Annotated in this window: 41 protein-coding genes, 2 tRNA genes and 1 pseudogene; 30 read left to right on the top strand and 14 right to left on the bottom strand. The window is 44.7% G+C overall.

The window, feature by feature from the left end:
* Positions 1–44: 44 nt before the first annotated feature.
* Together QUB14_RS12355 and QUB14_RS12350 are read right to left on the bottom strand one after the other, a co-directional pair.
* Positions 45–251, bottom strand: coding sequence for a hypothetical protein (locus QUB14_RS12355; protein WP_333217263.1), 207 nt, complete (start codon positions 249–251; stop codon positions 45–47).
* Positions 252–422, bottom strand: a complete 171-nt coding sequence (locus QUB14_RS12350) for a hypothetical protein (protein ID WP_333217262.1) — start codon at positions 420–422, stop codon at positions 252–254. It abuts the gene before it with no gap.
* Between the two features lie 629 nt (positions 423–1,051).
* Between QUB14_RS12350 and QUB14_RS12345 the strand changes: the two genes are divergently transcribed.
* From QUB14_RS12345 to QUB14_RS12335, 3 genes are all read left to right on the top strand, one after another.
* The gene (locus tag QUB14_RS12345) at positions 1,052–1,981 is read left to right on the top strand and encodes an energy-coupling factor ABC transporter permease (protein ID WP_333217261.1); all 930 of its coding nucleotides are present in this window, start codon (positions 1,052–1,054) and stop codon (positions 1,979–1,981) included.
* A complete protein-coding gene (locus QUB14_RS12340) occupies positions 1,974–2,651 on the top strand; it encodes an energy-coupling factor transporter transmembrane protein EcfT (protein ID WP_333217260.1) in 678 nt (225 codons plus the stop codon). Before QUB14_RS12345 ends, QUB14_RS12340 begins: the two co-directional genes overlap by 8 nt.
* Before the next feature lie 167 nt (positions 2,652–2,818).
* Positions 2,819–3,553, top strand: coding sequence for an ABC transporter ATP-binding protein (locus QUB14_RS12335; protein WP_333217259.1), 735 nt, complete (start codon positions 2,819–2,821; stop codon positions 3,551–3,553).
* Positions 3,554–3,743: 190 nt separating this feature from the next.
* Here QUB14_RS12335 and QUB14_RS12330 read toward each other — a convergent pair whose 3' ends face one another.
* Positions 3,744–4,748 carry an ion transporter gene (locus tag QUB14_RS12330; RefSeq protein WP_333217258.1) on the bottom strand — a complete coding sequence of 335 codons (1,005 nt, stop codon included), beginning with the start codon at positions 4,746–4,748 and terminating at the stop codon, positions 3,744–3,746.
* A gap of 243 nt (positions 4,749–4,991) precedes the next feature.
* Here QUB14_RS12330 and QUB14_RS12325 point away from each other — a divergent pair, with 243 nt between their 5' ends.
* Together QUB14_RS12325 and QUB14_RS12320 are read left to right on the top strand one after the other, a co-directional pair.
* Complete coding sequence (locus tag QUB14_RS12325) at positions 4,992–5,999, top strand: 2-hydroxyacid dehydrogenase (RefSeq protein ID WP_333217257.1); 1,008 nt, start codon at positions 4,992–4,994, stop codon at positions 5,997–5,999.
* Between the two features lie 196 nt (positions 6,000–6,195).
* Positions 6,196–6,633: a CAAD domain-containing protein gene (locus QUB14_RS12320; RefSeq protein WP_333217256.1), complete on the top strand. Its 438-nt coding sequence runs from the start codon at positions 6,196–6,198 to the stop codon at positions 6,631–6,633.
* Between the two features lie 148 nt (positions 6,634–6,781).
* On the opposite strand, the gene aroA is transcribed toward QUB14_RS12320, so the two are convergent.
* Positions 6,782–8,137 (bottom strand): 3-phosphoshikimate 1-carboxyvinyltransferase, encoded by a 1,356-nt coding sequence (gene aroA, locus QUB14_RS12315; RefSeq protein ID WP_333217255.1) that lies wholly within the window; start codon positions 8,135–8,137, stop codon positions 6,782–6,784.
* 430 nt (positions 8,138–8,567) lie between these two features.
* Between aroA and QUB14_RS12310 the strand changes: the two genes are divergently transcribed.
* Positions 8,568–9,071 (top strand): hypothetical protein, encoded by a 504-nt coding sequence (locus QUB14_RS12310; protein ID WP_333217254.1) that lies wholly within the window; start codon positions 8,568–8,570, stop codon positions 9,069–9,071.
* A gap of 118 nt (positions 9,072–9,189) precedes the next feature.
* Here the strand turns inward: QUB14_RS12310 and QUB14_RS12305 are convergent, their stop codons facing one another.
* Positions 9,190–9,669 (bottom strand): hypothetical protein, encoded by a 480-nt coding sequence (locus QUB14_RS12305; RefSeq protein ID WP_333217253.1) that lies wholly within the window; start codon positions 9,667–9,669, stop codon positions 9,190–9,192.
* Between the two features lie 143 nt (positions 9,670–9,812).
* Between QUB14_RS12305 and QUB14_RS12300 the strand changes: the two genes are divergently transcribed.
* From QUB14_RS12300 to QUB14_RS12290, 3 genes are all read left to right on the top strand, one after another.
* Positions 9,813–10,490 carry a hypothetical protein gene (locus tag QUB14_RS12300; protein WP_333217252.1) on the top strand — a complete coding sequence of 226 codons (678 nt, stop codon included), beginning with the start codon at positions 9,813–9,815 and terminating at the stop codon, positions 10,488–10,490.
* 237 nt (positions 10,491–10,727) lie between these two features.
* Positions 10,728–11,027 (top strand): putative quinol monooxygenase, encoded by a 300-nt coding sequence (locus QUB14_RS12295; protein WP_333217251.1) that lies wholly within the window; start codon positions 10,728–10,730, stop codon positions 11,025–11,027.
* A 184-nt stretch (positions 11,028–11,211) separates the two neighbouring features.
* Complete coding sequence (locus QUB14_RS12290) at positions 11,212–12,021, top strand: MOSC domain-containing protein (RefSeq protein WP_333217250.1); 810 nt, start codon at positions 11,212–11,214, stop codon at positions 12,019–12,021.
* Between the two features lie 161 nt (positions 12,022–12,182).
* Here the strand turns inward: QUB14_RS12290 and QUB14_RS12285 are convergent, their stop codons facing one another.
* Positions 12,183–13,010 (bottom strand): Uma2 family endonuclease, encoded by an 828-nt coding sequence (locus QUB14_RS12285; RefSeq protein WP_333217249.1) that lies wholly within the window; start codon positions 13,008–13,010, stop codon positions 12,183–12,185.
* A 160-nt stretch (positions 13,011–13,170) separates the two neighbouring features.
* Here QUB14_RS12285 and QUB14_RS12280 point away from each other — a divergent pair, with 160 nt between their 5' ends.
* The 3 genes from QUB14_RS12280 to QUB14_RS12270 are packed head-to-tail and all read left to right on the top strand — an operon-like array spanning position 13,171 to position 18,516.
* Positions 13,171–15,582 carry a dynamin family protein gene (locus QUB14_RS12280; protein WP_333217248.1) on the top strand — a complete coding sequence of 804 codons (2,412 nt, stop codon included), beginning with the start codon at positions 13,171–13,173 and terminating at the stop codon, positions 15,580–15,582.
* Between the two features lie 55 nt (positions 15,583–15,637).
* Entirely contained in the window at positions 15,638–16,204 is a 567-nt protein-coding gene (locus tag QUB14_RS12275; protein WP_333217247.1) for a hypothetical protein, read from the top strand.
* An 11-nt stretch (positions 16,205–16,215) separates the two neighbouring features.
* The gene (locus QUB14_RS12270; protein WP_333217246.1) at positions 16,216–18,516 is read left to right on the top strand and encodes a dynamin family protein; all 2,301 of its coding nucleotides are present in this window, start codon (positions 16,216–16,218) and stop codon (positions 18,514–18,516) included.
* A 172-nt stretch (positions 18,517–18,688) separates the two neighbouring features.
* Here QUB14_RS12270 and QUB14_RS12265 read toward each other — a convergent pair whose 3' ends face one another.
* Both QUB14_RS12265 and QUB14_RS12260 read right to left on the bottom strand, forming a co-directional pair.
* The gene (locus QUB14_RS12265; RefSeq protein ID WP_333217245.1) at positions 18,689–19,558 is read right to left on the bottom strand and encodes a calcium-binding protein; all 870 of its coding nucleotides are present in this window, start codon (positions 19,556–19,558) and stop codon (positions 18,689–18,691) included.
* 75 nt (positions 19,559–19,633) lie between these two features.
* Positions 19,634–21,307 (bottom strand): methyltransferase domain-containing protein, encoded by a 1,674-nt coding sequence (locus tag QUB14_RS12260; protein WP_333217244.1) that lies wholly within the window; start codon positions 21,305–21,307, stop codon positions 19,634–19,636.
* A 356-nt stretch (positions 21,308–21,663) separates the two neighbouring features.
* On the opposite strand from QUB14_RS12260, the gene QUB14_RS12255 reads away from it, so the two are divergent.
* The 7 genes from QUB14_RS12255 to QUB14_RS12225 all read left to right on the top strand — a co-directional run bounded on the left by QUB14_RS12255 (position 21,664) and on the right by QUB14_RS12225 (position 35,423).
* Positions 21,664–25,464, top strand: coding sequence for a glycosyltransferase (locus QUB14_RS12255; RefSeq protein WP_333217243.1), 3,801 nt, complete (start codon positions 21,664–21,666; stop codon positions 25,462–25,464).
* A 295-nt stretch (positions 25,465–25,759) separates the two neighbouring features.
* Positions 25,760–26,509, top strand: coding sequence for a peptidylprolyl isomerase (locus QUB14_RS12250; RefSeq protein WP_190656712.1), 750 nt, complete (start codon positions 25,760–25,762; stop codon positions 26,507–26,509).
* The gene (locus QUB14_RS12245; RefSeq protein ID WP_333217242.1) at positions 26,506–29,511 is read left to right on the top strand and encodes a peptidase domain-containing ABC transporter; all 3,006 of its coding nucleotides are present in this window, start codon (positions 26,506–26,508) and stop codon (positions 29,509–29,511) included. Before QUB14_RS12250 ends, QUB14_RS12245 begins: the two co-directional genes overlap by 4 nt.
* A 58-nt stretch (positions 29,512–29,569) precedes the next feature.
* Complete coding sequence (locus QUB14_RS12240) at positions 29,570–31,570, top strand: chromosome partitioning protein ParA (protein ID WP_333217241.1); 2,001 nt, start codon at positions 29,570–29,572, stop codon at positions 31,568–31,570.
* Positions 31,571–31,795: 225 nt separating this feature from the next.
* Positions 31,796–33,601: a hypothetical protein gene (locus QUB14_RS12235; RefSeq protein ID WP_333217240.1), complete on the top strand. Its 1,806-nt coding sequence runs from the start codon at positions 31,796–31,798 to the stop codon at positions 33,599–33,601.
* Positions 33,602–33,604: 3 nt separating this feature from the next.
* Positions 33,605–34,366, top strand: coding sequence for a glycosyltransferase family 2 protein (locus QUB14_RS12230; protein WP_333217239.1), 762 nt, complete (start codon positions 33,605–33,607; stop codon positions 34,364–34,366).
* Positions 34,359–35,423, top strand: coding sequence for an NAD-dependent epimerase/dehydratase family protein (locus tag QUB14_RS12225; RefSeq protein WP_333217238.1), 1,065 nt, complete (start codon positions 34,359–34,361; stop codon positions 35,421–35,423). Before QUB14_RS12230 ends, QUB14_RS12225 begins: the two co-directional genes overlap by 8 nt.
* An 84-nt stretch (positions 35,424–35,507) precedes the next feature.
* Here the strand turns inward: QUB14_RS12225 and QUB14_RS12220 are convergent, their stop codons facing one another.
* A complete protein-coding gene (locus QUB14_RS12220) occupies positions 35,508–36,197 on the bottom strand; it encodes a methyltransferase domain-containing protein (RefSeq protein WP_333217237.1) in 690 nt (229 codons plus the stop codon).
* 49 nt (positions 36,198–36,246) lie between these two features.
* Here QUB14_RS12220 and rfbC point away from each other — a divergent pair, with 49 nt between their 5' ends.
* From rfbC to QUB14_RS12200, 4 genes are all read left to right on the top strand, one after another.
* Entirely contained in the window at positions 36,247–36,792 is a 546-nt protein-coding gene (rfbC, locus tag QUB14_RS12215; protein ID WP_333217236.1) for a dTDP-4-dehydrorhamnose 3,5-epimerase, read from the top strand.
* A gap of 2 nt (positions 36,793–36,794) precedes the next feature.
* Positions 36,795–37,667, top strand: a complete 873-nt coding sequence (gene rfbD, locus QUB14_RS12210; RefSeq protein WP_333217235.1) for a dTDP-4-dehydrorhamnose reductase — start codon at positions 36,795–36,797, stop codon at positions 37,665–37,667.
* Between the two features lie 106 nt (positions 37,668–37,773).
* Positions 37,774–39,564 (top strand): hypothetical protein, encoded by a 1,791-nt coding sequence (locus QUB14_RS12205; RefSeq protein ID WP_333217234.1) that lies wholly within the window; start codon positions 37,774–37,776, stop codon positions 39,562–39,564.
* Between the two features lie 92 nt (positions 39,565–39,656).
* The gene (locus tag QUB14_RS12200) at positions 39,657–40,631 is read left to right on the top strand and encodes a glycosyltransferase family 2 protein (protein ID WP_333217233.1); all 975 of its coding nucleotides are present in this window, start codon (positions 39,657–39,659) and stop codon (positions 40,629–40,631) included.
* Between the two features lie 95 nt (positions 40,632–40,726).
* Here QUB14_RS12200 and QUB14_RS12195 read toward each other — a convergent pair whose 3' ends face one another.
* The 5 genes from QUB14_RS12195 to smc form a co-directional block, all read right to left on the bottom strand.
* The gene (locus tag QUB14_RS12195) at positions 40,727–42,559 is read right to left on the bottom strand and encodes a DUF6798 domain-containing protein (RefSeq protein ID WP_333217232.1); all 1,833 of its coding nucleotides are present in this window, start codon (positions 42,557–42,559) and stop codon (positions 40,727–40,729) included.
* 12 nt (positions 42,560–42,571) lie between these two features.
* Positions 42,572–44,752, bottom strand: coding sequence for a hypothetical protein (locus tag QUB14_RS12190; RefSeq protein WP_333217231.1), 2,181 nt, complete (start codon positions 44,750–44,752; stop codon positions 42,572–42,574).
* 81 nt (positions 44,753–44,833) lie between these two features.
* Complete coding sequence (locus QUB14_RS12185) at positions 44,834–45,859, bottom strand: SGNH/GDSL hydrolase family protein (protein ID WP_333217230.1); 1,026 nt, start codon at positions 45,857–45,859, stop codon at positions 44,834–44,836.
* A gap of 294 nt (positions 45,860–46,153) precedes the next feature.
* Positions 46,154–47,170: a PRC-barrel domain-containing protein gene (locus QUB14_RS12180; RefSeq protein ID WP_333217229.1), complete on the bottom strand. Its 1,017-nt coding sequence runs from the start codon at positions 47,168–47,170 to the stop codon at positions 46,154–46,156.
* Positions 47,171–47,238: 68 nt separating this feature from the next.
* Positions 47,239–51,042, bottom strand: coding sequence for a chromosome segregation protein SMC (gene smc / locus QUB14_RS12175; protein WP_333217228.1), 3,804 nt, complete (start codon positions 51,040–51,042; stop codon positions 47,239–47,241).
* Between the two features lie 365 nt (positions 51,043–51,407).
* Between smc and murA the strand changes: the two genes are divergently transcribed.
* The 7 genes and pseudogenes from murA to QUB14_RS12140 all read left to right on the top strand — a co-directional run.
* Positions 51,408–52,826 carry a UDP-N-acetylglucosamine 1-carboxyvinyltransferase gene (murA, locus tag QUB14_RS12170; RefSeq protein ID WP_333217227.1) on the top strand — a complete coding sequence of 473 codons (1,419 nt, stop codon included), beginning with the start codon at positions 51,408–51,410 and terminating at the stop codon, positions 52,824–52,826.
* Between the two features lie 136 nt (positions 52,827–52,962).
* Positions 52,963–53,832, top strand: coding sequence for a M48 family metallopeptidase (locus QUB14_RS12165; protein WP_333217264.1), 870 nt, complete (start codon positions 52,963–52,965; stop codon positions 53,830–53,832).
* Positions 53,811–53,892, top strand: a tRNA-Leu gene (locus QUB14_RS12160). Before QUB14_RS12165 ends, QUB14_RS12160 begins: the two co-directional genes overlap by 22 nt.
* Positions 53,893–54,097: 205 nt before the next feature.
* Positions 54,098–54,316: a hypothetical protein gene (locus QUB14_RS12155; protein ID WP_333217226.1), complete on the top strand. Its 219-nt coding sequence runs from the start codon at positions 54,098–54,100 to the stop codon at positions 54,314–54,316.
* A 385-nt stretch (positions 54,317–54,701) separates the two neighbouring features.
* Positions 54,702–54,884: a hypothetical protein gene (locus QUB14_RS12150; protein WP_333217225.1), complete on the top strand. Its 183-nt coding sequence runs from the start codon at positions 54,702–54,704 to the stop codon at positions 54,882–54,884.
* A 17-nt stretch (positions 54,885–54,901) separates the two neighbouring features.
* Positions 54,902–54,983 (top strand) — tRNA-Leu (locus tag QUB14_RS12145).
* 205 nt (positions 54,984–55,188) lie between these two features.
* Positions 55,189–56,962 (top strand): annotated as a pseudogene (locus QUB14_RS12140) (hypothetical protein); the annotation flags it as partial.

Below are 56,962 nucleotides of genomic sequence, written 5' to 3'. Positions count from 1 at the left end.
ATCAACTGAATATGCTTTCATTGATGTATTTTTAGAATCTCTTCTTATTGTACCTCATAACAGCCGGAAGTGCTGTAAGCCCAATTGCCAGTAGCAATGGCCAAAAAACTCAAAAGAGTTGACCAAAAGGCTAATGTACGCATTTGCGGCAAGATTTTAGGGACACCCCGCAACAATGGAAATGCTAGATGTCCTGTATAAACCATTACCACTAATGCCAACATTGCACCCATGCCGTGAATGGTTCCCATCTACCGCTGCCAAGGGCTCGGATGCAATAAGTTAACTAAAGGTAAAAACAGAAATAAACCAGCAGATAAAAAGCTCAGCCGGTAGATGGAAACTTGAGCGATATCTAACTGTTTGGGAAATTCAGAGGCCACTAAATCGGTAGTTGAGTCTTGGGTTGAGCGTTGCACCACTGGCCAACCTCCTGTAGGTTGCCCGGAAAATTACTTGAGAATAAGTGGATTAGTATTTTGAGTTTCTGGATAATGCAGCTCGTGCGTGCCGAGTCGATCGCACATTGGCGCGATCGACAACCGCAAACCTACTGGTAATTATATTGACTAGCAATAATTCGGACTTTTTAGTTTCTCGAACACGCAATACTTTTGCTGTGACTAGCTATCGGCTAATTTCACTGCTGCGGTGGTCAAAAACTTAACGCTATTTATTCTCAAGAGTTGAGAATAAAACCAATGACATATTTTCAGTGTATTCTTTATATTTTTTTAATATTCTTGCTTGAGCTTGACGCTGAATACAATTTTGCAGTTTAATCTGTAAACAAATATTGATAATTCTTATCAAAAAGCTTCAATTTGGGGGTGCTAGGTAAAATATCCGAATAATTCTTCAGGATTATTTAATGTAAAATTTCTCATCCTCAAAATTCTGCCTTTGAGGCGCTAATCTATATCAAATAAGCGATCGCCCGCCACTAATCCCCCGATCGCTCGATCGCATTAATGCCCCCAGAGGGGGTTTTAAATTTTTGTAAAAAATAGTTGACTAAAGAGTTGGAACTTCTCTCGTTTGGGATAGATCGATGCACATACCTGATGGTTTCCTTTCACCGCCAGTAGCCATTGCCACCGGCATAGCAAGTGCAGCAGCAATTGCAGTTGCCCTGAATCGAACCCGCGCCAGTCTTGGACTGCGACAAGCCCCAATCATGGGCTTAACTACAGCTTTCGTGTTTGCAGCCCAGATGATCAACTTTCCCGTAGCCGGCGGCACCAGCGGCCACTTGTTGGGAGGGGCGCTCGCATCCGTCGTTTTGGGGAACCCTTGGGCGGCAACTTTGGCAATGAGCACGGTTTTTATAATTCAGAGCGTCTTGTTTGCCGACGGGGGCATCACCGCCTTGGGAGCCAATATTTTTAACATGGGGCTAGTTGGTATTTGGGTGGGCTGGTGGCTGTTGCAGCCATTGCAGCAACTCTTGGGAGGTTCCAGAAACCGTTTGCCGCTAGCTGCGGGGATTGCAGCCGCCCTCAGCGTCGTGGCTGCTTCGATTTGTGTGGCGATCCAATTGGCAATTTCTGGAACAGTAGGGCTCAATATCGCATTGCCAGCAATGGTAGGCGTACATATTTTAATTGGGATTGGCGAAGGGCTAATTACAGGTGGCGTTTTAACTTATCTCGTCAAAGTGCGGCCGGATTTACTGCCGGGACAACAGCCACAATTGCAGAAATGGGTAGTGCCAGTAATCGGGGTGTTATTAATTTCGGGGGTGCTTTCGCTGTTCGCTTCAAGTTGGCCTGACGGGTTAGAAGCGGTAGCCGAAAAATACGGCTTTAAAGATAAAGAAGCTGTGGCGATCGAAAATCCTACTCCTTTGGCAGATTACACAGTTAAAGGATTAGAAGAACAGCCTATTGGTACTAGCATTGCTGGACTTTTAGGGTCTGCCTTCAGCTTCGGCGCGGCTTTTGGGATTGCTCAGTTGGTGGTAAAACCTAAAGATGTCTAAACTCTCCATACCTTTTCGATTGCGAGTGTCTCTCACAATTGTGATTGGCATTGGTTTTATGAAGACAGGCGCTTGGCTGTGGCTGGGGATTTATGGGGCGATCGCACTTTTTTGGTCGTTTTGGCTCAGGGCTCCGGTGCGAACCCTAGCGCAACTGTTGGGAGCAGAATTGCTTTTTCTCTCCTTATTAGTGCTGCCCCAAGGTTGGGAACGTGCCAGTTTTCTGTTGCTGCGTTCCCTAATTTGCCTGTTAATTATGAACAGTTTTCTGCTAACTTTGCCACCCCACAGTTTCGGAATCGCCCTCAAAGGATTACCCCTACCAGCAGGTTTGCAAGAGATTGTACTTTTAACGGGACAATACTTAGAAATCCTGCTGGCAGAAGTCAACCGCATGAAAATATCCGCCCAACTCCGAGGCTTGTCCGGCGCCGGAGGATGGCTGCGTTACGCCAGTGCTTCCATGATCGGAGCACTTTATTTGCGAAGTCTCGATCGGGCAGAAAGAGTACACGCAGCCATGCTAATTCGGGGATATCAAGGAAGTTTGCCCGCCGACTCGAAATCGACACCAAAAGAGCGACTCTGGCTGACAATAACAATTTTAATAGTAGCCGGATTAACAACAGCTTCTTACGGTAATTGGGAATGGGTAATGGGGAAGGGGTAATTAACTGGTTCCCAAGCTCTGCCTGGGAACCGATGTCCAGAGGCTCTGCCTCGCTTCTTGCGGAGGGAAATTGGAGGCAGAGCCTCCCGATCAGCTTTTCCAGGCAAAGCCTGGGAACGAGTAGAAATTATTCAATCTAAAATCAAAAATCTAAAATCTAAAATCGGATGACTAATCTCAAATCCGCGCCAACAATCGAAGTGCAAGACTTAGTATTTGGCTATCGCGAGCAAAAGCCTGTATTGCGGGGAATTTCTTTTACTTTGCACCCCGGAGAAAGAGTGGCTCTACTCGGCCTGACAGGTGCTGGTAAAAGCACTTTGCTTGAAAACTTGATCGGATTAAAAATGCCTCAATCCGGCGAGATTAGAGTGCAGGGAAAAAAGCTGGAAGAGGCGACTTTATCGCAGGCGCGCAGGCAGATTGGATTTTGCTTTCAAGACGCTAACGACCAGCTATTTATGCCGACAATTTTGGAGGATGTAACGTTCGGGCCGCGCAATTACGGAGTGCCGCCGGGAGTTGCGCGCGATCGAGCTTTAGCCCTATTAGACGAATTTGGTTTACTAGAATTTGCTAACCGTTCGGCCCACGAACTTTCGGGAGGTCAAAGAAGGTTAGCAGCCTTGGCAGCAATTTTAGCATTAGAGCCGGCAATTTTAATCTTAGATGAGCCGACTAACGGGCTCGATCCCTCGTGGCGGCGTCACTTGGCTAAGGTTTTGTCACAATTGCCGATCGAGGTAATTTTGATCGCTTCTCACAATTTGAATTGGATCGGGAAAACGACTCAAAGGGCGTTAGTTTTGGCGGATGGTGAGATTAAAATTGACAGAAAAACTCAAGATTTGCTGGCAGATACATCAACTCTCGAATATTACAATTTGCCGCCAGATTGGTAATTATTTATTGGTTTGTATTGAGGATTTTATTCCTCAATACAAACCTGATAAGGGTTATTTTACAGGACATGATATGAAAGGCAATAGACTTATTACATAAATCTTTGATTGCTCGGGAAAACGCAGAGCCAAGGCAGATGATTTCAAGATTGTTTGCGAGTTTTGCAAGAGGTATAATATCTAGCTCGAATTACAGCTCAAATTTGCGAACTGCTTCATTGTACAGATGAATAGCTAAATCACGAAGAATTTGTTCATTTTGAAAATCACTTCCTAACTTCTGTTTCGCCGTTTGAACACACATTTTCATCAACTCGGATGAACTTTCGATGTGAAGTGCGATCGCCCTTTGCTTTTGTTCAAACCCGACCTCGATTTCCGCCAGCCTTTTGACCGATTGATAATTCGCAGATTGCTCTAAATTGGCCGCCATTTTTTCCTGCTTTCTCTTTTGCACTTCCTCGGAAAAACCCGCAGCAATTATCCCCGCAGGTAACGCAAAAATTCCAATTCCCAAAAATGCTAATATTGCTCCTAAAAATCTGCCTAAAGGAGTGATTGGATAAATATCGCCGTAACCAACAGTAGTTAATGTCACCACTCCCCACCACATTGCATCGGGGATGCTCCCAAAAGCTTTTGGATGCGCCTCGTGTTCCACAAAATACATGATGCTAGAGGCAAATATTAACAGAATAAAAACTGCAAATGCAGTGGCGATTAACTCCTCTTTTTTAGCGAACAATACTGCTCCGAGAGTTCTGACTGACTCTGAATAACGGCTCATTTTTAGCAAGCGCAACAAGCGCAGGAGTCGAATTAAATTAACGAAGTTTAAACTCGGAAATAATAGCAAGGAGTAAAAAGGTAAGATTGAAATTAAATCTATCAGACTTAGCGGGGTAAGAGCATATCTCAATCTGCCCCAAAGCGGGTGGGTGTATCTGCAATCGACTGTACATACCCACACCCTCAAAAGATATTCTATTGTAAATACTAAGGACGAAACTATTTCGATGTTGTCCAAAATCGCTTGGTGTTCTTGCGCCAAGGTGGGCGAAGTAGAAGCAATAAAAGCAGCGACGTTTATCAAAATCAAACTTGTAATAACAAAGTCATCTGCTAAACTGTATAAATTGCGGCTTTCTGAGGTTTCTAAAATTTCATGAATTATAGTTTTGAGTTGTTTACGCATCGGATATCCTCCTAAAAAATTAGCAATTAACATCGCGCTTTACTACAGTCTAAGCAATTAGATTAAAAAAATTAAGCAGGACTTGCCCTAAAACTAAAAATTTGGTGTCTTCAGAAATGCCATCGTTGCGAAACTCAATATTTCTCAGGGAAACTGGGTTGTTTGGGGCAAGGGCGTTCTAGTTAAATTTAGAGTTAATGTGGAAAGAATTCCCAACTATTACTGGATTTGCAGGCAAAAATCATGAAGGTAGCCGTATTTAATACCAAATCCTACGATCGCACTTTTCTGACAGCAGCCAATGTCGGCGGTCAACACGAGTTGGTTTTTTTTGAACCGCATCTGACCCTGGAAACCAGCGTTTTGGCTGCTGGATTTCCGGCTGTCTGCGCGTTCGTGAACGACTGCTTGGACGCGAAAACGCTCGGGGCGATCGCCGAAAAAGGCGTCCGCTTGCTGGCCCTGAGATCGGCCGGATTCAATCACGTCGATTTAGCAGCAGCGAAGGATTTAGATCTAACTCTCCTCCGAGTTCCCGCTTATTCTCCCTACTCCGTCGCCGAACACGCAGTCGCCATGATTTTGTCCCTCAACCGCAAAATCCACCGGGCCTACAACCGCGTCCGCGAAGGCAATTTCGCCCTAGATGGCTTGTTGGGTTTTGACCTCCACGGCAAAACGGTGGGAATCGTCGGAACTGGCAAGATTGGCGCAATTACTGCCCAAATTCTGCACGGATTCGGGTGTCGCCTGCTGGGATACGATGTTTTCCAAAACCCAGATTGCCTCGCCCTAGGCATGGAATACGTCGCACTCCCGGAACTGTTCGCCACCTCTGATATTGTCAGCCTCCACTGTCCGCTGATACCGGAAACTTACCATTTGATCGGTGCAGAGGCGATCGAGCAAATGAAACCGGGGATGATGCTGATCAATACCAGCCGCGGTCAGTTGATTGACACTAAAGCTGTTACCAAAGGTCTGAAGTCGGGTATAATTGGCTACCTCGGATTAGATGTGTACGAACAAGAGACGGATCTGTTTTTTGAGGATTTGTCAAATCAGGTCATTCAAGACGACGTTTTTCAGCGTTTGCTGACTTTTCCAAACGTCCTGATTACCGGACACCAAGCTTTTTTCACGGAGGAAGCTTTGAAAAATATTGCCGAAACCACGATCGCCAATATCACCGACTTTGAACAAGGACGCCCTTGCCCGAATCAAATCGACTTCGCTCAAGTGAAAAAATGAGTCAAAAGACCGATTTGGCAACGGGGGAAATTGTTTACAATCAAGTCTTATCCTTATTTTTGCTTGCAATTTGTGAAGCTCTGCCTTAGTCTCATCAATTAGTCCCGGCAGCGCGAATGCTGTGCTAATTGCCGGAGAATTATATTGGCAGCCACTCAAAGCCTGCAATTGTACTTGACACCGGAGGAAGTATCAAATGACACAAGCTAACTTTTCTGACGACGCACAAACAGTCACTGAAGTCGTCACAGTAGACCTGGTGCCTGACCAACCGGGGGTCATGACTACAGTGACAACCACAGAAACAACGACGAGCCAGTTCCAAGATATTAAAGACCAATTTCTGACAATTTTGTCGGAACTTCCAACCTATGTCTCCAATTTTTTTGCTGACTACCAAAAGCCCCTCATAACTATTGGTTTAATTCTGGCAGGCGGCATTAGTATTAAGGTAATGCTGGGAGTTTTAGGTGCTCTTAATGATGTCCCTTTGGTTGCTCCCGTTTTTGAGTTGATTGGGATGGGATATACGGGTTGGTTTGTTTACCGCTATCTGCTCAAGGCTTCTAACCGCCAAGAGTTGTTAACGGAAATTGATTCTTTAAAAGAACAAGTTGTAGGTAAAGATTCTTAAACGAAGGAAGAAGGAAGAAGGAAGAAGGAAGAGGGAAGAAGGAAGAATGAAGAAGAAAGAATGAATAAAGAAGATTTTTCCCACTCTCCCCTCTCCCAATCTCGCACTCCTGGCTCTCCCAATCTCCCGCTCTCCGGCTCTCCCCCTCTCAATTAGGATGGCAAACTTGTTGCAAAGTGGCGGTAAAGTCGGGATAGGAAATGGCAGCAGCTTCTGCCCGGTGAATGTTAGTAATACCTGTGGCGTTGAGGGCTGCGATCGCCAAACTCATCGCTATTCTGTGGTCGGTGTAGCTGTCAACATCGGCGCCGGTCAAAGGAGTTCCCCCGGTAATTTCTAAACCGTCGGGTAACTCGGAAATTTTGGCTCCCATGCGGTTGAGTTCGGCAGCAGTCACGGCCAGCCGATCGCTCTCTTTGACTCGCAACTCGGCCGCATCTCGAATTATTGTAGTACCGGACGCAAAGACCGCTGCTACCGCCAAAATCGGGATTTCGTCAATCAGTCGGGGAATTAAGTCGCCAGCAATGGTGCATCCCCGCAATTGGCCGGAACTGCGAACCAAAATATCCGCTACCGGTTCCCCGGCAGCCTCTCGCTGATTTTGCAGTTCAATATCGGCGCCCATCATTTCCAAAGCTTCCAAAATGCCTGTACGGGTTGGGTTGACGCCGACATTTTCGACTACGAGTTCGGAACCCGGAACGATCGCCCCAGCAACTAGCCAAAATGCCGCCGAACTAATATCCCCCGGTACAATCACATTCTGCCCTTGCAGTTGTGTCGGCCCAGTAACTGTCACGCTACAAGTTTCTGGATCGACGCTCAATTGGGCTCCAAACGCTCGCAGCATCCGCTCGCTGTGATCCCGCGACAGAGCGGGTTCTGTGACTGTAGTTTCTCCGCTTGCCATCAAACCGGCGAGCAAAATGCAAGATTTAACTTGAGCCGAGGCGATCGGAGAATGGTAGTGAATTGGTTTTAACTGCTGTCCGAGTATCGCTAAGGGAGCTAAAGAATTGCTTTTTCGACCCCAAATTTGGGCTCCCATTTGTTGCAGCGGTTTAATGACGCGCGACATCGGGCGCGATCGCAGAGAACTGTCACCCGTTACTGCATAAAAACGCCCAGGATGAGAAGCTAAAATTCCCAACATCAGCCGCATCGTCGTGCCGGAATTACCCGCATCCAAGACTTCCACAGGCTCCTCTAACTCGCCAATTCCGACGCCCCGGACTGTCACCCGTTCCGCGTTGAGTTCAGAAACTTTGGCTCCCAGGAGCGAGAAACATTTAGCCGTGCTGCGGGGGTCTTCCCCTAGGAGTAGTCCTTCAATAGTAGTTTCGCCTTGGGCGATCGCACCCAACATCAAAGCTCGGTGAGAAATCGACTTATCGCCCGGAACTCGAATCCTCCCCACCAGCGACAAGCCCGAGGCCGGTTTTTGAATGCTTAAAGTTTGGCTTTTGTCAAGAAGCGTAGTAGTTATAATGTCAGCTTGCATTGAGATAAACTAGGATTAGATGGCGTTAGCTATCCTACCTTTTTCCCAGTCCTAAGTTAGTCGTCTTTTGGATGCCTGCGGGTTTTTTCCCAATGTGTCCGGTTAACTTAAAGGCTGATTAAACTCGCCCGCAGACTCTTCTGTCAGTTATCGGCGACAAGGGAGGACGGACGCAACCGCACGGATTTCACTTTAATTTCACATTAATTTCACAAATATTATCCGTGTATCTGCCTAGCTTTCATTTCCGGCTATCAGTTATCGACCAGATGATTGAATTTTGACTGAACAATTTTAGATTTTCGATTGCGAGTTGTAGGTTTTTCATTTTTTTAAGCAAAAGCTCCGGAATTTGGAACCCCGCCAATCTAAAGTCTAAAATCTCCAATCTCAAACCGCCCGATCCACAACAACTCCTAAACTTTTATTTATGCTGACCCATCACCGCAAGCCTGTAAGTTTATCGCTGGTATCCACAGATTTACCTTTGTGGTCATTCGTGGAAACCGCTGCTACCCTTTATCAAAAAGACAGCGATCGCTTTCACTTGTTGTTGCACGAACCAGCAATAATCGATCGCGAATTTTCCGACGACTCCGACAAATCGGCCGAGCCAGTTACAATTTTGCCCCCAACTACAAAACCCCGGTTGCTCTGGCTAGAAGTTTCGCCCTATCGAGTCATTATGACGATGCAAGGAAACGGCAAATACAGTTACCGCCACTGCTGGGAACGAGGAATGTACGGCCTGAGCCGTTATTGGCTTCAGGGCGAATCGCTGGCCACTCCCGAACAGTTGCGACTCCGCAACTTCACTCGCAACTTGACGCTCACAGGAAAGCCGGAACCGGATCACTTGCAGTTAGAATATGAGTTGTGGTCTGAGAAAGTGCAACTCGGTCGCTATATTTTGAATCTAGAAATTCATCACTAAATTGGGTAATTGCAAAGGGGTAGATAGTAGGTGAAGGCGACGCATTCCTCAAATTCCTTCACCCCCCGTGGGTTGTTGGGGTTCGCGTGGCCATCTCCCAACTCAAAACTCTTAGCCTTTAGCGATCGCTCTTACAATAATTAATCAGTTTGCTAGTCAAAGCGTCTTGATTTGCGGCTGCTTGATTCGCCTGTTGGCCTGCTCTAATAATATCTGCTTGAGCGGTTTGGATTTGCTCTCGACCTTCTATACTTGTAGAAGCGAGATTTCCAGCCTGAAGACTTTTGCTTATGTCGCCGAGTGCTTGACTAATTTCCTGGAATGATTTAACCGATGGCTCCTGAATTTCTTTGAGGGTTGGATCTGTGATTCGCAGATCTTCAAGTTCATTCGCTATCAGGTTCAAATTTTTAGCTAAGTTGTCGGTCGTTGCAGGATCGTTGCTGTCTTTATCAACATCAATGAGAGCGTTGCCCTTGTTGACAATTTCAGTAAATTTAGTACACTGGACAGCTCGGCTATCGCTGCAACTAATCGTCAGCGTACAGCAAGCAACAACTATCAGCAGGATGGCAATCTGTTTGCGAAAAAAGTACATGAACCCTCGGTTGCAAAAAAAAGTAGATTCTGGGATGGTGTAGTAGAGTGCGTCAGCGATTAGCCGATATATCGACTGTCGTAAAACTTTCGCGGCATTCAGACACGCCCTACTAAGCTAAACTACGTACCTGTTTAGGAACTATGGTCAAAAACAGCAATAACCTAAAGAAGGGAAGCATTTGGGGATATCTTACCCTGCTTTTGCCTATTTCCTTGACGGCGGTTGCCAGTTTCGAGTCGGGAACGATGTTTTGGGCGATCGCCACCACAGCGGGCATTGCTTGGGCTTGGAGGCTCTACCAGCAGCAACAAAAACACAAACTCGCTCATTTAGACTCGGTTTTCTACAAGTTAATCAAGGAAAATCAAGGGCGAGTTACGGCTTTGGATTTGGCGATGAATGCAAAACTCCCCGGAGAAAAGGTTCAAGAGTATCTCGACGAACGAGCCTCTGAGTTTGCAGCGGATTTTGAAGTGACAGAACAAGGCGGAATTTTGTATTATTTTCAAATAGCTCCACCTGTCAATCAAAGCGAAACACCTAATGCGGCAATAGCTGTTCAAGAGCCTCCCACAAATCGGGAAAAAGCACAAGATAAAAAACCAAATTTATTCCCCATTACTCAAACCAAGACTCCTGAAAAACCCAAAATCTCTTTTACCCAGACGGAACTCTCCCGCAGATTCAAAGTTCACGCAACTACGATCGGCAAGTGGAAACTTAAGCCGGAGTTTGCTCAGTGGAGCCGCGAAAAAGACCCGGAGGCAATCGCCTGGGAATATTCTACAGAAAACAAGCGATTTTATCCCAAAGATTGAGTGGCTCCGGTATAGGACAAAATATATCAATAAACCCCGTTTATACGACGCTCTGGGGTTGCTAACGAAGAATTTGGGAAGAAACCGGGTTTCTGAGACTTGAGCGCGTCCAGCACTGACTTTACTGCCGTTGACCGATCGACCTGTGTAGGTTATTTTAAGTAAAATCCTCTATAGTTGAGTTTGCCAAATAAAAATCGGTAAATTCGATCGTCATATCTGTTTCTTTTTTCTCCTATGTCCAAAACAACCTTGCGAGTAGTCGCCCGCCTTGCTGCCTTTCCCGACAAAGTAGCAGAACTTAAATCCCTTCTGCTGAGTATTATAGAACCAACTCGCAAAGAAAAAGGCTGCATCACATACGAACTCCTGCAAAATCAAGCCGATCCCACAGATTTTACGTTTGTTGAAGAGTGGGAAAGTGTAGCTTTGCTCGAACAACATCTGGGTTCAACTCACATTCAAGACGCCGTGAAGAAATTAGACGGTTTGGCCGCTGGGCCTCCAGATATTCGCCGCTATGAATTGCTAGCCTAATCGGCTTTTTATAGCAATTTTATTAATGTGTGTGAAATAGCTTGGACCCCCCTAGCCCCCCTTATTAAGGGGGGACAAGAGTTCAGTTTTATTAAGGTGTGTGAAATAGCTTCTACCCCCCTAGCCCCCCTTAGTAAGGGGGGGACAAGAGTTCAGTTGAAATGGAAGCACAGCTAAAAAAAATATGACAGTAGCAACAATAAAACAGTTATTTATTTATCCAATTAAAGGGCTGACGCCGCAAGAAATGTCGGAGTTTGCTTTAACAGCAGGACACGGAATTAAGGGCGATCGAGCTTTTGCCTTAATGTTTGCAGATAATCTAGAAGCTGCAAAGATGCCTGCCCAAAATATGCCTTGGATGAGCAAAAAATATTTTGCCGTTCAAAATGATTGGCCTCTGTTAGCAGCTTTAGAATGTCATTATCAACCGGAAACGGCCGTTTTAACAGTCCAGCGTGAAGGAGTTGCAGTGTTATCTGCAGAAACGAACACAGCAGCGGGGCGCGATCGCATCGGCACTTTTTTCACAGAATATGTGGCGGCAATTGAACCCACAAAAGAAGCGAGACACCCGCAGTTTGCACCTTTGCACTTAGTCGGCGACAGCAGCGGCGAAACTCGTTATCCCGATCGAGAACCCGTACACATTTCTTTACTCAGTCAAGCCACATTAGACCAATTAACAGAAATCGCACTTCAAAACATTGACGTGGCCCGATTTCGCCCGAACGTTGTGCTAGAAGGTATGGCAGCTTGGTCAGAATTTGAGTTGATCGGAAAACAGTTTCAATTAGGCACGGCGCTCATAGAAGTTACAGCACGAATCGGCCGCTGCGTCAATATAGAAGTGAATCCAGAAACAGGCGATCGGGATATTTCCCTACTCAGTTTACTCCAAAAGGAATTCGGTCACGCACAAACTGGAGTTTTAGCCAAAATTATCAACAGCGGCACAGTTAAAATCGGCGATGTTTTGACTGCTGTAAAATAGTAGGACTTACGGGCGGGCTCTCCTGCCCACCCCACAAGAAAACTCATTCTTTGTGGAACAGGCATCTTGCCTGTTCATGAGAATATCTTGCCTGTTCATGAGAATGCTGCAAGATGTGAGATGCACCCTACAAGTCAATAGTCTCTTAATCAAAAGCAACATCAAGATTGTGAATGCTGGCTAACTTCCTGTACTGATAAACCGAGTGCTTCTGCCACTTGCTGTGTATTCAATCCCATTGCCAACAACCGAGGGATGGCATCCCGCCGTGCTTGGGCTTCTACACTCAAAGCCTGCTCTGCTAAGGAAGCTCGTTCTGTACCTGTCAGCAGCAAATTGCCCTCGCTGTCCCACCAACGCAGCCACAGCATTGTCTGGTTTTGATAACTGCCTTGCCACAGTCCTAATTCTACGCCCATTGGCGCGATCGGATAATGACCGCGATCGTTCGGAAGCAACTGCTGGTAAAACCCATTGTTCAGGCTGTAAACCTCCAGCCTGCCACTATTGATTTCATAGATGCCATAATACGGAATCCGCACGATCCGCTCATAGACCCAAAACTTCCCAGGTCTTGGCGCCGATTCGACTTCTGAGTACGATAGCGGCGTTGTGTCTCGCTCTTCTGAACCGTCTCCCGATGCGAACTCCAAAGCAATCATCGGAGCCATGAATTCCCGCCACAGCACGTAAGAGCGACGAATCTGATTTCCTAGTCTTGGTGGCACATTCGGCACGTAGAACCAATCAGGAGCTTCCGCGCCCCTTTCTTGCGGGTCAGTTTCTCGCCAGTAGATGCCACAGTCTTGCCCTATAGCATATTGCCCATCGGGATGAAGCCGTTGCAATACCGGCCCAATAGAATCAGTCAAAATAATGCTCTGGGGATGCTCCTGAAAATTCTTCACAAAAGTGCCGTCTTCCTCGGGCAGTTGAGTGTGGTCGGGGAAAGGAGAGGGAAGGACAATTTTTTCGGTTGCCGGGGTCATGCTACCTCTCAAGTATTGCAGCTTACATGAATATCTTAACAGCTAGGGTATGATACCCTTGAGTCATAATATAGACACTGAGGCTGTCAGCCCTTTATGAGTGGCGAGTCAAATATGTTACCTAGAATACATATTCACCATAAACACCGGTATTGAACACATGAGTAAACAATTATACAAAGTTTTTGACGAAGTAGAATTCAAAGCTCAACTGCTTGCTAAATACTGGAATAATTTTTATACAGAAATTTCCGAGCATTTACCAGATACATATCAGCCTGAAATGCAAGAACTGTCTATAAAGTTAGACGAGGCTTTAAGCACTCTGGTTGATGAACTCCGTAATCCAACTCTGACTCTGGCGACTACAGGAACCACCAGTAGCGGGAAAAGCACTTTGGTAAATTTGTTGTGTGGAGCCGAAATTGTCCCCGTAGCCGTAAGCGAAATGAGCGCAGGGGCAGTCACGATCGAATATAGCAAGGAAAAGTCTCTAATAATCCATGAAACACCAGGAGCATTGTGGGAATGTGGAGAGTGGAGAGGTATCAGAGAGGAAAAAATTTATCAGCGCTTATACCAAGTAATGATAAGTTATATCGAAAACAGAGAAAAAGAACCGAATTTAGCTTGCCCGCAATCTACAATATTTTACCCTTTCAGGCTTGTCAAAGAGTCTAAACTGGAACTACCACAAGGAACAAGGGTAAAAATTCTTGATTTACCTGGTTTGGCGTATGTGGGCGATCGAGGTAACGCAGATGTTATTAAACAGTGCCGAGAGGCATTGTGCATAGTCACATACAATAGTGCAGAAACCGATGCACATAAAGTAAAAAGCTTACTGCAAGAAGTTGTACAGCAGGTAAAAGATTTAGGTGGTTCTCCTGCACGTATGCTCTTTACTCTGAATCGGATTGACGTTTTTCGAGCCGACAAAAATTGGCCTGAAACAGAAAATCGCTTTGTTGAAAAAGCTAGACGTGATATAAAAAACGAATTGACTGAACAATTACAAGAATATACAGAAGATATTGAGAAGTTACAAGTTGTCAAACTTAGTACATGGCCTGCGCTACTCGCCCTTCAGATCCAAAATAATGATGATATCTATAGTGCTGAAGCCTGTAAAAAGGCAGACAACAATTTTAATGGATTAATTGATGAAGATCTATTAGAAGTCCTGCCACGTAACGTACAGAAATGGTCGAGACACGATCGAACCCGAGTTGCTGAAGCATTATGGAAAAAATCTTATGCAGAAGAGTTTCAGCAGCACTTAAAGGAACATATTACTCAACACTTTCCACAGTTAGTAATTCCACAAATTATAGAACGTTTTAATCGGGCTGCTGGAAATGCCGTAACGGAATGGGCTACACAAACAACAACAGCTATTCTTAATAGTTCAGAAGCAGATTATCAACAGGAATGCAAAAATATATCACGCATTAGGTCATCACTTGAAGGCTTCTTAGAAACTAGCGATGCAAACTTAAAAGAGCCGTTTGAAAAACTAGATACAAAAGTCAAACAGGTTCTCGCAAAACAGTCACAAGATGACGTTGTGAACTATATACGAACCATCATTTCGGAACTCCGACAAGTCGAACCATACGATAAATTAGGAGAAAAATTATTTCCACTTTCTTCATGGGAAAAAGAATTTCAAAAAGGAATTAATCAAGTATTAGAAGCAGTGGCAAAGTCTTTAGAAACTGGAAGGGTAGACTTAGACAGTCCGAATTTAAAAAGAGCAAATGTTTTAAATGTCAATTTACTCGCAAGAAACTTGAACCGTTTAGTTAACTTAGGCTACACGGCTTCCGTTGCTAAAGAAGGAAAAACAATGGAAGCAAGAACAGAGGCAGATAAAAACAAACTCAAACAACTCAATGAGGAACTCAATGAACTAGCTATCCATCTTAACATTGTTATACAAGATGTATTAAAACAGATATCTACTCAAGAATTAAATAGAATTCATCAGGCTGTGTCCGAATTGTTTCGTTGCCACTTGTCTTATTTGGAAAATGGAGCAAATGATCGTGCACCTGACATAGCGATAAAATTTCCAGAATCAGAACTGATTAAAGTCGAGAGTAATTTAAAATTTAATTTTCAGTTTAAAGCAGGATTTGCTATTACACAAGGGACTTGGGAAGAAGCAGTACAGGTTGAAAAACAAAAACGAACTTGGTATACATTGTGGATAGGTAAAAAAACCATTTATGAAACCGAGTATCAACCACGTTCGAGTGATAATGCTGAACTACCTAGCATAGAAAATTTACTTACAGGTTGGATAGAGCAGGCGAAAGGGGAAGAGTCAGAAAGAGTAAATCAAGTTGCACGCTGGTTACTAGAACAAATTGATTGTCTAAAAAAAAATGTAGACAAAATTCAGAGTGATATTATTGATCGTTATCAAGAAAGGCTCGATAAGGCAAACCAAGAAATTACCCTCGATTATGAAAAGCAAAGAAACATTTGGCAACCTATGAAACAAAAAGCTCAAAACCTAGCAGAAGAATTTTCGAGCTTGGACATAATCTTAAAACAGGAGTGTTAAATTCAAATGAGTATTAAGGAACGCAAATCAAATCTGCTATTGGAGCGATAAAGAAATGGATATTGAAAAAATGAGGGATGCTGCTAAAGCTCTTGAAAAAATGAGGGATGCTGCTAAAGCTCTCCAAGATGGTGTTGCTAAAGTATGGGAGGGGCTAAATTCTCAAGAACCAAAGAGGAAGCAAACGCAAGGAGACTCATCAAATAATAGACCACTTCTAGCTCCTTCTCCAAAAAAGTCTTCCGTATCTGTAGCTTTGTGTCTTCTTGTACCAGCATCGGTGGTAAGAGATATAGGAAATATCAAAAAAGATACTCCAATTAACATCTCTGATATAGAAACACTAATAGAAAATGCTTCATATTTTCTATGTACAAGTCCTGAAGATGCGAATACCATACAGCACCGTCTAAAATTAACTAACGAAGATATTACAGATGTAAGTGAACAAAGAGAATTTTACGTCAGGATTAACATTGCTGATGGAGAAGAAATGATGGGCAAGAAAGTACCATATATTTTGAAGAGAAATCTCCCTTCTAATGGACAAGGTATGGTGGAAAAATTAGATTGTCTGGAATATCTATCTGTATCTGGCTTAGAAAACTTTAACCGCGTGTAAGGAATACATCAATGGACTGGAAAACAGCTTCTTCTTACTATGAGACTCGTCTCACTGACGCTTTAAGCATCCAAAGACACGCGGTAAATTTAGCCAACTTACCCCAAGCTGAAGTTCCGGCTCGATTAAAAGAGGTACTTTTACAAGAAGCAGAACCTACTCGCCGCCAACTTGAAAGACTTAGAAAGCGTGAGTTTCGCATCGCTGTTGTCGGGCTAGAAAAAGCCGGAAAAAGCACATTTATTAATGCTTGGCTAGAATGCGATTTACTTCCAGCCAAGGGAGGAAGATGTACATTTACAACCACGCAAATTTATTCAGTTGAAAATGAGTCCGAACAAAGGCTGGAAGTACAAGCGAGAACTGATGAAGAGTTTATCAATTTACTAAAAGAACTTGAGAAAGTAGGGGCGAAAGAAGACCTAAATACTATAAAACTAAACGAAGTAACTTTACAACAGGTAAAAAGAGAAGGTAATCTTACTTTTCCCTTTACTAGACTGGAAGATATTAGGGAACCGCTAAAGAAGTATGTAGCCGATGAAAAGTATGCTCACGCTGTTTTAGAAGCTCGACTTTATACTAACAAACTTGCTCAAGCTGAAGGTATCGTTTTTTATGATGTTCCGGGTTTAGATTCTGGTTTAGCAAAGCACGTTGATGAAGCACAAGAGATGCTGTCTGACTGTGATGCTGTGATATTGGTACAACGATTTACGAGCCTCCGAGAAAAGGAACTAGAAATAATAAAATTTACAGAACTTGGTGATAAAAACGTTACCGTTGCTGATAAGCTCTTTGTTTTTTTAAGTCGCATTGATTCAATAGCCAGTGCAGAAGCCCTTAAAACACATATAGAAGAAGCTTCTCTAGACTGGTTAAGGCGTGCAAACCTTCCCAGCGATCGCATTGTATATGGTTCAGCGGGAGCCTACTTAATTTTGAAGGGTTTAGCGGGAGAACAGACTAAGCTAGAGATTGGAGAAGTCAGTAACATTCAATCTCAGTTGAAGAGATTAACTGGAATTACCGATGGAGAGACTATTACTAAAGATGGCACGGGCATCCCAGAAATTAAAGACAAAATATTTAACTATATCAACACTGAGCGTGTATCTATTTTAAAGAAAAGATGCGAAGCGTCTATCAATAAAATTATCAGCAATTCTGAAGAGATTTATATTACAGTTAGCAAAAAATATCCTGAAAATCCTGAAGAAGCAAAGCTATTTGAAGAAAATAATCGACGAGTTTTATTTACAGAATGGTGGAAACAAAAATGGGAAATAATTAGAGCTGACTTACAAAAATATTACGAACATTCTGTTGTCAACAAACCTTTAGAGAGTTCAAGTGCTAAGTCATTCACTCAAATAGAAAAATTTAGAGAACGATATTTACAAATCGTTGAGGCAGAAATGAAGAAACTTAGGGAGGAAACATTTAAAAAGAAAGATACGATTTTTCTGGCCAACTCAAATCCCGAGTTCGATCGCATGAAAGCCAATTTTGCTTGGCGTGATAGTTTGTACGGCGATATTAGTAAGCTTTTATCTTCAATTGCTCATCAACTTGCTTTAGAACTTAAGGATGAAGCATTAAAATTAGTTGACTACATGACAAGTTTATTATGGGAAAGTAACCAAGTAAAATTCAGGCTAATTGAAAGTTCAGAGGAGTATTTTTTGGCAAAACTCGAAAATAGCTTAAGCGTATTATTTTTACGCTTTGCCCGTCCTGTTGCTGAAGCGCTGATTCGCGGCCCAGTTAATAGTGATACTCGAAATAAAATCATCAAAAGTTTAGGAGTAGATATTGAAATTGTTGATAACTACTATAGTGGCGAAGAAGCTGCCTTTAAAATTCTCAAAAAATATGTAAAATATGGATCGGATTTACTATTTAATGCTGAGCTTCGGCAACAAGTCTTAGGAGTGGCAGGAGTAGCGACACAAATTGCTGGGGTAGCAACGCAAATAGTGGTAGATGTTTCTAAAGACCTGATATCTGCACCAGACTCTGTAGTTTTTGAGGTAGAGAATGATATTAATGCGTTTGAAGAATACCTACGCTATGCAATTTTCGGTGCGTCTGGTTTCGAGTCATACTGTATTCAAGAACTGAAGGGTTTAGTTGATAGTTTTAGAGACAAAGAAGGTACTTGGACTGGAGTTGCTCTCAATGAATGGTTGCAGGGAAATTTAATTCTATTTGCTGAAATACCTAATAACTTGAAGTCAAAAGAATCGAATTTAGAAGTTAGCGAACGATTAAGGCAATTATCTATTGCCTTAAAAAGAAGTCGTTCTTAGCTGCCCTAGTGATATCAATTCCGGTTGTATCGAATGATTAAAAGGCAGAGGACGCAGAGGATAGAGAGAAAGGGAAGAGAGAGATAAATAATTCCCTTCCCAACGGATTTGATATAAGTTATCTGAGATACCCAACTTATTTAAGAAGTTGGGTATGTGTGTATTATCTTTTTTATCCTGCTTCCGGCACCCTCACCTTATTACCAATCAAATTCAGAAAACTCGTTCCAAAATGTTGAATCTCCAAAAAATTAGCATAAGCAGGAGTTGACTTGTAAACTCTAAAAGTCCGCATAATGCCTAAAGTCGCGGCACTTTCCAGCGGGCCGATAAAGCTAGTATCTCTGTCCAAAAAATGAGACTGCTTAGCCCAGTGTGCCATCTGTTCCGCATTCAAAAAATAGCAGCCGGAATGAGGATTCAACGCCCGCTCAAAAGCGACTGTTTGTTCCATGATTTTTCCCATTAACTGCCGCTGCTCCTCTACATTTTGAAACGGAGAAGTAGCTGATTCTGCTAAATCACCATCAACATATGCTTTAAAAACCGCGCCTTTAGGCGCTATTTCATAGCGATTAGGTTGCAGCAAATTCCCATTTCCCCCGTGATGCGTAAACCACTTTAATTTACTAAAAAACCACGGATCGTGCAGAACTAAATCATCTTCCAAATAACAAAAATAATCGTATTTGTCTAGACACGCTCGCAAAACTGCTTGACACTCAAACCCCAAAAGCAGCGGTTCGCATTTGGTAGCGTGGTGCATAAAACATCTGGGCTGCACTGGCAGTTGAGGCAAGAGATGATAACCTTGAGTAGTGCAAACAACAATGTCAATTTCGTGCTGTTGAGATTGATTTGCTGGGATAGTTGCACATTCGCTAATGTCAATCATGGACTGAGATTTGCCGTACAAAGCTTGCAGCGCTGTCACGCAAGCGGTTAAAGCATTCAGTCGTGGTTGCGGATCATTTCGCTGGGAAGCGTGTTTCCCCTCGCCGCTGGGATTGTAAAAGTGAGCAATAGTGAATAGAATTCGCATTGGTGTGGAGTAACAATTAGAAATTAAACAATACAACAGTAAGATCGCACAATAACCCTATAAATCTTACCGCATTTAGTCACCAAATAACTCCGGCAGGCGATCGCGCAACTCAGCATTTAAACGTGGCAACTCGTCCCGCATCTGTAAGTACCAATCTCGCCGCTGTCGGTAGTGCCCGCACAGCAAGCGGTTGTCGCGCACCCATTCGTAAGCATTCGCGGCTATTTCCCGGCGCCCAGAAGTGTCTGAAATCAGCGAATTTAGTTTGGTTTCAAACTCTTTTTCATATCTATAAATCAATCCTGTTTCACCTTCGACTATCGAATGTTCGTACACAGTGGGACTTGCCAGCACCGCTACTCCCCGCGCTGCACATTCAATAAATTTTAAGTCGGATTTTGTTTCGTTAACCGGGTTGGAAACAAGCGGGAGCAAAGCTATATCGCAACTGTACATGATTTCTTGATACCGTTCGTAACTGCAAAATGGTTCAAATTCTTTTTGCTGTATTTTCAAGGATTCAAAAAATTTTCTGTCGTGGATTACTTTAACTCGAATCCGGTGCTTGTGTGCGACTAAAACTCGATTCAGTGCTGCCATAATCGGCTGCCAATCTTTTTCGCGGTTGAGTGCACCAAAAAAAATTGTGACTGTATCTTCTGCCGGATAAATTCGCGGCGGAGGTAGATAAGCTAAGTGATTGGGAAATACAGCCACATTTGGATTGTATTGGCGCAAAATTTTTGCGAGGGGTTCTGTAGAAGTTTGCACGCAGTGACAGCCGCGATAGCTGAGGTAATTATTATCTGCATATTCGCGGCGGCGGATCGGATTGTCGTCAATTTCAGCTACTATTAAATAGCCTTGTTGCAACAGTTCTTTGAGTTGGGGAATATAGCCGGGATATTGCATAATTGTCCGCTGCCAGATGAAAACTTTTTCTTCTTCCGGCAGAGGGGGAATTAATCCTGCTGTTTTCACGCCGGATACGGTGCGGACACCGGGAATTGTGGCGCTAAATTTGTCCGGTTCCAAAACTCGCACGCGATCGCACCCTGTAGGAGCCATAATGATAGTCTGAATCAGCAGTCGGCGCGCAGGTACGGTCGATTTGGTCGATCGCACGATATAATGTTCAGCACCAGTTTCCGTAGCAAAACTGCTCGATGTGAGCTCTAAAGCCTTTACCATTGGATGCAGTAATTCCTGAAAGTGGACAAAATTTTCGGTTTTGTGTCCCTTCCCTTGAAATTCATAAACCTGCAATCCGGCTTGAGCAAATAGTGATTTAATACTTTCTAGGGTAAACCAGTGCTGCATCTTGCTGTCGGGATTCTCCCACTGTCCCCGCAGCAGATTGACAATTCGCCGCCAGTATTGAACATTAGGGATTCTGGCGAGAATTTGCCCCTCTGGATTCAGCAAACCACTGTACTGCTTGAGGACTTCCCAGGGATTTTTCAGATAGGGTAGCAAGTCGCCGAAAATTAAGCAATCGACGGTTCCTGGAGCGATGTCGAGACTTTCGAGGGCAATTTCTTCAATATCGGCTACAGTCACCCAGTTTAGCCGATCGACCGCAATTTTAGCTTTTTCTCGATCGCATTCAATGCCCATATACTGACAATGGGGATTGATCAGCTTGTACTGTTCGCCCGTCGAACCCGTACCGCAGCCAATTTCGACAATGACTTTAGCATCCGGCGGTAGCAGCTTCAAGAAGTCGTGGTTGGCGCGATCGATCACTTTGTCTAAAATTCCTGATTAGTTTATCGTAAAATAAAACACAGCAACCCATGCCGACAGACAACCAGCCGAAGGTTAGCATTGCGATGCCAGTATACAATGGCGCTCGCTATCTTTGTCAAGCACTAAATTCTCAGTTGCGAACTTTTTTTCTTTTCTATTCTCTTGGTGTGCGTTAAGAGCGTTTCCTGTAAATCTTATTCACCAATCCTCCAGGATTGCTATATGTTAGCAAATATTCGGCAAAATTATAATTTATTCTCTACCTACCCTTTTTTAGCGCAATTGAGCCGATCAATTAATTCTGCTTTTCCTCAAAAAATCCACACTACACTGTGCTAAATACATTAGAAACTATGAACCCTAATCTAGGAATGAACATCGCCGGCTACATCAACGGCGAATTTGGCATAGGAGAAGGTGTCCGAGCAAATATCAGGGCTGCAGAAGCCGCCAACATTCCCTTCGTCATCAACAATTTTACCCGCAGTCCCCACCGCAAGAAAGACACCACCTATCAAAATTTTAGCCAAGATAATCCCTATCCCGTAAACTTAATTCAAGTCAACGCAGATGAAGTTGCAACCTTTATCAAACATATAGGTTCCAGTTATTTTGACAAAAAATACAACATCGGCTTTTGGGCCTGGGAACTTCCCGCCTTTCCCCCGGAATGGCAGCCCGCATTTAATCACTTTCACGAAATATGGACTTACAGCAACTATTGCGCCGAAGCAATTGCCGCAGTTGCGCCAATTCCCGTTATCAAAATCATGCCTAGTATTGCTCTCCCCGCACCTTCCCTGAACAGAGAAGCACTGAATTTACCGAAAAATAAATTTATTTTCTTGTTTGTCTTCGACTTTTCTAGCCGCATCGAGCGCAAAAATACTTTAGCGACAATTAAAGCATTTAAACAAGCTTTTGGGGAAGATGACAGCGTATTATTGGTCATCAAATCTTCTAATTCCAACAAATTTTCAGCGGCGCAAGCATCCTTAAACTCAGCCATAGCAAATAATTCAAATATCAAACATCTAGACGGCTATTTGTCCAAACCTAAAATTAACGGCTTGCTCTACAATTGCGACTGTTACGTATCGCTGCACCGCTGCGAAGGATTTGGCTTAACAATGGCTGAGGCTATGTTTTACGGCAAACCCGTAATTGCCACCGGCTATTCATCAAATACAGAATTTATGAATGTCGGAAACAGCTATTTAGTCAAGTATAAGTTAATCCCAATTGAGAAAGATTGCGGGTCTTACAAAAAAGGCAATGTTTGGGCCGAACCGGATGTCGAACACGCTGCGGATTTAATGCGTCATGTCTTCAACAATTACCGGGAAGCTCAGCAAGTTGGAAGAATAGCTTCTGATGAAATTAAGACTTTACTGAATCCGCCAACTGTCGGGAGAAAAATTCAAAACCGTCTCGAATATATTGCCGAAATTACAGATAATTTCAAAAGCTTGGAGCGCGGAATACGGAAAAAGTCCTCTCAGGGGGCGACAGTAAAAAATGCACGACCTTTAGTTAGTATTTGTATTCCCACATACAACGGAGCGGCATTTATTGGCGAAGCGATTCAAAGTGCGATCGCCCAAACTTACCCTAACATAGAGCTGATTATATCCGACGACGGTTCCACAGACGAAACAGTTGCGATCGCCCAATCCTTCCAATCCCAAACCTCGGTCGATTTCCGCATCGTACTGCACCGCAACTACGGCTTATCACAAAACTGGAACTTTTGCATATCTCAAGCAAAAGGTCAATACATTAAGTTTTTATTTCAAGACGACTTGCTTGCACCAGAATGTATTGAAAAAATGGTCGCCCTCGCCCAACAAAACCAAGAAATAGGTATGGTTTTCTCCCCGCGTGGCATCACCATAGCTGACAATGAATCTAACCCGATTTTGCGCCTAGCTTCCCAATCAATTAAAGATTTGCATAAAAGTTGGTCAAATTTAAAATCTATTCAGCCCGGAAAAGAATTACTGGCTGATACTAACTGCTTGAACAACCCGATAAACAAAATTGGCGAACCGAGTACCGTCTTAATTGCCGCGCGAGTCTTTGAAGAAATAGGATTATTTGATTCGGGATTATCTCAGTATGTAGACTTAGATATGTGGTGGCGAATCATGGGCAACTATCATATCGGATTTGTAGAAGAAAAACTGTCCTCACTGCGGATTCATCCCGAACAACAAACTTGGAAAAACTTCGCGGCTGGGGAAAATCATAAGGATGTAGTCAGATTTTACAAAAAACTACTAAATAGTCCAGATTACAGTTTCTTGAATCAACAAATCAAACAGACAATCCGCCAAAAGTTGGCATTGAGAACCCAGCCGAGTTTATCGGAATTGTCAGCAATGCTTGATCAATACAATAAATTCCCCTCAAAACAGCCTCTTCTCGCCCTGCGCCCCTACCGCCAACAGCTAGCTGAATATTGGCTGAATTTGCCATCGAAAAAATTTGAAAGTGCTTACTCGAAAGACATGGGGAAAGCTCATAAATTGCTCCTAGATAGCGCCCTCAAAAATGAAACTTTAACTGAGGAAGAACAAAGTTTTGTCCAGCAGTTATCCTCGAAACTTGCTGAAGGAGGGGAAATTGCCGAGAAGATTCAATATCTCCTCGCAGCGATGCTGTACCGCGACGCTTATCAGTTGCCACTTGAGTATAACAATGCAGCGATTCCCCAGTGGTTTTTTGACGACTTTTTGAAATTTATATTTCAGTCTCCCGGTTATTTTAAACAAAACGGGGAAATAGAAAGGTACTCTGAATATTTCCAGCAGTTAATCAAGTATGTCGCTGCTAATATCGCCAGTTTTCCAGATTCAGAAGTGTGGCGTTATTTGGCGGCTTTTATTGCGAAAAAAGTTAGCTTCCAAGCTTTGTACTTGAGCGAAGCAAATTTGCTGAATGTATTGAGTCATCGAGCGGATATTCTGGAATTTTATTTGAAGACTATCGGCTGTCAAATCGAATGGAATTTTATTCAAAAAGAATCGGAAACAACTAAAATACGAGTTGGCTTTTTGCTTGATAAAATTAGTGAGGAATTCGATACTCGTGCAGCAATTACGAGTTTTGAATATTTAGACAGAAACAAATTTGAAATTATCGTGTACCATTTCCAGGTACAAGACGATCGACTGAGGAAATATTGCGAAAATTGCGCCGACAAACTGGTGCAACTGTCAGAAGATTTGCCCAATCAAGTTCGAGAAATGCGATCGCACGATTTAGATATTCTGCTAATTTGCACCAATACTACCAACACTTCTCAACCAAGCGCCCTCCTGTGCCTGCACCGACTAGCCCGGGTGCAAATAGCTACCGGTGCATCAACCCCCGCCACCACGGGCGCCCGAAATATAGATTATTTCCTTGCGGGAGATTTGACATTGCCTGCAGATGCAGCAGCAGAGTATCGCGAAAAATTAATTACTTTAAAAGGCTCGGGAGTTTGTTTAAGCTATACTGTAGAATCAGCACCTGCCCGAGTTGAACCTACTCGCAGCAGTTGGGGAGCCAGCGACGAATCTGTAGTGTTCATGTCCGGCGCTCAAGCTTTTACAATTATCCCAGAATTGAGAGAAACTTGGGCAAAAATTATTGCGGCGGTACCAAATTCTATTTTAGTTTTGTATCCCTTTAGTTCCGGCAATGAAAACTATCCGACGGTGCCTTTTTACAAACAAATTAGATCGCTCTTTGCCGAATTTGGGGTAGACAAAAAGCGCTTAGTTGTGATTAAAGCGCTGCCATCTCGCGCCGATTACATAAAATGTCTGGAATTGGCTGATATATATTTAGACTCCTATCCATACAGCAGTGCCTGCTATGCGGCAGAAGCGCTGTTGGTGGGGTTGCCTGTAGTTGTAAGAAAAGGGCAAACAACTCGCTCGCGACAATCAGCCGCCGTGCTTGAAGAACTGCTACTTCCGGAACTGGTAGCAAACAGCGAGAACACTTATTTAGAGCTCAGCACAGCACTGGGAACCAAGCCAGAACTGCGCCAGCACTACCGCGATCGAATCCAGCAAAAAATGGCGGCAAACCCGAAATATCTCGACAGTCGCGCTTGCTCGACCCAACTCGGCACACTCTTTGAAAGACTATTCCGAGAGTGAAGGAAGAAGGAAGTTCAGCAACTAAGCAGTGTACGGGATTTAACGAATGGATGTTGAGGGAAGAAGGAAGATGCCAGAAGTAAAGATTTTCCCACTCTCCCACTCTCGCATCCCGATACCATTATGAGAGCTGCGGGGAACCCCTCGGTAGGCAGAGCGTCAAGAAATAGACAGCAATAGCGCTAGCCCACTGACGGTCTGCTATCATCGGGGAATCGAGGGGTTAGTGGTTGTCGCTCTTTTCCTGCCACAGCTAAATTAAAAGGGGAAGCGCAAGTCAGTTGGAGATAAAAAAATGACAGGACTTTTTCAAATAGGCGATAAATTACTGCAAGCTCAGGATATGCCATCGCTCCTGAAGCGGTACCAGTTAATGCCGCAATTCTTGCGGGGTGTAATAGTAGACCAAGCGATCGCATCCTTTAGTTGCAGCGACGAAGAACGCAAATCCGCCGTCGAGAACTTTCTGGCACAACACCAACTGACAGCCCCCGAAGCTAAAGAAGCTTGGCTGCGCGGCCAAAACATGACGGAAGAAGAACTTCAAGAGATGGCCGTGAGGCCCTTGCTGATCGAAAAATTTAAGCAAGCCACTTGGAGACCTAAAGTAGATAATTATTTTTTAACCCGCAAAGCCAGCCTAGACCACGTAGTCTATTCCCTGGTACGCACCAAAAATCCAGCACTGGCAAACGAACTTTACTTTCGCATCCTGGAAGGGGAACAAACCTTTGCAGAAGTGGCCCGCGAGTATTCCGAAGGGCCCGAGTCCAAGTCAGGCGGCTTGTTGGGCCCAGTACCCCTCTCGCAGCCCCACCCGGCAATCAGCAAACTTTTGTCCGTCAGCCAGCCAAATCAACTCTGGACGCCACGTCCTCTGGCAGAATGGATGGTAATTATTCGACTAGAAAAGTTCATGCCGGCCCAGCTCGATGAATCGATGCGGCTGCACTTGATTAACGAACTCTTTGAAAGCTGGCTCGCCGAACAGATATCGCAAATAGGCCCGCTACAGCCCCTCTCTTCCGTGTCTTCAATATCATGACTTCTTCCGCTGTTTCCCTCTCCCAAATTCAGGATTTCCTAGCTAAAACACCTCCCTTTGACCGACTCTCAGAGACGGCTCTGTCAGCCTTGGTGGCTAAATGCCAACTCCTCGGCTACCGGACGGGGCAGCCCCTGTTTGAACGGGAAAAAATGCCGACTCAGGTGGCAATTATCTATCAAGGCCAGGCCCGGCTGCTGGGCTTTGACCAGCGCTCGCAGCGCCACGTAAGTTTACGCTTGGTTCAGTCCAAGGAAATCCTTGGCTGGGCTGGCTTGCTCAGGGGAGTTCCCTGCGAGACGGCGATCGCCTCTACAGATGTGATCGCGATCGTCCTACCTGCCGAAGATTTCCTGAGCGTAGTGGAAAAACAGCCGACCTTTGGAGAAGCCTTTCGCGAACACTGTTCCTTGAGCGAAGTATTTGAACTGTTGAGCCTGGAGTTGCAGCGCCAAGCCGACGGCACTTCCAATCTCAAGGAACTCACCCTGCAAGCTTGGCAAGACGCGACTGTTGTCAACGTGCCAAACGGCAACAAAAAAACTCAAGACATCGCCAAAGAGCTAGATGCCGATCGAGTTTGGCTTGTCAGCAGCGGCGTCTTGGGCGACTTTCCCACGGGCAGCCGCTTCTCTGTGGAAAACGCAGCCAAATCCTTAAAAGTAGAAGGTCGCCTCGGCGCCCGCTTGGTCGGCTTCCGGGAACCCCCAGAACCTCAACCCGAAACAGAGTCATCAAATGGCACGACAGAGACAGCAGGGGGGCAGAAGCCGCCCGGCGGAAAAGTCATCGAGCTTACAATCGCCCCAGACCGTCCCCCAGAACCCAAAACCGACCAACCAAAGGATGCGGCGAGATACCCAGTTTTCCGCGCCAAAGGGCAGATTGACAGTCCGCTAGCTTGCTTCCAGATGTTGAGCAAGTATTTCGGCCTCAAATTTCGTCGAGATATCATCCGCAAAGTTCTAGAAAATCAGTTAAAAACCGCTGGTTCTATCAGTATGCAAGCCTGCGGGGCGATCGCCCAAAGCATCGGCCTCACGCCTCAATTGGCGCAAGTGCCAGCAGAAGCCATCAACCGCATCAAAGCCCCCGTAATGATTAAATGGCAAGATAGCTTTGCCATTATTTACAGCATCACCGAGCAAGAATTGGTGCTCGCCACGCCCGAACAGGGGCTGATGCGGAAGCGGATACCCCAGTTTAAAGAAATCTGGGGCGAATCAGGAGAAGTTCTGCTGCTACAAGCTCCGCAAGTTGAGCAAAAAGAGCAGTTCAGCTTCTGGTGGTTTGTGCCGGCCCTCATGGAACACAAGACAGTGTTTTTTGAGGTGTTGCTCGCTTCGTTTTTTGTACAGTTATTTGGTCTTGCCAACCCATTAATCAGCCAAATAATTATTGATAAAGTATTAGGTCAGCGCAGCATTGACACATTGGATATTTTGGGGGCATTTCTGTTAGGTGTTGCCCTGTTTGAAGGACTGCTCAACGGTTTGCGTACCTTTTTGTTTATAGATACCTCAAACCGCATCGATGTCAAATTGAGTGCGGAGGTAATCGACCACTTGCTCCGGCTGCCCCAAAATTACTTTGACAATCGGCGCGTCGGAGATTTGGTCTACAAATTCAGCATGATGGGCCAGATTCGGGAATTCATGACGAGTACAGCTCTGACAGTGGTTCTCGATGCGGTATTTTCGGTGGTTTACGTCGCCGTTATGCTCTCCTACAGCGTGCAGCTAACGTTTGTATCTTTGGCAGTGGTACCGATACTGGGGCTGATGATTGTTCTAATCAATCCGCTGGTGCTGCGCCTAATCAAACAGAGAAATATGCGTTTTGCTGACTCTCAATCTTATCTAGTGGAAGTAGTTAGCGGGATTCAAACTGTTAAGGCTCAAAATATTGAATTGAAATCCCGTTGGGAATGGTCGAGCCGCTACGCAAAATACATTACAGCCAGTTTTAAAACAATTATCACGGGGACTGCGGCCGGTACGATTAGTGCCTTTTTAAACCAGGTGGGTAACTTAGCTCAGTTGTGGGTGGGAGCTTATTTGGTACTGGGAAATGAGATTACTTTGGGTCAGTTGATTGCTTTCCGAATTATTTCCGGGAACGTGACTGGTTCGCTGCTGCGTTTTGTGAGCGTGTGGCAGAGTTTCCAAGAAGTCTCGATGTCGATCGATATGCTTAAGGATGTGGTCGATACGCCGACGGAAACCAGCGATGAAGACCGGAGCAATATCCCGCTGCCGGCAATTCAAGGGCAGGTTACTTATGAGGAGGTTTCGTTCCGATTCCTAGAGAGCGGTCCACTGCAATTGGCTAATGTTAATTTGGAATTTCCCGCTGGCAGTTTTGTGGGAATTGTGGGGGGAAGCGGTTCCGGTAAAAGTACGGCGATGAAGCTGTTGCAGCGTCTTTATCCGCCGCTGTCGGGCCGGATTTTTATTGACGGCTATGACATTTCTAAGGTGGAACTGTACTCGCTTCGCAGCCAACTTGGGGTAGTGCTACAAGATACTTTGCTTTTTAACTGTACTGTTCAGGAAAATATTGCTCTGAGCAATCCCGATGCGAGTACGGATGAGATTGTGCGAGCTGCGAAATTAGCGGTGGCTCACGATTTTATTATGGGCTTGCCTGCTGGCTACAATACGATAGTCGGAGAGCGGGGTGCGTCGCTTTCTGGGGGTCAAAGGCAGCGTTTGGCGATTGCCCGCACGATTTTGCAAAACCCGAAACTGCTGATTTTGGACGAAGCTACAAGCGCCCTCGACTACCATTCCGAACGCCAAGTTTGCAATAACTTAGCAGAAGCTTTCGCCGGCCGCACGGTGTTTTTCATTACTCACCGCCTGACTACCATCCAAAACGCTGATCTAATTATTATGATGGATCAAGGTTCGGTAGTCGAGCGGGGAACTCATAAAGAATTAATGGCTCTTAAAGGGCGTTACTACTGCCTCTTCCAACAACAAGAGTCCTCGAATACCTAATATCTAACAACTCACAACCGCTCGCTAACGCTTAACAACTGAGAACTAACAAATGGCTATGAAATCGTTAATACTTTCTGAGCAACCAGTCATTCTCGAAAAACCAGCGATTTGGTCGCACTTGTTTTTGTGGATGATCATGCTGATGACCACTTCTGCTGTAGTTTGGGCTTATTTTGCTAGCGTAGAGCAAGCTGTCCCCGCTGTAGGGCAATTAGAGCTCAAAGATGGTGCTAGAGACATCCAAGCACCTGCTACGGGCGCTGTGGTGAGACTTCACGTTGAAAATGGCGATCGCGTGGAAAAGAACCAGCCTCTGCTCACTTTCAACCCCCTTGCACCCAGTGCCGATTTAACATCGATTCAGAAAACTAAAGAAGCTCTGGAAAAGGAAAACAAATTTTACGAAGATGTTGTCAGTGGCAAAATTCAAGGCGCTGTGCCTTCTAACCTAGAATCAACAATCAAGGACAGACAGAGCCTCACGGCACAAAATCAAGTGCTGCAAGCTTTGATTGACGAGCTGTACCTCAACAGGGGAGCCAGCGGAAATTTTGATGCCGCCCAGCAAGGACTTTATGTTAATTATCGATCGGAATTTCTGTCTCGCGTCGCCGCTGCTCAAGGCCAAGTTCAGGAGTTGGAAAAACAACTGAAGCAAGCTCAGGATGCTGAGAAAGCCGCCGGCGATCAAATGACAGTGGCACAGCAACAATTGGGTTTTGCCCAGAACCAATTAAATTATGCTCAGCAGCAGTTAGCTTCTTCGCAAGAGCAAGTAAAATCAGCCCTGGCTCAGAGAGATTTGGCCCAAGAACAGTTAGCGAAATCCCAACAAGTATTGAAGTCGAATCAAAACATTCTAGGGAGACTCGCCCCCCTTGTAGAGGAAGGAGCCATCGCTGAACTGCAAAAAGAACGTCAAGAACAAGATGTTTTCAGAGGCCAAAGCGACGTTCTCAAACAGCAAGATCAAATCAAGCAGCGCGAAGGTGAAATCAACTCTCGCAAAGGCGAAATTAACACGCGCCTCGGTGAGATCAATACGCGCCGAGGCGAAATTAACGCCCGTCAAGGTGACATCCAAAAAATTACTGCTGAAATACAGCGTCACCAAGGAGAGCAAGCGCGCCTTCAGGAGTCCATCGCCCGCGCCGAAGAACAGTTGAAAAACACCAAGGATACCTGGGCGAAAGAACTTTATACCAAAATTGCTGAAAACCAGAAACAAATTGCCAGCAGCGATTCTCAGCTAAGCCGCTTCAAAGTGGAAAACCTGAAAAAGCTGTCCGAGGTGAACGCTCAGCTAGAAAAGGCTCAACAAAACCGCGACACTCAAGTGATGAAGGCTCCGGTATCGGGGGTAATCTTTGATTTGAAGCCTTCTACGAAGGAGAAAGCTAAGTTGGATATGGCGAAAGATCCGATATGCCAATCCATTATTAATACGGTGCTGAAACCGGGCGAACCGCGCCCAGCACGCTGCGAAGAAGCTTATTACGAAGCGCAGCAAACTGAAAAGCTGCTCAAAGTTTTGGATGACGAAAACGGTCTGGAAGCAGTGGTTTACCTGGAAAACAGCAATGTGGCTCTGGTATTGGATGCTTTGAGACAGAAGCGGGCAAAATTGGAGGCGTATCACGGCAAGCAATTAGACGGAGAAAAGATTGACTGCGAAACAGGTAAAAGTTGCGTTTGTCCAGAGAAGGAAGTTAACAGAGAGAAACTGGGTTTGACGAAATACCAATGCGTGCCTGTGGAAGTGAATGTAGAAGCTTTCCCGGCGATGGAGTTTGGTACTGCTGAGGGTGAAGTGATAGAGATTAGCAGCGATGCTGAGCCTCCTACTGAGCTGCGGAAATACTACGCTTTCAAAACCAAAATAAAGCTCAAAAATCAGAAGTTTCTTTTGAACAAGGGCAAGGCAAATGAAGTGGAGGTTAACTTGCAGTCGGGAATGTCCGTGAGTTCTAATATTAATATTGGCAAGCGGACTGTTTTGCAGATGTTTATCAACCGATTTACTGGGAAAATGGATACGTTCAAGACTATTAAGTAATTCGGTTAACCGCTATAAAGAAGTAGGGTGCGCCGAGCGCACCTTGCCGCTATAAGTAAATACCACCTCCTTGATAAAATTAGGTGGTTAAAACCCCTCAAAAGTCAAACTTTCGTCTGCGGCTAGACTCAGCTTCGCCGAACGTCGTTCGCTGACTAAAAAATAAAGGGTATTTAAGCCGGGTTGATATAAAATGGTGATGGCAATCGGTGCGATCGCACATTGATGAAAAAATTAATCTTATTTACTCTATATCTGATTCCACTCCTGTTGTTAATCGGATTTGTAGCAAATTTTAGCGTTAACGTTCCCGTTGATGACGAGTGGAGGTTAGCTAGCCTTTTTGAAAAAATAGCTGCGGGAAATGTAACGTTTAACGATTTTTGGGCTTTGCACAGCAACCACCGCATACTTTTCCCTAAAATAATTATTGCGGTGCTGGCTTTTGCTTGCCGATGGAATATTAATTATCAGTTGTGTCTCAGCATAGGTTTGGCTGCGATAACTTTTATCGCTATGTACAAGTTATCCTCGATGCCAGTTAAGAATATCGCCGATGATCTGTGGCATTTAGCTAATATTTTAACTTGTATTTTGCTTTTCTCTCTAGTTCAGCACGAAAACTGGCTTTGGGGATTTCAATTAGCGTGGTTTTTCGTAAATTTGTGTTTTGTAACTGCGGTTTATGCGCTGGTTTCACCTCACAAATTAGTGCCTAATATTAGAATCTCTATTGCTGCTGTATTCTGCTTTTTTGCTAGTTTTTCGCTCGCTCAAGGTTTGCTATCTTGGTTGGCTGCGATTCCGGCTGTGGCGGCTTTGGAGGGAAATGCAGCACAGAAACGAAAAAGAGCGATCGCATGGATGCTGCTGTTTGCGACAACTTGTGCTGTTTACTCAATTGATTATCATCCGACTCGCAAAGCAAGTATTATTTCATTGTTGAATAAGCCGTTTGTGGTGATTGATTACTTTTTGAGTCTGTTGGGTTCGCCAATTGTGCGATCGCCTGGAATCTCGGCATTGGTAGGATTGGTAATATTTGCAAGCTTTGTATTTTTGGTAGTTTATTTTGGGAAAAAGATTGTATCAAGTTCGCTAGATTCATCTGTGAGTGCTAACTCTGAAAAGCAACCTCAAGTCCCGGCGAGTGCTTCGTCCCTCGCAATGACAGATAGGAATGATATTGCTGAGAACTATGAGGCTTTACCTTGGCTGTCAATAGGTTTATTTTCTGTTTTATCGGCTCTGTTTATTACGGCTGGTAGGGCGGAATTTGGGGCGATTCAGGCGATCGAATCGTCGAGATATACGACTAATTCGATTTTGCTGTTAATAGCTTTGGTTCAGCTAGGTCAATTGTTTGTCCGAGGTAAGATTGCTACCATAAATCGCACCTATAAATTTGTTTATCGGGTGTTAGCAGGGCTGTTAATTGGGATAATTATTGTTAACTCTCAACAGGCGATCGCCCAAACTAGATCCGCACTTCTTTACAAACAAGGCGCTCAAGATTGTTTGCAGTTAATTAACTATCTGGAACCCTCGGCTTTCTTCAATAATTCGCCGGAAAGCTGTTTGAGGGTGCTGAGCAAAAAAACTTGGCTGGTGAGAGAAGGCGCTGCAATTATCGATAAAATAGGTTGGCTCAAGTTCGCGAAAAATATAGAGTTTATTTCTAATATCGAGAAAGTGTACGGCTATTTAGACAAACCTCAAACCAGCAATAAATCCTTGACTGTTAAGCAAAATGATGCTGTCAAGGCTGCTGGTTGGGCGGTTTTGCCAGAAAAATTGCAACAGCCGAATATTGTACTGCTATCTCTGGGCGACAAAAAATCTTTTTTTGCTAACGCTTATGTAAATTTGGACAGTCCCGACATTGCTGAGAGTTTAAAATCTGAGTTATACAACAATGCAAGGTGGGCTGTTGATTTGCCGGATAATAATTTGCCGATCGCCCAAACTGAAATTAAAGCTTGGGTGTATAATCCTGTGGACAACCAGTTTGTCCAGTTGCGCGGAGGATGAGGAGTGAAAATTTCTGTGATTATACCAGCCCACAATGAGGAGGGCTGTTTGTACGGTACTGTGCGGGCGATCGCCCAGACGCTCGATTTAGAAGGCATTCTGCACGAAATTTTGATTGTGAATGACAACAGTGTCGATCGAACTATTGATATTTGCCAGGAGTTGTCAGAGACTTTTCCCACAGTTAGATACATCAACAATCAACCTCCGAATGGTTTCGGATTTGCCGTGCGCCGGGGTTTGGCAGAATTTGACGGAGATGCTGCAGCAATTGTGATGGCGGATGCTTCCGACGATCCGATGGATTTGGTAGCAGGATACCGCAAGCTGCAAGAAGGATATGATTGCGTTTTTGGTTCCCGCTTTATCAAAGGTGGCTTTGTGGTTGATTATCCAATTCACAAGTTAGCAATTAACCGCTTAGCAAACTGGTTTGTCAAAAGTATTTTCGGCTTGCGGTACAGCGATGTCACCAATGCTTTTAAAATTTACCGCAGAGAAGTGATTGAAGGCGTGCAACCGATTTTGAGCCATCATTTTAATTTGACAGTGGAACTGCCTTTAAAAGCAATCGTCCGGGGTTTTTCCTATACGGTGATTCCTCTGAGGTGGTACAATCGGACTGCTGGTATTTCTAAGCTGAAAATAAAAGAGATGGGCAGTCGGTATTTGTTTATTGTCTTGTATGTGTGGCTGGAAAAACATCTCTCTCGCGGCGACTACCACCGGACTAGAAAGATAGCAAAATTAAAAGTAAATGCCTGAGAGAATTTTAATTGTTGGTGGTGCGGGTTTCATCGGCAGTTGTTTGGCAATTGGCCTGAAGAAACTGCACCCGGAATGGCAAATAATTTGTTTGGATAACCTGCGTCGCCGGGGCTCGGAATTGAATCTGCCTCGGCTTAAAAGTTGCGGGATTCAGTTTGTTTACGGGGACATTCGTACAGCGGCGGATTTAGATCCAGTTGCACTGAATGCTGACTGCATTATAGATTGTGCTGCGGAGCCTTCTGTGTTGGCTGGTTTTAGTTCGCCTCAGTACGTTTTGCAGACGAATTTACTGGGCACTGTGAATGTTTTGGAGTTGGCGAGACAAACGGGTGCGAGTTTGCTGTTTTTGTCTACGAGTCGGGTTTATCCGATCGCCAGTGTCAAGTCTGTTAAACTGTTAGAGTTGCCGAATAGATTTGCGATCGCCCCTGAGCAAACTTTACCCGGTATATCCGAGTTGGGCATATCAGAAGACTTCCCTTTAAAAGGACACCGTTCGCTTTACGGAGCAACTAAATTAGCTTCGGAATTGCTGATTGAGGAGTACAGGGAAGCATACAATGTGCCGGCAATTATTAACCGCTGCGGGTTAATTACTGGTGCTTGGCAAATGGGTAAAGTCGATCAGGGAGTTTGCGGTTTGTGGGTGGCGGCTCACTATTTTCAAAAGTCGCTGAATTATATCGGTTTTCGCGGCAGTGGGAAGCAGGTTAGGGATTTACTGCACGTAGAAGATTTGTTGAGGTTAGTTAATTATCAGTTAGAACATTTTCCTGAATTTGATGGCGAAGTTTTTAATGTTGGCGGCGGTTTGAGCAACAGTCTTTCTTTGGTTGAGACAACTGATTTGTGCCAAAAGATTACGGGTAAATCGATTCCCATTCATCCTGTTTTGGAGGAACGCGCAGGGGATATTCCGATTTTTATTACTGATTCTTCTAGGGTGATGGAGAAAACAGGATGGCGGCCTGTTATTGGGCCCGAAGCAGCTTTGCAGGATATTTATAATTGGATTGCTGCTAATGAGGTGGTTTTAAGTTCCATTTTGTAGGGATTTTTTAACCGCCGATGCAGGGGGATCAACGCGGATCAGCGCAGATGTATCTCTCTGCCTGGAGATGACTGGGAATGCCTGTCATGAGGATCTGCCTCTATTGTTTTTTTTTGATGCTTTAACAAACATTTGACCTCCCAAAAACAGCCACAAAAAAGGCAATTTTAAGTAAACTTTTAAAAGCCAGGGCGATGCCGGTCTGCCTTTGGTCGAAAATGGCAAAAATCTGGGTATAATTAGGTCGATTTCAAAGCCGACGGTTTGTAAAAGTTCTTGCAGCGATAAGTGGGTAATCGGTAATTGATGATCGATAAAATCGTAATACTCTTTGAAAGAATATTTAAAATTTGGTTGAACAACTAAGAGAGAACCCCCTGGCTTAAGCGCCTCAAAGCAAAAGGAAATAATTTGGATGAGTTCTTCTTTAGTGCGGAGATGTTCAAAAAAGTTAGAAATAAATATTCTGTCAAATTCTTCGCTAAAAGCAGGTTTATCGCCACAACTCAAGACATCAATATTAAGCACATTCACATCAGGATTTGCAAATAACTTTGAATCTGGATTGAGGTCAATCAAACATTTTTTTTTCGCCCTAATTTGATTTATAAACTCGCAGTAACCGCCGCCAATATCTAAAATTGCTGATTCTGGAGGAACATAATTTTGTAAAAAATCGTCAATTAAAACTTTCCAGAGTGCCACCTTCGCTTGCATTTGTCGCGAATCAAAGCGGTTGGCATACAACTTTTTGAGATATGTGTCAGTTTTCATAGTAAAATAGCCTTGACTGAGTATGAGTTTATCACTTTCACAGCTAACTATGAATGTTATATCTACCGAAATACCGGAAGTTCTGATCATTGAGCCTAAAATTTTCGGAGACGATCGCGGTTTCTTTTTTGAGAGTTTCAATCACAAAGCTTTTGTCGAAAAAACAGGCGTGACGACCGAATTTGTTCAAGACAATCATTCCAAATCCTCTAAAAATGTGCTGCGCGGTTTGCACTACCAAATGCAGCAGCCTCAAGGAAAATTGCTGCGGGTAGTGGCTGGCGAAATCTTTGATGTAGCGGTGGATATTAGAAAAAGTTCGCCGACTTTTGGAAAGTGGGTGGGGTGTTTGGTGAGTGCAGAAAATAAACGGCAATTTTGGGTGCCTGCGGGATTTGCACACGGTTTTTTAGTGGTTTCGGAGACTGCTGAAGTTTTGTACAAAACGACAGATTATTATGCACCGGCCCACGAGCGGTGTATCCTGTGGAATGACCCCGATTTGGCGATCGACTGGCCGCTAGATGGTGCCCAACCAATCTTATCAGCTAAAGACCAAGCCGGACAAACCTTCAAAAAAGCTGAAGTTTTTTAACAATGAAAATTTTACTCGCAGGTGGCAGCGGACAGCTAGCTCAAGAATTGCAGCCGATTTTATTATCTTCGGGAGAGGTAATTGCGGTCGATCGCACTCGCCTCGACTTATCCCAACCCGAAAGCATCCGTCAAGCAATGGCTGAAATTCAACCGGATTTAGTCGTGAATGCGGGTGCTTACACTGCGGTAGACAAAGCAGAAAGCGAACCGGAATTAGCCAACGCAGTCAACGGTATTGCACCCGGAATTCTCGCAGAAGAATGCGAAAAACTGGGAGCAAGTTTGATGCACTTTTCTACTGATTATGTATTTGACGGTAGCCACGGTTCTGCTTACCTGGAAACAGATTCTACGAACCCGCTGGGAACTTACGGCAAATCTAAATTAGCAGGCGAGGAAGCAATTCGGAAAGCGGGAAACCGACATATTATTATTAGAACCGCGTGGGTTTACGGCAACGGTGGCAAAGGTAATTTTGTCAAAACCATGCTGAGGTTGGGAAAGGAAAGGGAAGAAATTCGAGTAGTAGCAGATCAGATCGGAAGCCCTACTTGGACGGGCGATTTAAGTGCGGCGACTTCGCAAATTATTCCTCTCCTTGGGTCAGAAAGTTTTGGGACTTACCACTACACTAACAGCGGTGTTTGTAGTTGGTACGATTTTGCGATCGCCATTTTTGAGGAAGCAGCACAACTCGGCTTTCCCCTAAAAATTCAGCGCGTAATTCCCATCACCACCGCCGAATATCCAACACCCGCAAAACGTCCGGCTTTTTCTGTCCTATCTACGGTAAAAATATCAGCACTCCTAGGCACGTATCCTCCCCACTGGCGGCAAGGGCTCAGACAAATGCTGGCAAGAGAAGTGAAATAAAAAATTGAGGAAAACTCAAAACGCGAGGGCGGGTTTTGCTCAGAAATCATCTGTTAGATGCAAAGTTTCTAGGCTAAACCCGCTCCTACTAATTAAAAATCTCCCCATGTCTGAATCCATGAAAATCAAGCAACAAGATGTTTTAATTGCCGCATCAGTTCTCGGCATTCTAATACCAGCGTCATATATTTTGTACTTGATATCCCAAGCGGGAGACTTGTCTAATTTTGATTATTGGTGGATGACCTGGAATTTTTATTCAGTAGACGGTTTCTCTACAAATCCTTTTAATTGGATATTTCGGGCGAACGAGCATTTTGTCTTGATTCCGGCAATTATTTATGGCTTGAATATAGTTGTCACCCAAGGTTCTAATATTGGTTTATGTTTAGTGGCCTGGTTCTTGGCTTGGATTCAGTGCCAGGTATTAATTGCTCTGCTTCCATTAAAGTTGAGGCGTTTTCCTCTGCAATTTATCTCACTACTTCTGTGCATTTCTATTTTTAATTTTACTCCGGCGGCGGCTCACAATTGGATGCGGGGATTCAGCGGCGTTCACTGGATAATTGCTAATTTATTTGTAATTTGTTCGATATTTTGTTTGCAATCCTATGTGACGCTTTTGTTAAATAAGAGGGAGGCGGAGCCTCTGGATCTTCATTCCCCGGCAGAGCCTGGTAACGAAGAAGGGAAACAAAATAAGTGGGTAATTGGCAGCATTATTTTTGGGATGTTAGGCTGTATTAGTTACAGCACTCCTTTAGCTTTGTGGCCGATATTGTGTGCTGCTGCTGTTGTGCTGCGGTTTCCTCGGCGAATAACTTATTTGTATTTCATTGCTTCGATTGCAGTGATTGGCATTTATTTTTTAACTTATAAAACTCCATCTCATCACCCTTCTTTAACTAAAATCAACCCGCTGAAAACTCTCGAATATATTCCCACTTATCTCGGCGGAATTTTTAGCGAAAATATTATTGTTGCTTCAATTATTGGTATAATTGGTTTGATTGCAGCGACGGGTTTTGTGGGTTATTGGTTATTTGTAAAAAAGGTCGATCGCCCGGATTGGGTTCCTTGGCTATCAATCCAACTTTACACGCTGCAAACGGCGTTAATGGCCGCGGTTAGTCGATCGGGATTTGGCGTCGAACAAGCCACCGCTTCCCGCTACGCCACACTCCCAGCTTTGTTTTGGATGAGCACAATTGTGCTGACAGTATTGTGGGTGCGCGAGTTGCAGCCAACACCAAGAATTCAAGGGCGTTGGCTGACACCGCTATTTGCAGTCGCCACAGTTGCGATTATTTTAATGTACGGGGTGGGAGGCGAAACTGCAATGGCGATCGCCCGCAGAGCCACCTATCAACCGTTAGTAGCATTATCACTGCAATTAGGCATCACCGACGTAACGCTAATTAAAGACCGCGTAGGCAACAAACCCGCCGCTTTTATCGGATTAATCGACGCCTTAAAAACTAACAATTTAGTGCCATTTAACCGAGACATCAAAAAACACAATTTCTGTGCAGCATTAGACACAAAAATAGACCCAAATTTACTGTCAGCGCCCAAAGACGGAGTACCCGGATATTTTGATACAGCCACCACACTAGCACCAACAGCAGCGAGAGTAATTGGCTGGGTAGGAGACCCCGAAAACAATGTAAAATGTATTGCCATTCTCAACCAAGAAAATGTCGTTCGAGGTTTTGCCATGTCAGGATTTCCGCGCCCTGATTTAGTTAAATTGTTTGGCCCTTCCTACGAATTCGCAGCTTGGAGAGGATACATTCAAACATCACCCACAGATAAATTATTGACAGCTTATGCTTCCTTTAAAAACCGCGAAGGTTGGGTAGCTTTGCGAAATTCCCAAGTTATCGATAAAAACTAAAAAACCTCTCTTTCTCCTCCTCGGCGCCCTCTGCGCCCTCTGCGGTTAATAAAAAAATCTCATTTACAACACAAATGAAATAGAATAGCCCTATGCCAAAACATCTCAGCTTCGTAATCCCCGTCCACAACGAAGAAGCCACCCTAAAATTACTGTTTGAAAAAATCCAACTTGTCATGTTCCAAACAGGAATTGACAGTTACGAAGTCATTTTCATAGATGACGGTAGCCGCGATTATTCGTGGCAAGAAATCGCAGATTTAGCCAGCCAACATCCCAAACTCATTAAAGCGATTAAACTCCGCCGCAACTTTGGCAAATCCGCCGCACTTTCAGCAGGATTTCGCAATGCAGCAGGCATAATTATCTTTACTCTCGATGCTGACCTTCAGGATGACCCCGCTGAAATTCCCAAATTTTTACATCATTTAGAATCGGGATTTGATTTAGTTTCCGGTTGGCGAAAACAGCGGAACGACCCCCTTTCTAAAACTTTACCTTCCAAGCTGTTTAATGCCGTTGCGTGTTTGCTGACTGGGGTGCAAATGCACGATATGAATTGCGGTTTTAAAGCTTACCGTAGGGAAGTTTTGCAGTCGATTAAATTGTACGGGGAATTGCACCGCTACATTCCAGCTTTAGCAAACAATTTAGGGTTTAAAATTGGGGAAGTAGTGGTGGAACATCATCCGCGAAAGCACGGAAAATCGAATTACGGCTGGGAACGTTATGCGCGGGGTTTTATTGATTTGTTGACGGTGTTAGCCACGACGCAGTATTTGCACAAACCGGGTCATTTGTTTGGAGGTTTGGGATTGTGTTTTGGCTTGGTTGGAACTGTTTCGCTGAGTTATTTGATAGTTATTTGGTTTCTGAATTTGGCGGGGATGAATTTTGGGCCGATCGGGAATCGACCTTTGTTATTTTTTGGGATTTTGTGTACAATTCTGTCAGTGCAGTTGATTTCTTTGGGGATTTTAGCTGAGTTGATGGCGCGGAATGTGGATGCTGATTATGTGGACAAGCAAATTAGCGAAATTATTGATGATTCGGGTTTTGATATTTAACCGCAGATCTGATTCGGCGGTTGAAACCGCTTCTATACAAACAAAGTCGGCGCAACGCCAGACTGAATAAATCTCTCATGTTTTCAAGAATAGCATTATCTAATTTTAAACAGTATCCATTTGCCTTCTTGCTCTACTATTTCTCCGTCAATATTTGGGTGCCAATCGCTGCGAGTCAGGATATAATCGGCATGATATTTTCTGGCTACTTTAACTAAATCTGCACTGCTGCGTCGGATAAAAAAGTCATTTCCTCCCCAAATCATTTGCGGGTTTAAGGGAACCCCTAAAACAGCTTCCATGCGATTTTGCCATTCTTTGATGCCTTTTTCGGTAAAGGGAAAGTTCTTGAAGTTGACGACAATCGCTCTGTCGGAGAAAAACTGGAAGCTGGTAACTGAGGGTGGAACTAATACGAGTACATCGCGGCTGCTAATTTGCGAAAAACGCACAGCTAATCTGCTTAAGTCGTCCCTGGGAACGGCATTGATATTAACTCTTGTTTGAAATACATTTAATATAGGTTTGGGCAGCATTGCTGCTATTCCAAAAACTAAGGTGGCAGTAGTTATTAAGGCTAATGTGTGAGTTATAGCCTGTTTGATAGATGTCGCTAGGGAGGTTTCTTCTAAAATGAATGGGAAGGCGAGGATTGAGAAAAGGACGGGAATGCTAATTATTCGCTCGCCCATTATTTCCCATGAATCAGTCAGCGGATATATCAAGCTGAAAATTACCGTTCCTACTGCTAAAATCCACAAGAATATATTATATCGTTTGGGAAATATGTAATTTTTTGTTTGCCAAACTGAGAATCCTAAGAAAATGATACCTCTAAAAGGCAAAGTTAGTACAGCTAAGAGCAACAAGCTAACAGCTATTTGTTTGTCTCTGTAAAGTCGCTCTACCGTCAGAGCAACAGCAATAAATATAATTAATTGAGCAAAAGGTACAGTCCTAGCTAACTGTAGTTTGGCGATAAAAGCCAGCGGGTAAAATTCTACAAATATGTAATTTAGAAACAGTGCGAAAATTGAGGTGCCAACAATCACATAAAAATTAACCTTGTCTTCTTTTGGCAATAAATCGGAATTTTTGATGCACAGCAAGCCACCCATTATGAAACATATAAAGTTGAACCAATTCCCGACATCCCAATTTGACGGGAGGATGTGGTGGGGGTTGCGAACTTTCGCGTGAATGTAGACAAACTCGGCGTTGTCTATAGCGTGAGTGCTGGTAGTACCTGTTAATAACATCGGTACGTAAACGATACTTGCCATTGCTGCTAAAAGTGCGATCGCCAAAATCAGTGTTTTAAACTTCCGCTGTTTTACAGATTGAATTACCAAAACGGGAACCATCATCAATCCTGGCAACAAACCAACTAAAAATTGCAGCAGACAACCCAGTCCAAAAAAGAAATATCCGGTCAGCCATTTCTGGCGCAAACTAAAGTAAATTCCCCAGATGGCGAAACCCATTGCGAAGGTACTGGGTACTGATTTTGTGGAAAATATCAGGGTGTTACCAACATCTGTAAATGAAGCCGCTATACATAAAAAAGCCATCGCTGCTGCAGGCAGTTTGGAATTAGTATAGATATTGAGAATTGCGTAGCAAGCTACGATAAATGAACCGAAGGCTAGGAATTGATAAATAAAGTGCGCTAGGGGAATGCTTGTTCCTAAGTTGGCGAGCAAATAGATAATATAATAATAGTAATATCTCGGATTAAACTTAACCATTTCCTGAACGTAATAGTCATTTTTGTACAGTTCAGGATTTAACATAAATTGAATGGGCGGCACTTCTGGGAAGTTGCCTCCAATCGGGAAAAGATAGCCTGTAGCCATCAGGGAACCGATGATGACAAAAGTATACAGAGATAGATTAAAATACCAGTGGCATTTTTGATGTTTTTGCATTGACGGTTCAACTTACCTACTGACAGCCAAATTGTTAATCTCCAGTCGGCATTGGTTTGTTAAATCCTGTTTGCTGCTACTCAATACCTCAAGCAGCAGATAAATGGGATTTTTGCCCTCAACTAATAGATTTAAGTCGCTCGCATTTTTTTGACTATAAGCCATCTCTGCTGAGTCTACTAATTTACCTTGCTTGTCCCACAAAGTCAAGCGCAGGGCAATTCCCGGACATTGTTTGTTAGGTAAATTGAGTTTGCCGGTAACTTTCGCTTTGTCTGAGATGGAACCTAAATACAGGAAAGATGTATCGAGTTTATTGCTATTTTTAATTGGATGAGTTACAATATTATATAGGTTATTCGATTCTTGACTGACTGAATAATTAGCACTTGTGTAGATTGATTGAGGCAAACTAACCCAATCTAACTGCGTGCCCGGCCGATCGACTATTTGCCGCTGCATCGCCTCAAGAGTCCTAACTGCCGTTGCTGTATCAGTCGGCCGCACCCTCCGGTAAACGCTGACTGTCACGCCGTTTTCTAGCTTAAACTGTTCCGGTAGCACTTGGAAATCGCGGGCAATTTCCCAGTTTTGAGTAAAGGCATCGTACACAACTTTAACAACATCTTGTTCGTGCGATCGCAAAACTTGTTCGTCAGTCGGTAACACCTGCTGAAAAGGTGTAGCAACCACCGCATATTGTGACTGCAACAACTCGGGTAGCGGGTAAGTATCGCGCGAGTCAATTTGCGGCCTCCCGATTGTATTTAATTTCCACCAACCCTCCGGCGGATTTAATTTGCGGTTGGCTTGTCTGAGGATATTAGCATTAAAATGGTTAGAAGCACCGGCAATATAAATCGGTTCTTCATTCGGTGCTAATTTTCGCAGAAACTCTACTAATTTTACAACTTCGTCGTAGTCCGATCGCACTAACGGCGGAAAATTACCCACAAACAGTCTTGACACATCAATTTTGAGAGGAATTAACCCAACTGCGGCATTCACAACCAGGTACAAACCCGCCGCGCCCAGCATGAAATACCGGACTTTTCCCTTGAGTGTCAGCCAAGTTGTCCAGAAAAATGTGGATAGTCCTAAAAGTGCGATCGGTGTAAGATGAATTGTATAGTGCAAGTAGCCGTAACGCAAAACTAACAGCCATTCAATCAGCGACAAAACCCCAAACAACGAAACAAAAATAGCCGCCGCCGGAACCAGGATTCGGGTGAGAATTCCCGCAGAAAAACCAATCATTACCAGCAGCCAAGTTCCCAAACCGTAAAAATCCGCATAACGAGTTAAAATATCACTTACAGGCAAACTCCAAGCGACATACAAATTGCGGTAGTCAACCGTCAGAGCACTGCGAGTAAAATCTCCCGCTACCCACATTAAAATAGTCAAGCTAGTTGCAGCTATTAAACCCAATTTTACACCGGATTCAAACAAGCATCTGTAGGGAAACGGCACTGCCGCGTCCTTGTCTTTTGGAGACGAAAACGTCGTTTCGTTACGGTATATTAGTACAATAAACTCGGTGAAAGCCTGTAAAGTCGCTGCACTAAAAAATGCGATCGCACTATAAGCAAAATGGCGCCGCAACAGAATCGCCGCCGCCAGCAAAAACCCAATCAACGGGATGTTCCACCAAGATTTTAGCTTAACATCCTGCAAATAAACCAAAATTGCCAAGGCTACAAACACACAGCCGCCAGTATCCAGATATCCCCGCAGAGTCGGTATCCAACTCATCGGAATCAATAAACTCAGCAGCACAGTTGACCAAAACACCCGGCGGGAATAAACTGGAATTAGCTTTGCAGAAATTGCCCCCAGCAACAGGCGAAACGGCAGCACATAAATCAGGGATACGCTGAGAATGTAACTCAGGCGAGACTCGCCAAATAAGAGAATAAACGGCACTAACGGCAGAGAAATTAACAGGTTTTTTTCCTTAGATAGCGATTCTATAATTCCGCGCCATGCTTTATCTGGCGAGTCTCGAAATAAATTTGCCGTGTTGACTGTAGCGGTATTGTATCCCGCGTAATCCCACCAATAAAAAGTATGTTCGCTGGATACATAGATTGATGTTACTGCAACTGTTACAAGAACAAGTAAAAACAGAAAAAAGCCATCAATCAAACTCTTGCGAGGCAATTTAAAAGAAACAAAATCCAATAATCCCATCACTCTCGCAACCCTAAATAACTTATAAACTTCTTCTTTCTCTCTTCCTTCGCGCCCTTTGCGCCTTCGCGGTTCGTTAACTTACCTTAAAACAGTACTTTGCAAAAAACCTTCCAACTTTTCTGCATATTGCCGATTCGCGATCGCACTTGGATGAATGTCATGAGGTAAATTATTATTGGCAGGTATTTTCAAATCAACCGAAATATCCGCCGTAGCAATTCCCTCCTGACTTAATTCCTCCAACATCTTAGCAGAACCGGCATTAATTCCCGCAACAACTAACTTAACACTGTTAGCCTCAGCCACACGGTTAAATTCTTCAATAATTGCCTTAGAAACCTCATGGCTTCTATACAATCCCTCTTCAAATTGATTGTAATTAACCTCCAAAAAATGGCTTAATGCAGAAACCCGCATCAGCGGGAACTCGCGATATTCAAGTTTTGCCATGCTGTAGGTAAAATTATTTTCTCCATTCAGCCTAGCATCGGGCTGAAATAGAATACCGAGTTTATTCCAAGCAGCCATTTGCTTTCTTCTCGCCCTTAACAAAGTATTGCGGCGGTCGTGAAATCCCGCATAAGCAATCACCGCAACTTTGGGTTTATTTCCTTGTTTGAGTGCTGCTTTGAATTGAATCAACGAGTGCAGCGTGCCGTAGCCGTTTACGCCAAAATTAACTGTTTCATATTTGGGTAATTTCTCTTGCACCAACCAAGCATAAGTTTCGCTGTCATTCAATGACCAACCGTAGGTAAAAGAACAGCCGAATATCCAAATCTCAGGTTTTTTTGACGATAATAAATTGTAAGTATTGAGGGGATGTGTTATTCTTAAACTATTATTGAGATGAGTTGTATTAAATGAGTAATTACCGTTAAGTGTAACCTTGAATTTACCCGGCAAATGCTTGTAGCCGAGTTCCGAGTCCTTGGTAAAAAAGTTACCTTTGGGTTCTACGGCAACATCAACATTTTCTATTTGCCAGGGTTTGTATCCCGCAACTCGCAAGACAATTTCAGCCGTGGTGGTAGATAAAAAAATAGGAAAAATTAGATATGTTATTAATTGAAAAATAGAGGTTTTAATAAAGTTTTTTTTCATAATTTAACGTAGGGGCGGGTTTTACAAACAATATTTGAGGTTCACAAACAATTTAGATAAACCCGCCCCCACACAGCCGATAATCTAGATTAACCTGATGTTCAAGATACTCCAAAAAAATGTAGATTCCGATTATTCGTTGGGCGGGGGCGGGTTTATTATATTGTTGGTCTTACGCCGATATTGTTTGTAAAACCCGCCCCTACAATGGTCTGTAGGGGCGGATTTTACAAACTATCTATGTCTATCTAAAACACACAATCTCGTAAACCCGCCCAACCGAGCGATTAATTTCTAATAACCAGGCTCCTCCTCGTACTCAGGAGTCTTAGTCTTCTCAGGGATATTCACCCGAGGAGCCTGGTAAGGCTTCGGTGCCTCATCGTCAGCCCAAGCATCGGCCTCCACATCATCCTCGTACTCGTACTCGACCACAGGCGCCTTCGGGCGAGAACTCTCAGAGCGAGTGTACTGTGGCTTCGCCTCGTACTCCTCTTCGTAATCGTCCTCCTCGCCGCCCCAATTATCCTCTTCGTAATCCTCGTAATTGTCGATAATCGGCTCAGGCTGCGCCGCGCGCATCGGCTGGCGCACCGCAGGCCGATTCCACTGCGAATCCTCATCCCAAGGAACTTCCTCAACCGCAGGCGCGGCTACCCGGCTCCGCATTTCCGGTGCAGGTATCCGCACGCCCGGGCCCAATTGATTTCCCGTAGCCACGGGTTTCGGATAATAACCTGCCTCGTCCTCTTCCCGTTCCCAAGGTGCTTGACCCAAACCGACGCGCTCCAGCAAACCCACACTAAGCTGCCTGAGCCTTTCCTCGGAACCTTCAAACACAATCAAGCGATTCGGGCCGCTGCTGACAATTTCTTCAATCCCCAACTCGTAAGTGCTGAGAACTTGGTCGGGGATTTGGGGGATTCCCAGGGAAGCGATAATTATAGAAACTAACTTACCGTCTTCGGGGTCGAACCTAAAGCCCCGCACCCTACCTAAAAGTTCGCCGGTTTCGGTAATAACTTCGCTGTTAATCAAAATGCTGTAGGCTTCAACATCAACATCATCTTCGATCGCGCTCTCATCTTCCACCAATAACACGTCGCCGATTTCGCTGACATTGCTGAGGAACATAAACTTCGGCATTCCAGCGACCGCAAATATATTATCTCGCAGACCGATCGCCACAACTTCCCGCCGATCAATGTCCACCCACAATTGACTAACCACCCCCAAGCGTTTACCTCTGTCGCGGGTGATGACCTGAGTGCCGAGAATGTCGGAGCGTTGGCAAATTTGTTCGGATGTCATTGTAACTTTAATCCTGATTTATTAAGTACATATATCACTCAACACGATCATTAACAGAGACTCCGGGACTACAACTTCAGTCCTATGACTTGAGTATAAGCTCCCCGCGCTTGAGTAACACCAATTGTACGCTCAGCCGATTGAATCATAGGTCGCCGCAAACTCACAACAATAAACTGCGCTTGTTCCGACTGTCGCTTTATCATTCTAGCCAATCGCTCCACATTTGCCCCATCCAGAAACATATCCACTTCATCAAAAGCGTAAAACGTAGACGGGCGGTAGCGTTGCAGCGCAAAAATAAAACTCAGCGCCGTCAACGACTTTTCGCCTCCAGACATGGAAGCCAGCCGCTGTACGGGTTTGCCCTTCGGGTGAGCCACCAAATTCAAGCCACTGCTGAAGGGGTCTTCCTGGTCATCTAGCTGGAGATAGCCATCGCCTTCGGAAAGTTCCGCAAAGATAGTCTGGAAGTTCTCGTTAACCGCGTCGAAAGCTTCTTTAAAAGCGCGCCGCCTGAGTGTTGTAAAATTTTCGATTCTCAACAGCAGTTCAGTGCGTTCTCCTTCCAATGTCGTCAATTTTTGACTTAATTCTTGAAGGCGTTCTTGAGTGCGGTTGTACTCTTCCAAGGCTAGCATATTGACCGGTTCTAAAGCTTGAATGCGTTTGGCGATCGCCTTTACTTCCTGCTGCAATTCCGTCAAATTGGCTTTCTCGACATTTTCAGGAATCGACGGCACTGGATCGGGCATTTCCGCCCGCTGCGCTTCCAATAGAGTGCGGACTGCGCTCAATTGTTCCCGGCGTTCTTGCTGGGTTTCGTGGAGTTTTTGCAACTGCCATTGTAACTGCTGTTTGGCTAAATGCTTCTCTCGCAGTTGAGATTCCGCCCGATCGCGCTCTCCCTTTTCCACGCCCAATTTTTCCTCAATTTCCCCCAAAGCCGCCTTAGCTTCCGCAATTTGCCGATCGAGTTCTAACTGCTGCGAAACAATGCGATCGAGTGCATCCGCCCCCGCGTTTTGCTGCACTTGCCATTCCTGCAATTTCTCGCTGCCTTCCTTAATTTTGTCTTCCAAACGCCCGAATTGATTTTCCAAGTCTACAAGGCGCTGCTGGACGTTTCTCAGAGCCACTTCTCGCTCTTGGAGCTGCGCTTCTAGAGCCCGCAAACTCGATTGCATTTGCTGCCATTCGCTGTGACTGTTGGACTCTTCCAACTGCGCCAAAGTTTGGCGGTATTGCTGCAATTGAGTTTCCTGTGCGGGCAATTCTCCCTCCAGCAACTGCAATCTCGATCGCGAATTAGTTAATTCCTGTGTATTTTTCGCAATTTGCGATCGCACTTGTTCCTGTTGCGCTTGCAAATTCTTAATTTCTGAATCCAACTGTTCCAATCGCAACTGATTTTCGCGTAAACTCTGTTTTGCTTCCATCAATTCTTGGCTACGAGTTTTGACTGAAATAGACGCGCGCTCGATCGCAATTTTGCACCGTTCCAAAATCCGCTCAATTTCCTCCAACCTTTCTTGCAAAAAGGCGATCGTCCGCGCTTCACTAGCAGCCTCACTAGCCTCAACCGTGCCAAAATGCAAGGTAGATCTATTACTAGAACTTCCCCCAGTCATCGCCCCGCTAGTTTCCAAAATTTCTCCGTCCAAAGTGACAATCCGGTACTGTCCCAAATAGCGGCGGGCGTCGCTGAGGTTGCTAAACACAACCGTACTGCCAAAAACGTAAGCAAAAATTTCCTGATACCGCGAATCGCAATCAATCAAATTAACAGCCGCATCCACAAACCCAGCCGCGCGCCGCAAATTTTCATTCACCGAATACCTGCCGCCCCTAATCTTATTCAAAGGCAAAAACGTCATCCTTCCCGCCCGTTTTTGTTTCAACAATTCGATCGCAGCAGCAGCCACGCTGTCATCTTCCACCACCATATTTCCCATGCGCCCGCCCGCCGCTATTTCCAGCGCCAACTGATAGCGCGGTTCCACCCTGCCCAGTTGAGCCACCAAGCCGCAAACTCCGCCAATTCCGCTTTGCGCGACAATTTTTGCAGTAAACGTTCCCGTCGCTTCTTGCAGTGCTTGAAACTGCACTTCTAGTTTGTCTAATTTGCGCTGTCTTTCGCGCTGTTCTTCCAACAAACGAGTTTGAGTTTCCTGTTGCAGTTGCAATTCTTGTTCGGCTTCGACCAAAATCTGAGTCAGCGATTCTACTTGCAAAGATGCAACGCCTTTGGTTTCCACAAGGCGAGATTGCTGCTCTTTTTTCGCTGCAATTTCCTGTTCCAATACTTGCAGCGATTGGTTTTGTTCTTGAATTTGACTTTGCAGGCGATCGGCTCTTTCTCCGATAGTAGCTTGTTCTGTACGCTGCGGTTCCAAAGTTTGTTGAATTGTTTCAATTTGGCGGTGCAGTTCCGTTTGCTGCTGTACCCACACTTCGGCCGTCGAGGCGATCGCATTTGCAATTTCCCGATTTTCATCTAAACTTTGCTGGGCTGCATCTCGCTGTTCCTGCGAAGTTCCTATTTGAGACTTAACATAAGATATTTCAATCTCTATTTGCTCCAAACTTTGGCGGAATTGGCGAACTTCTTCCTCTGTTTGTGCTATGTTAGCCGCCATTTGCCCAGCAGTTTTTTCCAAATCCTGTTTGCGGTTTTGCAGTTGCCGCCGTTCGGCTTCCTGAGTGGCAATCGTCGCTTGCAAAGCCAACAATTCCGACTCTCCCAAAGCTTTAACGCGGGCATTCAGCGCGTCAAGTTCGGCGGTTGCTTCTTGAATTTGGGTACTAATTGCTTGCAGTTGTTCGGTGAGAGATGCAGAAGTGCGATCGCCCGTTTCGATTTGTTCTCGCAGCTTCCATTCTTGCTGCTGCAATTGGCGGAATTTCAGCACAATTTCCCACTGCGACTTTTCTTGAAATTCAGCCCGCAGCTTTTGATATTTTTCCGCTTTTGTGCGATCGGAAGCCAGTCTATCCCGCTGAGAAATCAGCTCTTTTTCTACAATCCTGCTGCGTTCTTCCACCTCTTTAACTTCATCCAACTTCTGCCTAGCTAAAGAGATTTTGCGATCGAACTGAGCCACACCAGCCAATTCGTCAATGATTTCTCTGCGTTCCTTAGAATTCATCGAAATAATGCTGGTAACGTCTCCTTGCAGGACGACGTTATAGCCTTCGGGATAAATTCGCAAGCGGTTGAGTTGTTCGTGAAGTTGAGTCAGGGTGCAAGGTTGGCCGTTAATGTAATAAGTTGAAGTGTAAGTACCTTGACGAGTTACCCGAAGTTTGCGCGTCACACTCCACTCATCCGATTTTGGATTTTCGATTTTGGATTTTGGATTGGTAGCGAGTAGTTGTCCGTTGTTGTCTTGAGTTGCTGCGATTTCTATCTCTTCGACTTCTTCAACAGATAACTCTTCCGATTTTCGATTTTCGATTTTTGATTTTTGATTGACAGGAGATGATTGACCGTTGTTGTCTTGAGTTTCGGCAATTTCTATCCCTTCGACTTCCTCTGCTTCAACAGATAACTCATCTGCTGCATTTTCCTCCTCATCTTCATCCCGCGCGAACCATTCCTCCCCGACATCTTCCAGGGCAAAAGTCGCAGTCACGCTAGCTTCGATCGTACCGCGTTTGTTTTGGGCGCTGTTCACCAAATCCGGCAAACGTTCAGCCCGCATTCCCTTAGAACTCGAAAGTCCGAGACAAAACAGCAAAGCGTCGAGGATGTTGGACTTCCCAGAACCGTTGGGCCCGGAAACCACAGTAAAACCGGGCAGCACGGGAATGGCCGTCGTGCCGCCAAAAGATTTAAAGTTAGTCAGTTCGATCCGCTTAATGTGAACCATATGCTAGGAGTAGCTTTGGCTCTAGGTTGTTGTCACAGGGTAGCACAGGCAATGGGGCGATCGACAATGTGTTAACTTTCTAGCATTGTCGATCGAACAGATATCTTACACGTTTGTCAACAACCGAGTCGCATTTTACTTCAAAAGCTCGTTGACAAAAGTACAATATCTCCGCTCCGAGCGAGCGCTACAAATGAACGTAAATTTTGATACAAATAACTCCATGAGACTCGATCGATATTATTTGTGGGTTAAAACCTGAAAGCCTTGACCCGAGAGGATTACAGTAAATATAATTCCCGCAGTTCCAAATGTTACCCCTAGACATATAAAAACTTTCCGGTAAAATCGAACCAAAATTAATAATGTATAAAGTAACGAAGCGCATTATGGAGGGCAAACCCATTACACCAGCTCAGAACTCATCTAACCTGCCAGCTTCCCCTGAAAGCGACGAACAACAAGTATTACAAATTTGGGGTCGCCAGCCCCTTAAAGGACATATCAAAATCAGCGGCGCCAAAAACTCGGCCTTAGTAGTCATGGCAGGAGCCTTGCTCTGCCCAGAGGATTGCCGTCTCCGCAACGTTCCCGGTCTAGTCGATGTCGCCCGCATGGGGCAAATTCTCTCGGCTGTAGGAGTCAAATTACAGCAAAACGGGGACGTTTTAGACATCAACGCCAGCAACCTCATAGACGCTCAAGCCCCCTACGAATTAGTCAGCCAACTGCGGGCGAGCTTCTTCATCATCGGGCCGCTGCTAGCGCGTTTGGGATTTGCCAAAGTGCCCTTGCCCGGTGGGTGCGCCATCGGTGCCCGACCCGTTGAACTCCACGTTCGCGGTCTGCAAGCCCTCGGTGCCGAAGTCCACATCGACCACGGCACCGTTCACGCTTACGTCAAAGGGCCAAACCGCCGCCTGAAAGGAGCCAAAATTTATTTGGACTACCCCAGCGTCGGCGCAACTGAAACTTTGATGATGGCGGCGACTCTGGCGGAAGGAGAAACCATAATTGAAAATGCGGCTCAAGAGCCGGAAGTCGCAGATTTGGCGAATTTCTGCCGCGCCATGGGAGCAAAAATTCAAGGCGCCGGCACGAATACGATCGTCATTTCGGGAGTGCCCAAGCTGCACGCGGTAGACTATTCAATTATTCCCGATCGCATTGAAGCCGGAACATTTTTAGTAGCCGGAGCTATCACTCACTCGGAAATCAGTTTGTCGCCGGTAATTCCCGACCACCTGACCGCAGTCATTGCCAAATTGCAGACAATTGGGGCAAAAATTATTGCAGAATCCCCCGACATTTTGCGGATAGTTCCCGGCCAAACTCACTCGGCCACAGACATCGAAACTCTGCCTTATCCCGGTTTCCCCACAGATATGCAAGCTCAGTTTATGGCCTTGCTGACGCTGAGCGAAGGCGACAGCTTGATCAAAGAAACCGTGTTTGAGAATCGCTTGCGCCACGTAGCAGAGCTCAACCGCATGGGCGCAGACATTCGCCTTAAAGGCAATGTAGCGATTGTGCGGGGAGTGTCGCGGCTGTCGGGCGCGCCTGTCGTGGCAACAGATTTGCGGGCTTCGGCGGCGTTAGTGCTAGCGGGACTTGCAGCCGATGGTGTCACCACCATCAGCAGCTTGCAGCACTTAGACCGCGGCTATGAGCAGTTAGAGGTGAAACTGCAAAAATTGGGAGCTAAGTTGCGGCGCGTCAAAGAGGGTACAGACCCGGCGACTGCTGAGGCTCCTGTCAATCCCGTGCGATCGGGTTTAAAGTAGTCAGAAGGAAGAAGGAAGAAGGAAGAAGGAAGAAGGAAGAGGAAAAAAGGAAGAAGCAAAAGAATTCTCCATGCCCAATTCCCCAGGCCCCATGCCCAATTCCCAATTCCCAATTCCCCATTCCCAACTGACTAAAATGTCGAACATACCGCTCATCGGTTTAAAAGCAGACCAGTTTCGCCACCCGCTAGACTTGGAAGCTACCAGCACTCTCAAACAACTGCCCGGCCTGGATTTGATCGTCCGGCAGTTGTTGGGACAACTTGGCGAACAGTTTTTTATGCTGGAAAATCTGGCTTCCAGCGTCCAAGTCGGCGAAAATCAATTGCCCCACCTGCATCAATTGCTGTTGGATGCCTGCAAAACTCTGGATTTGGAAGCGCCGCAGCTTTATGTCCGCCAGCATCCGATGCCAAATGCTTACACCTTTGCGATGCGGGGAAAACAGCCTTTTGTGGTGATGCACACTTCTCTGATTGATTTGCTTACAGACGAGGAAGTTAAGGCAGTAATTGCTCACGAGTTGGGTCATTTGAAGTGCGATCACGGAGTTTACCTGACTCTGGCTAATTTAATTGTGTTGGCCGCGGGCCAAATTTCGCCTGTGGGAACCGTGCTCGCGCAGGGTTTGCAGGCGCAAATGTTGGAATGGTTGCGGTGTGCGGAATTTACGTGCGATCGCGCCGCCTTGCTCGCCACCCAAGACCCAAAAGTGGTAGCATCCCTGTTGATGAAACTGGCCGGAGGTTCGCCGACTTTAGCTCCCAAACTGAATGTCGATGCGTTTTTGGCGCAGGCGCGGGCCTATGACGACCTCAGCAGCACTCAACTCGGAGATATGCTCAAACAAGCTCAGACGGCTCAGTTGTCCCATCCTGTACCAGTATTGCGCGCCAGAGAGATCGATCGCTGGGCAAGTTCAAAAGATTATGAATCTTTGCTTGCAGGAAATCGATCTGTGTGTTATGATGGTGAAACCCAAAAGGGCGGGTGGCGAAATTGGTAGACGCATCAGACTCAAAATCTGACACCGAAAGGTATGAGAGTTCGATTCTCTCCCCGCCCACTGCTAAAAAAGCTAGTGATGTATTAATAAAGAACTGTGTGCTAGGTAGCCCAGTAGCTCCAAGTGCATATCTCATCACTTGATCTCCCCCTTGCTGGTGGCTGTGGTTGGTAGCCGAGTATTTTCCGAACTTCAGTTGAAATAACTCATGACCAACCGCACTATTACTTTCATCTGCTTTTTTATGTAATAAAAACAGAAAGAGATGAGTAATCAGGCAAGCAATATACCTTCTTTGGATTTAGCTATCGTTCCAGGCACAGTTTATATCCAAGATTGTGTCTGGAATCAGTTAAGTAAACTGTATAATCTTGATTTAGCCACAGGTAAAGCAACATTCATCGGTGAGATCATTACAGAAGTGTATGATATTGCCTTTGTTGATTCACAACTCTATGGCATCGATCGAGTACGAGCTCGATAAAATGCTCGTTGCTGCTGACTTCGCACCACTGAAAGATGAGAAAGATGTATCCGCTCAATAATTCGGGGCAGACTACCCACTCAGGAACGATTTTGCGTCATTTGAGGTGCATCGTTGAGCGATTTACCCCGGATTATTGAGCGGATACAGAAAGATGTTACGCTTTATTACTAAAAAAAAAATTATCTACCCTTCTAGATAGACTAATAGTCATCCTTGGAGCTGTCAAACTTGCGACCAATTCTAGCAGATGCTGAGTTGATCGGCACTAAGGGAAATACCGTCATCAGCAACCTCGATTATGATTTCTTAACTGTTTGGCAAAACAAGTCTAATAGCAGATATCACATTAAGTGATTACCAAAAACTGAATGTAGACGAGTTTTTGGCGCAGGCGCGAGCCTACGACGACCTCAGCACCACTCAACTCGGAGATATGCTCAAACAAGCTCAGACGGCTCAGTTGTCGCATCCTGTACCAGTATTGCGCGCCAGAGAGAGCGATCGCTGGGCAAGTTCAAAAGATTATGAATTTTTGCTTGCAGGAAATCGATCCGTGTGTTATTAGGGTGAAACCAACACAAAGGGCGGGTGGCGAAATTGGTAGACGCATCAGACTCAAAATCTGACACCGAAAGGTATGAGAGTTCGATTCTCTCCCCGCCCACTGCGAGGAAAGTTAGGGATGTCTTAATAAAGCGCTCTGTGCTCAATAGCCAAGCAGCTCCAACTGCATCTATCATCACTTTATCTCGCACTCGCTGGTGGCTGTCGTTGCTAGCCGAGTATTTTCCCAAAATCAGTTGAAATAACTGATGACCAACCGCACTGTTACTTTCATCTGCTTTTTTATGTAATAAAAACAGAACAAGATGAGTAATCAGGCAAGCAATATATCTTCTTTGGATTTAGCTATGGTTCCAGGGACAGTGTATATCCAAGATTGTGTCTCAAATCAGTTAAGTAAACTGTATACTCTTGATTTAGCCACAGGTAAAGCAACATTCATCGGTGAGATCATTACAGAAGCGTATGATATTGCCTTTGTTGATTCACAACTCTATGGCATTGAGCAAGAAGGCGGCACAACGCAGCTCGTTAAAATTGACATCAAAACGGGCGATACGATTGTGATTGGGGATACGGGCTTTGCTACAGCCGGCTTGGCTTATAATGCCCAACGTCAAACCCTTTATGCCACAACAGCTAAACAACTGATTGCCCTGGATATCAAAACAGGAAAAGGTACACCAGTAGCTACCGTAGCTAATAAAGACTACAATTGTGGCGAAGTTGCCTTTGATAGCAATGGCATAGCATATATCACATTAATTGGCTACGAAAAGAAGAAATTACTTGCTAGATGCAATCTCGATACTAGCGAAGTTAAAACTATTGGTGATACCGGATTTCCTGGTATTGGCAGTATGGAATTTGTTGGCAATGTCCTTTATGGCGTTACTGGCAGATTTTTTAACTTGGGAAAAGACGGTCAATTAATCCGCATTAATACCCAGACAGGTAAAGGCACATTAGTGGCTCAAACCAAGCCTAGCGGTCGTTGGGCAGGAATTGCGGTTTATCAACCAGCAGCAGAAGTGAGCGAAACCATCACTTCAAAAGTTAACACAGAAGCTACACAGGCTGCACAAACAACTACTAAAACTCGTGAGGAAACTATGCAACTGTTAACGATTGATACAAAAGAAAACTGTTACGTTATCAATACCGCTCAGATGAATAGCTTGCAACAAAATGTTGCTAAGTCTCTGACATTAGACAAAGGAACTTTTGACATCCAAATTACCAGTGGTAGCTACAGTTATAGTGCCGACAATACCGTCGGTGAGCCTTTTGTTTTTCTCTGGATTTATGGACTTGATGGCAGTACCTTTATCAACACAAAGACAGGTGTTGAGACAGGTGGAACTTGGGCCACTTTAAACGGCTATAACGACAAATTGCAGTTAGATATCAAAGAAAAAGCTGTAGTCTGTGCTTTATTCTTTGATACCTATAGTGCTGATAATCAAGGAGAAGTCACTGTTTCCATCACGGGCAATCAACAGTTTAATACCCAAACTTTAACCGTTGATAGTAAGAAAAACTGCTATTCGCTTGATGGCAATTATCTCTCAACTCTTAAAAAAGCCAATGCTAATTCTATCGAGTTAGCAGCAGGGAACTATCGCGTCAAGATTCGGGAAAGCAATGCCACTTATGGAGCAGAAGCCAAAAATTTCCAATTAGAACCTTGGGCGTTACTGTGGATTCAAGGGGGAAAATTTATCTCCAAGTTGACAGAAATTGAACTTAGCGAAAGTTGGTGTTCCTTAAATGGCTTCAAAGATGAAGTTATTTTTGAAGTCAAACAAAAAACAACCCTCTCCGGCTTCTTTTTTGATACATACATAGAAGATAACGAAGGGCAAGTTGTTTTAGAAATCAACAACATCAGTGATGTAGAATTAGACCAAGAAAAGGCCAAACAAAAACCTGGTACGGGCAGCAGCGGAAGCACTGTTAGTGTAGTGGGTGGTGGTAGCACAAGTAGCTCTGGTGGTACAATTAGCTCTGGTGGTACAATTAGCTCTGGTGGTACAATTAGCTCTGGTGGTACAATTAGCTCTGGTGGTACAATTAGCT

Source organism: Microcoleus sp. B3-D2 (assembly GCF_036705345.1).
In the GTDB taxonomy this organism is placed as follows: domain Bacteria; phylum Cyanobacteriota; class Cyanobacteriia; order Cyanobacteriales; family Microcoleaceae; genus Microcoleus.
The sequence above is the reverse complement of the archived record's forward strand: the minus strand, read 5'-3'. Positions and strand labels throughout refer to the sequence as shown.

What these genes read in the sequence shown, in the direction of transcription:
- smc (WP_333217228.1), bottom strand. Translation starts at nt 51,042, where the DNA reads ATGGTTCACATTAAGCGGATCGAACTGACTAACTTTAAATCTTTTGGC.
- QUB14_RS12225 (WP_333217238.1), top strand. Translation starts at nt 34,359, where the DNA reads ATGCCTGAGAGAATTTTAATTGTTGGTGGTGCGGGTTTCATCGGCAGT.
- QUB14_RS12180 (WP_333217229.1), bottom strand. Translation starts at nt 47,170, where the DNA reads ATGACATCCGAACAAATTTGCCAACGCTCCGACATTCTCGGCACTCAG.
- QUB14_RS12155 (WP_333217226.1), top strand. Translation starts at nt 54,098, where the DNA reads ATGAGTAATCAGGCAAGCAATATACCTTCTTTGGATTTAGCTATCGTT.
- QUB14_RS12300 (WP_333217252.1), top strand. Translation starts at nt 9,813, where the DNA reads ATGGTCAAAAACAGCAATAACCTAAAGAAGGGAAGCATTTGGGGATAT.
- QUB14_RS12285 (WP_333217249.1), bottom strand. Translation starts at nt 13,010, where the DNA reads ATGACCCCGGCAACCGAAAAAATTGTCCTTCCCTCTCCTTTCCCCGAC.
- QUB14_RS12240 (WP_333217241.1), top strand. Translation starts at nt 29,570, where the DNA reads ATGAAATCGTTAATACTTTCTGAGCAACCAGTCATTCTCGAAAAACCA.
- QUB14_RS12335 (WP_333217259.1), top strand. Translation starts at nt 2,819, where the DNA reads ATGACTAATCTCAAATCCGCGCCAACAATCGAAGTGCAAGACTTAGTA.
- QUB14_RS12205 (WP_333217234.1), top strand. Translation starts at nt 37,774, where the DNA reads ATGTCTGAATCCATGAAAATCAAGCAACAAGATGTTTTAATTGCCGCA.
- aroA (WP_333217255.1), bottom strand. Translation starts at nt 8,137, where the DNA reads ATGCAAGCTGACATTATAACTACTACGCTTCTTGACAAAAGCCAAACT.
- QUB14_RS12355 (WP_333217263.1), bottom strand. Translation starts at nt 251, where the DNA reads ATGGGAACCATTCACGGCATGGGTGCAATGTTGGCATTAGTGGTAATG.
- QUB14_RS12245 (WP_333217242.1), top strand. Translation starts at nt 26,506, where the DNA reads ATGACTTCTTCCGCTGTTTCCCTCTCCCAAATTCAGGATTTCCTAGCT.
- QUB14_RS12330 (WP_333217258.1), bottom strand. Translation starts at nt 4,748, where the DNA reads ATGCGTAAACAACTCAAAACTATAATTCATGAAATTTTAGAAACCTCA.
- QUB14_RS12220 (WP_333217237.1), bottom strand. Translation starts at nt 36,197, where the DNA reads ATGAAAACTGACACATATCTCAAAAAGTTGTATGCCAACCGCTTTGAT.
- QUB14_RS12195 (WP_333217232.1), bottom strand. Translation starts at nt 42,559, where the DNA reads ATGCAAAAACATCAAAAATGCCACTGGTATTTTAATCTATCTCTGTAT.
- QUB14_RS12270 (WP_333217246.1), top strand. Translation starts at nt 16,216, where the DNA reads ATGGACTGGAAAACAGCTTCTTCTTACTATGAGACTCGTCTCACTGAC.
- QUB14_RS12185 (WP_333217230.1), bottom strand. Translation starts at nt 45,859, where the DNA reads ATGAAAAAAAACTTTATTAAAACCTCTATTTTTCAATTAATAACATAT.
- QUB14_RS12275 (WP_333217247.1), top strand. Translation starts at nt 15,638, where the DNA reads ATGGATATTGAAAAAATGAGGGATGCTGCTAAAGCTCTTGAAAAAATG.
- QUB14_RS12280 (WP_333217248.1), top strand. Translation starts at nt 13,171, where the DNA reads ATGAGTAAACAATTATACAAAGTTTTTGACGAAGTAGAATTCAAAGCT.
- QUB14_RS12265 (WP_333217245.1), bottom strand. Translation starts at nt 19,558, where the DNA reads ATGCGAATTCTATTCACTATTGCTCACTTTTACAATCCCAGCGGCGAG.
- QUB14_RS12255 (WP_333217243.1), top strand. Translation starts at nt 21,664, where the DNA reads ATGAACCCTAATCTAGGAATGAACATCGCCGGCTACATCAACGGCGAA.
- rfbD (WP_333217235.1), top strand. Translation starts at nt 36,795, where the DNA reads ATGAAAATTTTACTCGCAGGTGGCAGCGGACAGCTAGCTCAAGAATTG.
- QUB14_RS12310 (WP_333217254.1), top strand. Translation starts at nt 8,568, where the DNA reads ATGCTGACCCATCACCGCAAGCCTGTAAGTTTATCGCTGGTATCCACA.
- murA (WP_333217227.1), top strand. Translation starts at nt 51,408, where the DNA reads ATGTATAAAGTAACGAAGCGCATTATGGAGGGCAAACCCATTACACCA.
- QUB14_RS12290 (WP_333217250.1), top strand. Translation starts at nt 11,212, where the DNA reads ATGACAGTAGCAACAATAAAACAGTTATTTATTTATCCAATTAAAGGG.
- QUB14_RS12165 (WP_333217264.1), top strand. Translation starts at nt 52,963, where the DNA reads ATGTCGAACATACCGCTCATCGGTTTAAAAGCAGACCAGTTTCGCCAC.
- QUB14_RS12340 (WP_333217260.1), top strand. Translation starts at nt 1,974, where the DNA reads ATGTCTAAACTCTCCATACCTTTTCGATTGCGAGTGTCTCTCACAATT.
- rfbC (WP_333217236.1), top strand. Translation starts at nt 36,247, where the DNA reads ATGAATGTTATATCTACCGAAATACCGGAAGTTCTGATCATTGAGCCT.
- QUB14_RS12295 (WP_333217251.1), top strand. Translation starts at nt 10,728, where the DNA reads ATGTCCAAAACAACCTTGCGAGTAGTCGCCCGCCTTGCTGCCTTTCCC.
- QUB14_RS12190 (WP_333217231.1), bottom strand. Translation starts at nt 44,752, where the DNA reads ATGGGATTATTGGATTTTGTTTCTTTTAAATTGCCTCGCAAGAGTTTG.
- QUB14_RS12345 (WP_333217261.1), top strand. Translation starts at nt 1,052, where the DNA reads ATGCACATACCTGATGGTTTCCTTTCACCGCCAGTAGCCATTGCCACC.
- QUB14_RS12250 (WP_190656712.1), top strand. Translation starts at nt 25,760, where the DNA reads ATGACAGGACTTTTTCAAATAGGCGATAAATTACTGCAAGCTCAGGAT.
- QUB14_RS12235 (WP_333217240.1), top strand. Translation starts at nt 31,796, where the DNA reads ATGAAAAAATTAATCTTATTTACTCTATATCTGATTCCACTCCTGTTG.
- QUB14_RS12200 (WP_333217233.1), top strand. Translation starts at nt 39,657, where the DNA reads ATGCCAAAACATCTCAGCTTCGTAATCCCCGTCCACAACGAAGAAGCC.
- QUB14_RS12325 (WP_333217257.1), top strand. Translation starts at nt 4,992, where the DNA reads ATGAAGGTAGCCGTATTTAATACCAAATCCTACGATCGCACTTTTCTG.
- QUB14_RS12305 (WP_333217253.1), bottom strand. Translation starts at nt 9,669, where the DNA reads ATGTACTTTTTTCGCAAACAGATTGCCATCCTGCTGATAGTTGTTGCT.
- QUB14_RS12320 (WP_333217256.1), top strand. Translation starts at nt 6,196, where the DNA reads ATGACACAAGCTAACTTTTCTGACGACGCACAAACAGTCACTGAAGTC.